Source organism: Citrobacter sp. Ca225 (genome assembly GCF_030337175.1).
GTDB classification, from domain to species: Bacteria; Pseudomonadota; Gammaproteobacteria; order Enterobacterales; family Enterobacteriaceae; genus Citrobacter_A; species Citrobacter_A amalonaticus.
Window position 1 is genome coordinate 1 of record NZ_JAOWCD010000066.1, and the last position, 57,671, is coordinate 57,671.

Annotated in this window: 49 protein-coding genes, 1 tRNA gene and 2 pseudogenes (1 of these 52 running past the window's edge); 19 read left to right on the plus strand and 33 right to left on the minus strand. The window is 51.1% G+C overall.

Annotated features, from left to right (window positions below; all coding sequences use genetic code 11):
* The first annotated feature begins 68 nt into the window (after window positions 1-68).
* Window positions 69-1,049 carry an IS5-like element ISEc68 family transposase gene (locus OGW13_RS09695; RefSeq protein ID WP_000082736.1) on the plus strand — a complete coding sequence of 327 codons (981 nt, stop codon included), beginning with the start codon at window positions 69-71 and terminating at the stop codon, window positions 1,047-1,049.
* A 136-nt stretch (window positions 1,050-1,185) separates the two neighbouring features.
* The gene (locus tag OGW13_RS09700; protein WP_502874024.1) at window positions 1,186-2,748 is read left to right on the plus strand and encodes a sigma 54-interacting transcriptional regulator; all 1,563 of its coding nucleotides are present in this window, start codon (window positions 1,186-1,188) and stop codon (window positions 2,746-2,748) included.
* A 48-nt stretch (window positions 2,749-2,796) separates the two neighbouring features.
* Here OGW13_RS09700 and OGW13_RS09705 read toward each other — a convergent pair.
* Window positions 2,797-3,433 (minus strand): annotated as a pseudogene (locus OGW13_RS09705) (HNH endonuclease).
* 141 nt (window positions 3,434-3,574) lie between these two features.
* Here OGW13_RS09705 and OGW13_RS09710 point away from each other — a divergent pair.
* The 3 genes from OGW13_RS09710 (at window position 3,575) to OGW13_RS09720 (ending at window position 6,330) form a co-directional block, all read left to right on the plus strand.
* Window positions 3,575-4,447 (plus strand): phosphorothioated DNA-binding restriction endonuclease, encoded by an 873-nt coding sequence (locus tag OGW13_RS09710; RefSeq protein WP_042999283.1) that lies wholly within the window; start codon window positions 3,575-3,577, stop codon window positions 4,445-4,447.
* Between the two features lie 196 nt (window positions 4,448-4,643).
* A complete protein-coding gene (locus OGW13_RS09715) occupies window positions 4,644-5,360 on the plus strand; it encodes an SLATT domain-containing protein (protein WP_042999282.1) in 717 nt (238 codons plus the stop codon).
* Between the two features lie 208 nt (window positions 5,361-5,568).
* Window positions 5,569-6,330 carry an IclR family transcriptional regulator gene (locus tag OGW13_RS09720; protein WP_044264503.1) on the plus strand — a complete coding sequence of 254 codons (762 nt, stop codon included), beginning with the start codon at window positions 5,569-5,571 and terminating at the stop codon, window positions 6,328-6,330.
* A gap of 12 nt (window positions 6,331-6,342) precedes the next feature.
* Here OGW13_RS09720 and OGW13_RS09725 read toward each other — a convergent pair whose 3' ends face one another.
* The 6 genes from OGW13_RS09725 to lsrR form a co-directional block, all read right to left on the minus strand.
* The gene (locus tag OGW13_RS09725) at window positions 6,343-7,959 is read right to left on the minus strand and encodes a glycoside hydrolase family 43 protein (protein WP_200015857.1); all 1,617 of its coding nucleotides are present in this window, start codon (window positions 7,957-7,959) and stop codon (window positions 6,343-6,345) included.
* A gap of 10 nt (window positions 7,960-7,969) precedes the next feature.
* Entirely contained in the window at window positions 7,970-9,349 is a 1,380-nt protein-coding gene (locus OGW13_RS09730) for a glycoside-pentoside-hexuronide (GPH):cation symporter (RefSeq protein ID WP_042999279.1), read from the minus strand.
* Between the two features lie 329 nt (window positions 9,350-9,678).
* Window positions 9,679-11,646, minus strand: a complete 1,968-nt coding sequence (locus tag OGW13_RS09735; protein ID WP_054176787.1) for a YjhG/YagF family D-xylonate dehydratase — start codon at window positions 11,644-11,646, stop codon at window positions 9,679-9,681.
* 245 nt (window positions 11,647-11,891) lie between these two features.
* Window positions 11,892-12,242 carry a cupin domain-containing protein gene (locus OGW13_RS09740; RefSeq protein WP_042999277.1) on the minus strand — a complete coding sequence of 117 codons (351 nt, stop codon included), beginning with the start codon at window positions 12,240-12,242 and terminating at the stop codon, window positions 11,892-11,894.
* A 12-nt stretch (window positions 12,243-12,254) separates the two neighbouring features.
* Window positions 12,255-13,847: an autoinducer-2 kinase gene (gene lsrK / locus OGW13_RS09745; protein ID WP_042999276.1), complete on the minus strand. Its 1,593-nt coding sequence runs from the start codon at window positions 13,845-13,847 to the stop codon at window positions 12,255-12,257.
* 108 nt (window positions 13,848-13,955) lie between these two features.
* A complete protein-coding gene (lsrR, locus tag OGW13_RS09750; protein WP_054176819.1) occupies window positions 13,956-14,912 on the minus strand; it encodes a transcriptional regulator LsrR in 957 nt (318 codons plus the stop codon).
* 249 nt (window positions 14,913-15,161) lie between these two features.
* Here lsrR and lsrA point away from each other — a divergent pair, with 249 nt between their 5' ends.
* From lsrA to OGW13_RS09785, 7 genes are read left to right on the plus strand one after another with little or no spacing between them, the layout of a single operon-like run.
* Window positions 15,162-16,715 carry an autoinducer 2 ABC transporter ATP-binding protein LsrA gene (lsrA, locus tag OGW13_RS09755; protein ID WP_042999275.1) on the plus strand — a complete coding sequence of 518 codons (1,554 nt, stop codon included), beginning with the start codon at window positions 15,162-15,164 and terminating at the stop codon, window positions 16,713-16,715.
* The gene (lsrC, locus tag OGW13_RS09760; RefSeq protein ID WP_044256831.1) at window positions 16,709-17,755 is read left to right on the plus strand and encodes an autoinducer 2 ABC transporter permease LsrC; all 1,047 of its coding nucleotides are present in this window, start codon (window positions 16,709-16,711) and stop codon (window positions 17,753-17,755) included. Before lsrA ends, lsrC begins: the two co-directional genes overlap by 7 nt.
* Window positions 17,755-18,753: an autoinducer 2 ABC transporter permease LsrD gene (gene lsrD, locus OGW13_RS09765; RefSeq protein WP_042999273.1), complete on the plus strand. Its 999-nt coding sequence runs from the start codon at window positions 17,755-17,757 to the stop codon at window positions 18,751-18,753. Before lsrC ends, lsrD begins: the two co-directional genes overlap by 1 nt.
* A gap of 26 nt (window positions 18,754-18,779) precedes the next feature.
* Window positions 18,780-19,802 (plus strand): autoinducer 2 ABC transporter substrate-binding protein LsrB, encoded by a 1,023-nt coding sequence (gene lsrB, locus OGW13_RS09770; protein WP_000155278.1) that lies wholly within the window; start codon window positions 18,780-18,782, stop codon window positions 19,800-19,802.
* A gap of 28 nt (window positions 19,803-19,830) precedes the next feature.
* A complete protein-coding gene (gene lsrF / locus OGW13_RS09775; RefSeq protein ID WP_000774153.1) occupies window positions 19,831-20,706 on the plus strand; it encodes a 3-hydroxy-5-phosphonooxypentane-2,4-dione thiolase in 876 nt (291 codons plus the stop codon).
* Window positions 20,707-20,754: 48 nt separating this feature from the next.
* Window positions 20,755-21,045: a (4S)-4-hydroxy-5-phosphonooxypentane-2,3-dione isomerase gene (lsrG, locus tag OGW13_RS09780; RefSeq protein WP_044264508.1), complete on the plus strand. Its 291-nt coding sequence runs from the start codon at window positions 20,755-20,757 to the stop codon at window positions 21,043-21,045.
* Window positions 21,046-21,055: 10 nt separating this feature from the next.
* Window positions 21,056-21,802 carry a beta/alpha barrel domain-containing protein gene (locus tag OGW13_RS09785; RefSeq protein ID WP_222167703.1) on the plus strand — a complete coding sequence of 249 codons (747 nt, stop codon included), beginning with the start codon at window positions 21,056-21,058 and terminating at the stop codon, window positions 21,800-21,802.
* Window positions 21,803-22,339: 537 nt separating this feature from the next.
* On the opposite strand, the gene OGW13_RS09790 is transcribed toward OGW13_RS09785, so the two are convergent.
* The 13 genes and pseudogenes from OGW13_RS09790 to OGW13_RS09850 all read right to left on the minus strand — a co-directional run bounded on the left by OGW13_RS09790 (window position 22,340) and on the right by OGW13_RS09850 (window position 30,100).
* On the minus strand, window positions 22,340-22,681 hold the full coding sequence (locus tag OGW13_RS09790; protein ID WP_096889654.1) for a TA system toxin CbtA family protein: 342 nt from the start codon (window positions 22,679-22,681) through the stop codon (window positions 22,340-22,342).
* A 20-nt stretch (window positions 22,682-22,701) separates the two neighbouring features.
* Window positions 22,702-23,019: a type IV toxin-antitoxin system YeeU family antitoxin gene (locus OGW13_RS09795; protein WP_096889656.1), complete on the minus strand. Its 318-nt coding sequence runs from the start codon at window positions 23,017-23,019 to the stop codon at window positions 22,702-22,704.
* Window positions 23,020-23,036: 17 nt separating this feature from the next.
* Window positions 23,037-23,257 (minus strand): annotated as a pseudogene (locus tag OGW13_RS09800) (DUF987 domain-containing protein).
* Window positions 23,258-23,265: 8 nt separating this feature from the next.
* On the minus strand, window positions 23,266-23,748 hold the full coding sequence (locus OGW13_RS09805; RefSeq protein WP_096889658.1) for a JAB domain-containing protein: 483 nt from the start codon (window positions 23,746-23,748) through the stop codon (window positions 23,266-23,268).
* A gap of 8 nt (window positions 23,749-23,756) precedes the next feature.
* Window positions 23,757-24,215 carry an antirestriction protein gene (locus tag OGW13_RS09810; protein WP_096889660.1) on the minus strand — a complete coding sequence of 153 codons (459 nt, stop codon included), beginning with the start codon at window positions 24,213-24,215 and terminating at the stop codon, window positions 23,757-23,759.
* 85 nt (window positions 24,216-24,300) lie between these two features.
* Window positions 24,301-24,534, minus strand: a complete 234-nt coding sequence (locus tag OGW13_RS09815; protein ID WP_096889732.1) for a DUF905 domain-containing protein — start codon at window positions 24,532-24,534, stop codon at window positions 24,301-24,303.
* Window positions 24,535-24,618: 84 nt separating this feature from the next.
* A complete protein-coding gene (locus OGW13_RS09820) occupies window positions 24,619-25,029 on the minus strand; it encodes a hypothetical protein (protein ID WP_096889661.1) in 411 nt (136 codons plus the stop codon).
* Window positions 25,030-25,095: 66 nt separating this feature from the next.
* Window positions 25,096-25,533 (minus strand): hypothetical protein, encoded by a 438-nt coding sequence (locus OGW13_RS09825; RefSeq protein ID WP_096889663.1) that lies wholly within the window; start codon window positions 25,531-25,533, stop codon window positions 25,096-25,098.
* A gap of 41 nt (window positions 25,534-25,574) precedes the next feature.
* On the minus strand, window positions 25,575-26,111 hold the full coding sequence (locus OGW13_RS09830; RefSeq protein WP_096889665.1) for a DUF4339 domain-containing protein: 537 nt from the start codon (window positions 26,109-26,111) through the stop codon (window positions 25,575-25,577).
* A gap of 25 nt (window positions 26,112-26,136) precedes the next feature.
* Entirely contained in the window at window positions 26,137-26,847 is a 711-nt protein-coding gene (locus OGW13_RS09835; RefSeq protein ID WP_096889667.1) for a DeoR family transcriptional regulator, read from the minus strand.
* Between the two features lie 208 nt (window positions 26,848-27,055).
* Window positions 27,056-27,880, minus strand: coding sequence for a DUF932 domain-containing protein (locus OGW13_RS09840; RefSeq protein ID WP_096889669.1), 825 nt, complete (start codon window positions 27,878-27,880; stop codon window positions 27,056-27,058).
* Window positions 27,881-27,972: 92 nt separating this feature from the next.
* A complete protein-coding gene (locus OGW13_RS09845) occupies window positions 27,973-28,836 on the minus strand; it encodes a GTPase family protein (RefSeq protein WP_096889671.1) in 864 nt (287 codons plus the stop codon).
* A 154-nt stretch (window positions 28,837-28,990) separates the two neighbouring features.
* Window positions 28,991-30,100 carry a hypothetical protein gene (locus OGW13_RS09850; protein WP_096889673.1) on the minus strand — a complete coding sequence of 370 codons (1,110 nt, stop codon included), beginning with the start codon at window positions 30,098-30,100 and terminating at the stop codon, window positions 28,991-28,993.
* Window positions 30,101-30,539: 439 nt separating this feature from the next.
* Between OGW13_RS09850 and OGW13_RS09855 the strand changes: the two genes are divergently transcribed.
* The 6 genes from OGW13_RS09855 to queD all read left to right on the plus strand — a co-directional run bounded on the left by OGW13_RS09855 (window position 30,540) and on the right by queD (window position 33,840).
* Window positions 30,540-30,752 (plus strand): helix-turn-helix transcriptional regulator, encoded by a 213-nt coding sequence (locus OGW13_RS09855; RefSeq protein WP_023301385.1) that lies wholly within the window; start codon window positions 30,540-30,542, stop codon window positions 30,750-30,752.
* Between the two features lie 102 nt (window positions 30,753-30,854).
* Window positions 30,855-31,388, plus strand: a complete 534-nt coding sequence (locus OGW13_RS09860; protein WP_096889675.1) for a secretoglobin family protein — start codon at window positions 30,855-30,857, stop codon at window positions 31,386-31,388.
* 244 nt (window positions 31,389-31,632) lie between these two features.
* Complete coding sequence (locus tag OGW13_RS09865) at window positions 31,633-31,776, plus strand: putative zinc ribbon protein (RefSeq protein ID WP_250221237.1); 144 nt, start codon at window positions 31,633-31,635, stop codon at window positions 31,774-31,776.
* A gap of 330 nt (window positions 31,777-32,106) precedes the next feature.
* Window positions 32,107-32,688, plus strand: coding sequence for a YagK/YfjJ domain-containing protein (locus OGW13_RS09870; protein WP_137512780.1), 582 nt, complete (start codon window positions 32,107-32,109; stop codon window positions 32,686-32,688).
* Window positions 32,689-32,827: 139 nt separating this feature from the next.
* Window positions 32,828-33,217, plus strand: coding sequence for a putative zinc ribbon protein (locus OGW13_RS09875; RefSeq protein ID WP_032175796.1), 390 nt, complete (start codon window positions 32,828-32,830; stop codon window positions 33,215-33,217).
* A gap of 260 nt (window positions 33,218-33,477) precedes the next feature.
* Window positions 33,478-33,840: a 6-carboxytetrahydropterin synthase QueD gene (queD, locus tag OGW13_RS09880; RefSeq protein WP_032175795.1), complete on the plus strand. Its 363-nt coding sequence runs from the start codon at window positions 33,478-33,480 to the stop codon at window positions 33,838-33,840.
* A 37-nt stretch (window positions 33,841-33,877) separates the two neighbouring features.
* Here the strand turns inward: queD and dpdD are convergent, their stop codons facing one another.
* From dpdD to OGW13_RS09945, 13 genes are all read right to left on the minus strand, one after another.
* On the minus strand, window positions 33,878-36,049 hold the full coding sequence (dpdD, locus tag OGW13_RS09885) for a protein DpdD (protein ID WP_137512779.1): 2,172 nt from the start codon (window positions 36,047-36,049) through the stop codon (window positions 33,878-33,880).
* Window positions 36,049-36,594 (minus strand): phospholipase D-like domain-containing protein DpdK, encoded by a 546-nt coding sequence (dpdK, locus tag OGW13_RS09890; RefSeq protein ID WP_032175793.1) that lies wholly within the window; start codon window positions 36,592-36,594, stop codon window positions 36,049-36,051. Before dpdK ends, dpdD begins: the two co-directional genes overlap by 1 nt.
* Window positions 36,591-41,129 carry a protein DpdJ gene (gene dpdJ / locus OGW13_RS09895; RefSeq protein WP_096889680.1) on the minus strand — a complete coding sequence of 1,513 codons (4,539 nt, stop codon included), beginning with the start codon at window positions 41,127-41,129 and terminating at the stop codon, window positions 36,591-36,593. Before dpdJ ends, dpdK begins: the two co-directional genes overlap by 4 nt.
* The gene (gene dpdI, locus OGW13_RS09900; protein WP_096889682.1) at window positions 41,126-41,869 is read right to left on the minus strand and encodes a protein DpdI; all 744 of its coding nucleotides are present in this window, start codon (window positions 41,867-41,869) and stop codon (window positions 41,126-41,128) included. Before dpdI ends, dpdJ begins: the two co-directional genes overlap by 4 nt.
* Window positions 41,856-44,993 (minus strand): protein DpdH, encoded by a 3,138-nt coding sequence (gene dpdH / locus OGW13_RS09905; RefSeq protein WP_248180114.1) that lies wholly within the window; start codon window positions 44,991-44,993, stop codon window positions 41,856-41,858. The genes dpdI and dpdH overlap by 14 nt, the downstream gene beginning before the upstream one ends.
* Window positions 44,990-45,892, minus strand: a complete 903-nt coding sequence (gene dpdG / locus OGW13_RS09910; RefSeq protein ID WP_096889684.1) for a protein DpdG — start codon at window positions 45,890-45,892, stop codon at window positions 44,990-44,992. Before dpdG ends, dpdH begins: the two co-directional genes overlap by 4 nt.
* Window positions 45,879-48,359, minus strand: a complete 2,481-nt coding sequence (dpdF, locus tag OGW13_RS09915; protein WP_137512778.1) for a protein DpdF — start codon at window positions 48,357-48,359, stop codon at window positions 45,879-45,881. The genes dpdG and dpdF overlap by 14 nt, the downstream gene beginning before the upstream one ends.
* 3 nt (window positions 48,360-48,362) lie before the next feature.
* Window positions 48,363-51,425: a protein DpdE gene (gene dpdE, locus OGW13_RS09920; protein WP_077762940.1), complete on the minus strand. Its 3,063-nt coding sequence runs from the start codon at window positions 51,423-51,425 to the stop codon at window positions 48,363-48,365.
* Between the two features lie 313 nt (window positions 51,426-51,738).
* Window positions 51,739-52,866 carry a DGQHR domain-containing protein DpdB gene (gene dbpB / locus OGW13_RS09925; RefSeq protein WP_032175787.1) on the minus strand — a complete coding sequence of 376 codons (1,128 nt, stop codon included), beginning with the start codon at window positions 52,864-52,866 and terminating at the stop codon, window positions 51,739-51,741.
* The gene (gene dpdA, locus OGW13_RS09930; RefSeq protein WP_032175786.1) at window positions 52,863-54,113 is read right to left on the minus strand and encodes a tRNA-guanine transglycosylase DpdA; all 1,251 of its coding nucleotides are present in this window, start codon (window positions 54,111-54,113) and stop codon (window positions 52,863-52,865) included. Before dpdA ends, dbpB begins: the two co-directional genes overlap by 4 nt.
* Before the next feature lie 73 nt (window positions 54,114-54,186).
* Complete coding sequence (locus OGW13_RS09935; protein ID WP_050487632.1) at window positions 54,187-55,038, minus strand: hypothetical protein; 852 nt, start codon at window positions 55,036-55,038, stop codon at window positions 54,187-54,189.
* 540 nt (window positions 55,039-55,578) lie between these two features.
* Window positions 55,579-56,826: a tyrosine-type recombinase/integrase gene (locus tag OGW13_RS09940; RefSeq protein ID WP_137512777.1), complete on the minus strand. Its 1,248-nt coding sequence runs from the start codon at window positions 56,824-56,826 to the stop codon at window positions 55,579-55,581.
* A gap of 199 nt (window positions 56,827-57,025) precedes the next feature.
* Window positions 57,026-57,110, minus strand: a tRNA-Leu gene (locus tag OGW13_RS09945).
* A gap of 201 nt (window positions 57,111-57,311) precedes the next feature.
* Here OGW13_RS09945 and ahr point away from each other — a divergent pair.
* A protein-coding gene (ahr, locus tag OGW13_RS09950) for an NADPH-dependent aldehyde reductase Ahr (RefSeq protein ID WP_058587138.1) crosses the window boundary here: on the plus strand, window positions 57,312-57,671 show its 5' portion. It continues 660 nt past the right edge of the window; only the first 360 of its 1,020 coding nucleotides appear in the window; the start codon lies at window positions 57,312-57,314; the stop codon falls past the right edge of the window.

Here is a 57,671-nt window from a genome sequence, read left to right on the forward strand (position 1 = left end):
GGAAGGTGCGAATAAGTCCGAGATGTGAGATCATCGTGTTGTAACCTGAACCCAGAATGAGTAACCGGATGAGCCAGCAACTGACTTTTGCCGACAGTGAGTTTTCCAGTAAACGCCGCCAGACCCGCAAAGAAGTTTTCCTTGGCAGAATGGATGACTTGCTTCCCTGGGACAAATTACTTGGCGTTATCGAGCCTGTGTATCCCAAGGCCGGTAATGGTCGCAGGCCCTATCCGCTGGAAACCATGCTGCGTATTCACTGCATGCAGCAATGGTACAACCTGAGCGATGAGGCCATGGAAGATGCCCTCTATGAAATCGCCTCCATGCGCCAATTTGCTCGCCTGTCACTGGATAAAGCCATTCCAGACCGCACTACCATCATGAATTTCCGGCATTTGCTGGAGCAGCATGAACTGGCCCGCAAAATCTTCAGTACCGTTAATCACTGGCTAGCAGAGTGTGGCGTTCTAATGACCCAGGGCACCTTGGTGGATGCCACCATCATTCAAGCCCCCAGCTCTACCAAAAACAAACACAACAGCCGTGATGAAGACATGCACCAGACCAAGAAAGGTAACCAGTGGTACTTCGGCATGAAAGCGCACATTGGCGTGGACGCCAAAAGTGGCCTGACCCACAGTCTGGTGACCACGGCGGCTAACGAGCACGACCTCAATCAGGTTGGCAAGTTACTGCATGGCGATGAAGAATTTATCTCAGCCGATGCTGGTTATCAGGGGGCCGAAAAGCGCGATGAGCTCAGCGATGTCAGCGCAGACTGGCTTATCGCCAAGCGTCCCGGCAAAGTGAATGCATTGAAGCAACACCCGCGCAAGAACAAGCTGGCCATCCGTTACGAATACCTGAAAGCGAGTATCCGAGCGAAGGTTGAGCATCCATTTCGGATAGTAAAATGTCAGTTTGGTTTCGTCAAAGCCAGGTACAAGGGGCTGGCTAAAAATGACAGTCAACTGGCGATGTTATTCACCCTGGCGAACCTGGTTCGAGTTGACCAATTGATACGGGCACAGGCGAGATCTACCTGAAATGAGGAAATTAGCCTGAAACAGGGCCAAAATCAGCCACGAAGAGACGATTTTGGGCTGAAAATTGGAAAATTGAGCCACAGGACGTCGATAAAGGACGGTTTGGGGCGTCATATCGGGAGCTGCGGACCACTTAATCGCAACTTCCCTAGAAGAATTTATCTTTTTATCGCATGCCGATATGGTGGATAAACTCAAAAAATGCCGTGCACGTAATTTCCAGACGGTGGCGGGAGGATTACCGGTTTCAGACATGGCGGAACACTATGAGATGCACGGGATTCTGATCGAAAATGGTCTGGAATCGGTGAACAGCGCGCTGCGCGAAGCGATGGCAATCGTGGAGACGACCCGCCGCAAGCAACAGGATATGGCGCGACTGGAGATCATTCTCTCCTCAATTACGGAAGGTATCATCGTCACCAACGAAAATAACGAGATCCAGATCTTCAATAAATCCGCCGAGAACATATTTGGCCTGATGGCCTCGCAGGTGATTGGCAAACCGGTGGATACGGTCATTAAAAATACGCGGATTAACCAGGTATTGCTGACAAAATCCCCCGAGATCCGGGAGATTATGGATCTGGACAATACCTCCATCATTACCAGCCGGGTGCCAATATTTCGTGGTACGCAGTGTATTGGGGTGGTGTGTTCGTTTACCGATACGCCGCAAATCCAAAAAGTGGAGCGGATTATTCGCGGCAAGCTGATGAAAAAAGGCTTCACTGCCCGTTACCGGTTTGAGCATATCCTCACGCAAAATAAATACATGGAGTCGGTCATTCATCTGGCAAAAATTTATGCCAATACCCACTCCCCGGTGATGATTTATGGGGAATCCGGCACCGGTAAAGAGCTATTCGCGCAGAGTATTCATAACCAGAGTAAACGCCACCGAGGTCCATTTGTCGCCATTAACTGCGCCGCCATTCCGGAAACCCTGCTGGAAAGCGAACTGTTTGGCTATGAAGGGGGCTCTTTTACCGGCGCGCGGCGCGAAGGAAAAGAAGGTCTGATAGAACTGGCGCACCAGGGAACCTTATTTCTCGATGAAATTGGTGAACTGCCACTGCCTATTCAGAGCCGCCTGTTACGCGTCTTACAGGAATACGAAATTATGCGTGTGGGGGGAAAGGATATTATCCCTGTCGATGTGCGGATTATCGGCGCCACTAACCGATCGCTGGAAAAAATGGCGGAGGAAGGCTCGTTTCGCGGCGATCTCTACTACCGGTTGAACGTCTTACCGCTAATGGTGCCGCCGCTACGGGAAAGAGACGGCGACGTCCGTTTTCTGGCTGGGCACTTCCTCGAAAAATCGGGCTGCGGGCATAAACTGGCGCAGTTCATCGCCCTGTTTTCCACTTACAACTGGCCGGGAAACGTGCGTGAACTGAATTTTATTATTGAGCGGCTGGCACTATTATCGGCCGGATTTCCGGACGCTTCGCTGTTTGAGATATTAAATCTGACCGGTTTTAACGCGCTTAAATCCTGCAATGCGTCACAGACAAATGGGAGGATCGTCGCGGATCTGAGTAAAGGACAACTGAAAGTCATCATTAAAGATCTCGAGCGACAGATTATTGCGTTCTACATGGATCTTTTTGAACAGGATCAAGAGAAAGTCGCCGCCCATCTGGGGATCAGCAAAATGAGTTTATGGCGAAAATATAATCAGATGGACCGCTAAGGGAGGGCAACGACGCAATGCCGGTCGCCTGCTGAGTCCAATATTATTTCAACTCATTCGTTGCTTTAATTCTTCTGGGGTCAATGGCGGATTATGTCGGTGTAACATCGCATGGCAATTCGGGCAGACTGGTATCAGATCGTCAATGGGATCCAGATGATAATCCTCTTTAATCGCCGAAAGCGGTACCAGATGGTGAATATGGATAAACCCCTTGCCGATTTCGCCGTATACCTTTGACATGTCGAGGCCGCACACCTTGCATTGATAGCCATGATACTCAAGCGCTTTCTGCCGAGCATTGCGATCGCGTTCATAACAATTCACCACCACCTGCGTAGCCGCTCCTTCCACATAGTCGATTTGCGATGTTAGCTCATCGGGGAAAAGGGTATCGCTGACAGTTGCAGCCCCCTTTTCTCCCTGCACGATGTGAAATCCTTGCTCAATCAACAAACGCACGCATTTCGATTTGATACCTCCCGAGAAATCCTGCGGCGTGAATGTTTTCCCGGTCATCAACGTTGCCGCGATCCCCACGATCGCTTTTGAAGCGATAGCGGCGGCCATCAAACACTACCTCATAACGTCGGGCCTCTTTGAAAAGATGAGGGAACCCGTCATCGTAGGCTCGAATGGCTTTAATAATGTATTTCCGTGGCAATCGATCGGGTAATTCATTCATTTGATATGATCCATGTAATCCGGGGCTTTGCTTGTCTCATTGGCAAGACTCCGTGACCCCACCAGTGTATCCCTCCTTCACCGCTTGATCAGGCCGTATTTTGCGAGCATCATCGCAATTATTTCTCGAGTAATGAAATCAATGGGTTCCATTCAGATGCTGCAACAGGCAATTGCCGACATGACGATCTGGCGCAAAGGCGAGCAGCGCGCGCCGCATAAGCCATTACTGCTGTTATACGTACTGGCGGGTTATCAGCAAGGTCATGGGCGTCTGTTTGATTATGCTTCGGAAGTTCGCGATAACCTACGTAGCCTATTGGAGCGATTTGGCCCCCAACGCGCCCAGTACCGACCGGACATGCCCTTCTGGCGTTTACAGGGAGACGGTTTCTGGCAACTGCAAAACGCGGAGCGCTGTTCCACATTTGGCAGTAGCCGACAACCTCCCGCTGGTGAACTGGTTGAATTTAACGTTGCTGGCGGCTTTGATAAGCAACATTACGACCATCTGATAAAAAGTAAGAAACTGATTAATTCACTCGCCCGACAAATCCTCGAAGCCCATTTTACCGAAAGTATTCAGGAAGAACTCGCCGATGAACTGGGATTTGAACTCCAGTTGCTTCGTAAACAGCGCGATCCCCTGTTCCGCCAGCAGGTACTGCGAGCCTACAACTATGAATGCGCCATTTGCGGCTACAACATGCGGCACGACAATACCTCTGTCGCGCTGGAAGCTGCCCATATCAAATGGAAGCAGTACGGTGGTCCTTGCGAAATTCCGAATGGTCTGGCCCTCTGCGCAATCCATCATAAAGCTTTTGATAAGGGATCCATTGGATTAGATGAGAGTATGCGAGTACAGGTTTCAGAAGCGGTTAACGGTGGCGGGATCGTCGGCAGGCTGTTTTGGGATTTTCAGGGGAAGATCATTTCTCTACCGCAGGTAAAAGCATACTGCCCGCAGGACGAATTCGTGGATTGGCATAGGAGAGAGGTGTTCAGGAGATGATAAAGATCAGGCTTGCTCAGGAAACATTAGAACTTTCAGTAGCCATGACAAAAAATAGGGTATGATACTTTCGTTTAACTAGCGTTAGATTAGGTCAAAACTCTTTTATCATATATCTCACAAGTGGTCTTTCTATAAGGCTAACATCATTGAAAAGCACAAAAATTACCCTTTTCACAGCATAGAGTTAATATTTATGAATGAGAAAAAAATCATTGAAATTGCGAATCTGGAAAATGATTGTAAAATTGGCAAGGACAGGCACTTTATTGCTGCCGACAGAAAAAACAAATGGCGAATCTATCTGGGTTTATTTGCCGTCGTAGGCTCCGCTGTAATATCATCTGGAATAGGCAAGAGCATATTAGAATTACTAAATTCTTATCTTCAAATAGAACATTGGGCCTCCTGGGATACGGCTTTGAGTCATATCCTTCCATTATTAGTTGGTATTTCAACTGCAATTATCGGTTTTCTTGGTTTAGAGAAACAAACGGCACAACATCGATATGTCGGCAATGCCTATATTGAAATATCCAGGAAAGCAAGATCTCTTTTAAATGAAATCAATAAAAACAATTATAATGAGAAAATAAAAGAATACGAACCTTTATTAGAAAAGTATCTGGAGATAAACAAAGAGGGTGAGTCATGTCCGACGAATAATAGCGACTCATTCAAAGCGATGAGTATGAATGCTTACCGACGCAATGCCATCAAAGGAAAACTAGCTGAGATGGAAAAGGATATTATAAAATTTAGCACCAAGAAAAAACGTACGACATTAAAGCTAAGTACTATTGTAAGTGTGAATATAAAGATAAAAATCGCCTACGTATTATGCTCATTAAAAATCATCAGGAAAAGAGATTATTTACGCTATGTGAAATGCTATCTGACATTATCCTGTTAATCTCATCGTACAACGGGCGATTAAGCCCGTTCTCAATCAAACCGGTGCAGGTCGCCCACACAGAACGATTCATCAACTCAGCGTGCCCTGTAACACCTGCACTTATCTGCCCTGAAACCTGCATCATGCAAGCATGTCCGGCATTGCTTTTCACCCTCGAAAATAGTACGGTCACACAAGAAGAATTCTTCGTGGACGGTGGAAAATTATGCCAATAATTCAGTCTGTTGAACGTGCTTTGCAGATCCTCGACTTGTTTAATGAACAGGCTACGGAACTCAAAATCACCGAGATAAGCAAACTGATGGGATTGAGCAAAAGTACCCTCCACTCTCTTCTTAAAACGCTTCAGTTGCATGGCTATATCGATCAGAACCCGGAAAACGGAAAATACCGTCTGGGAATGAAACTGGTCGAGCGTGGCCACTTTGTCGTTGGCACAATGGATATTCGCCAGAAGGCAAAAAGCTGGTTGATCCGGCTCTCGCAGGAAACGGGACAAACCACCCATTTGGGTATTCTGGACGGCAACGAAGGCGTCTATATTGAGAAAATAGAAGGTAAGCAGGCTGCCATCGCTTATTCACGAATTGGTCGCCGCTTGCCTGTTCACGCCACGGCTATCGGTAAGGTATTGCTCGCCTGGCTGGATGAGGAAGAACTTGCTGCGGTGTTGGAGGGGTATCAGTTCAATGGCTTTACCCCCGCCACCCTTACCGATCGCGCCTCGCTACTTGCCGCGCTGAAAGAAACCCGCCATAACCAGTATGCGATGGATAACGAAGAGAATGAGCCCGGCGTGCGCTGCGTCGCGGTACCGGTCTGGAATCATGAATCACGGGTTATCGCAGCCCTTAGCCTCTCCACTCTCACTTCTCGCGTAAACGACGCCGAGCTGGCCGCCTGGCGTCAGAAACTGATGGATGCCGGGCTGGGGCTGTCGATAACGCTGGGCTATCGTCAACCCTGACCCTGTGTCTCGCTAAACTTTCGGTTGATAAGAGAAGGTGGCGAAATCGGCGTAGCAGCCGTCGCCGCTAATATCCTCACAGTGCAAACCAACAAATGCCCCGGTAAAGAAGCCTCTGCCGCCAATATAGTCATCCGACAGTTTCCACGCCTCAAACGTTAGCGGAATGGTCTGCCAGTGGTCACCATCAAATGAATAGCTATAGCGGTATTCCAGATTGTCCACATCCACTCGCAGCCAGACGTTTTCCGCATTCTCCGGCACCAGAATCGGATTATCGTAAAGATGCCAGTGCGCCACGTTGTGATCGAGTTGAATAATCTTCAGCGTTCGTCCGCGCCCCTCTTCCCAGTCCATAAAGCAGTACGTCCAGTTTTTACTGTTGTAGTAACAGGTTAGCCCCGCACTTTGTTGGAAGTAGCGCGGGGAAAAGGCCATCTGCGTTTCAGCACGAAAACAGAAATGCTGCCAACGGCGAGCGACCGTTGACTGGGTAAAGGTGGAGTTCAGCGAATCATTGCCATACAGACGTAAAAATCCAGGTCGGGCGGTCAGCGAGCCAAGCTGGTCATCAAACGGAATACGTAGGGTCTGCAATTCCGGATCGAGTCTTTCACTGTCAAAATCCGTTCGCCACGCTCCCGTTCCAACGCTAGCCTGCTCTGTCATACGTGGCCCCGGCACCGTCAGCGCCGCGTGTTTGCCCCCTTCAACATAGGGCCAACCGTCACGCCACTCGATACGCGCAATCCCTGTCTCACGCCCGAGCGGACAGTATCCCCGCCCGCCCGCTGCTAATCGCGGAATTCCCGGAAGATGTAACGGACGGCTGGTCAAATACGCCAGATACCATTCGCCGGTATGGGTCTCCAGCAGTGAACCGTGACCACTCTTCTGTAGGGGATTTTCCGGCAGATGCCAACTGGTCATCATCGTCACATCGGGATGCAGTTCGTACGGCCCATCAATATTTTTTGCCCGCAATACCACCACGGCATGTTCGTAACTGGTTCCCCCTTCCGCCACCATCAGATAGTAGTAGCCCTCGCGACGATAAATATGCGCCCCTTCGGTATAGCCCAATGGAGTACCCGTAAAGAGCGTTGAACGCTGCGGCGAAAGGGTTTGCGTATCAGCAAAAAACTCCTGCAACACAATGGTGTTATGAGGATTACTGTGATGACGCGGCCCCCACGGGCGATAGATGTAATACTTTCGTCCATCCGCATCATGAAAGAGTGAAGGGTCAAACCCGCCGTTGCCCATTGGCACAGGCGCGCTCCACGGCCCTTCAATAGATGGCGCGGTAACCAGGAAGTTACGGCCATTTTTCCACGGCGAATCAACGATTTTTACGTCGGTATACAGCAACCAGAATTTGCCATCGGCATAGCTCAGGCAAGGCGCCCAGATGCCGCCAGAATCCGGATTGCCTTTCATATCCAACAGCGCCACGCTGTCGAGCGGAGTACTGACCAGAGACCAGTGTTTCAGGTCGCGAGAATGATAAATCCGCACACCGGGAAACCATTCAAAGGTTGAGGTGGCGATATAGTAATCCTCGCCCACACGACACAGAGACGGGTCCGGGTTGAAGCCGGTCAGGATCGGGTTTTCAATCTGATACATGGTTCTCTCCTCAGTTCACTGCCACAGCGGCATCGGCAGGTTTGCTCTCAGGCTGCGCGGTGCGCTGACGTTGCAGCTGCTGACTGATCTCTTCCACACGCTTGCTGCTCAGTTTGTAGAACGAAAGCAGTGTGAACATACCGACGTAAAGCACGACCGGTACGATGCAGAAGAGGATTTTGATGGTCATCAGGACGTTATCTGGCTGCACGGCGTTGCTTGCCGAGTAGCTGGAGAAGGCAAGGATCCAGCCCACCAGCGCGCCGCCAATGGCCAGACCGATTTTCAGGCTGAAAAGATAGGTAGAGAACACCAGGCCATCGAGGCGACGTCCACTTCGGCTCTCTTCATAATCCACCACATCGGAGGCCATCAACCATTGCAGCGGTGTGGTGGTATTGAAGACGAACAGGAACACAATATTCAGCGCAAATATCAGCGCGATATTGTCTGACGGAATAAAGAAAATACTCAGGCTGATCAGTGAATAAATGCCGATGATCCACTTAAACGACGTCACGCGATCGAATCGGCCAAGCAGACGAGACGAACAAAGAGAACCAAACATCGTCGCCAGGCTGCCATAGAGCAGGAACTGCGTTGCCAGCTCAGGATGGTCCATCACGTATTTGACAAAATAGAGCGTTGCGCCGCCGCGAACCACGTTCGAACCGGTTGCCATCATTTTAAAGGCGCACATAATTCGCCACTGGCTATTCCCCATCAACAATTTAAGGTCTTTCTTAACCGATGATTCAGGTTGAATCTCGAACGTATAACGCTCTTTCGTTGTAAAGAAACACACGAACAGCAGCACTACGCCACAAATACCCAATACACACATCGCGCCGAAATAGCCGACCTGTTCATCCCCCTGGCCAATAATTTTTACCAACGGCAGGGCAATGCCGCTAATGGCTAATGAACCGGCAGCGGCCAGGAAAAAACGCCACGATTGTAAAGCATGGCGCTCTTTTGGGTCAGCGGTAATGGCACCGGGCATGGCACAATAGGGAACATTCACAAAGGTATAAACCAGCGTCAATAAAATATAGGTGACGCAGGCATAAATGATTTTGCCCTGAGCGGAGAAATCAGGCGTATAAAATGTTAATACGCAGACAATGCCAAACGGGATCGCTCCCCACAACAAATAGGGACGAAACTGGCCGTAGCGGGTACGCGTTCGGTCAACCATTAACCCCATTAATGGATCGGTTATCGCATCCAGCACGCGTGAAATCAGGAATAATGTGCCCATTACGCCTGCCGACAAACCAAAAACATCGGTATAAAAGTAGGCCAGTAAAAACATCGTGGCCTGCCAGACGAAACCGCAGGCGGTGTCCCCCAGTCCATAACCAATTTTATCTTTCATTGTTAACTGCATTTCTACCTCCAGAGAATATGAGAGAAATACGTTCCGAATGACCGGGACCTACAAAATTAAATATCTGAACGTGAACTTTGTGAGGAATACACCCTTTATCCGTATGCTTACCAGATGATGCTTACGAGGAAGATTGTAGAGAGGGATTCGATGAGACAACAATTGTCATATTTGCTTTAGCGGTTATGTATTTTAACTTCTGTGATAACGATGCACTTTTCAAGAAAATAAAAAAAAGACATCCTCCCGTGAAGGATAATATATTTCAGGACAATATTATTCGTCGCCGAAAATAGTGTTCCGGCGACTGATTAATTAATTTTAATTATTCAAAGCCCAAGTGCTTTTTTCCCAGCGTTAATCACCTCAATAATTTTATCCGTATCGTAGATGCACCCTTTCCAGGTTCCACCGCTTACCGCCTGCAATGCAGCCCACAGTCGGGTGTCGTCAGGCAGATAGTCATGGGGTTTCAGGTCGGGATGTAACTCGCGCTCCGCCAGAACTGTCGCGCCCTCTTCCGGTGTCAGTCGTGCTTGTGCGCTGCCGATAAAGTTCACGCTTCCTTTCAATGACAAGCGATCGACCACAATTTCAATCACATCCCCCGTGCGCAATTTGCCGATCGGCCCTCCCGCGAGCGCTTCCGGCGCAACGTGCCCCAGGCAAGCGCCGGTGGATACGCCGGAAAAACGGGCATCGGTAATGAGCGATACGGTTTTCCCCCATGAGATATGCTTCAGCGCCGAAGTGAGCTGGTAAGTCTCCTCCATGCCAGTGCCGGATGGCCCACCGCCGATAATCACCATGATATCGCCCTGCTGGATCTGCCCCTGTTTGATGGCTTTGATCGCCGCCTCTTCCGAGACAAATACGCGCGCCTTGCCCGTATGGCGATAAACACCGTCATCATCCACCACAGACGAGTCGATCGCCGTCGCTTTGATCACTGACCCTTCTGGTGCGATATTACCCACCGGGAACGCCACCGTGGAGGTCATCCCTTTGGCTTTTGCCCCTTCCGGCGACAGGATCACGTCATCAGGATCCACACCGTCCTGATCGCGCAGGCACTGACGGAATTTCGCCCGACGTTCAGCGTGCTCCCACCAGTCGAGGTTTTCACCGAGTGTTTGCCCGGTTACCGTCATCACATCTTCATGCAGTAGTCCCAGTCGACGCAGGTGCAGCATCACCTCCGGCACGCCCCCCGCCAGGAATGCACGCACCGTCGGGTGATAATCCGGGCCGTTGGGCAACACGCTGACCAGGCGCGGCACTTTGCGGTTGATCGCGCTCCACTGCGCCACATCCGGCAGGCGGCATCTGGCGGCATGGGCGATCGCCGGTATATGCAGCAGCAGATTCGTCGAGCCTCCGAAGGCCGCATGCACCACCATCGCATTCTCTATCGCTTTGTCGGTGAGGATGTCGCGGGCAGTAATCCCTTTTTCATCCAGCGCCATCACTGCCCGCGCCGATTGACGCGCAATCTCCAGCCACACCTCCTGGCCCGACGGCGCCAGCGCTGAGTGCGGCAGCGCCAGTCCTAACGCTTCCGCCACTACCTGTGATGTCCCTGCGGTCCCCAGGAACTGGCATCCGCCGCCGGGCGACGCGCAGGCGCGACACCCCAGTTCGGATGCCTCTTTCAAACTCAACTCATTATTAGCGTAACGAGCACCGATGGTTTGTACCTTTCCGGCATCTTCGCCGAAGGTGGGCGGTAATGTCGCCCCGCCCGGTACGAGGATCACCGGCAGATCGTGCATTGACGCCAGCGCAATCATCGTTGCGGGCAACCCCTTATCACAGGTCGCCACGCCAATGACCGCCCGCCGTGTCGGTAGCGAACGAATCAAACGGCGAAAGACAATCGCCGCGTCGTTACGATAAGGCAGCGAATCAAACATGCCGTGCGTCCCCTGCGAACGACCGTCACACGGATCGCTGACAAATGCCGCGAAAGGAATGCCACTGAGACGGGTAATTTCCTTCGCCGCCGCCGACATTTGCAGGCCAATCTCCCAGTGCCCAGTGTGATAACCGAGAGCAATAGGGCGGCCATCTGAGTGGCGAATACCACCCTGCGTGCCAATCAATAACACTTCTCTGCCCGTGAGTTTGTTAGCATCCCAGCCCATTCCGGCATTTTGCGTCATGCCGAAAAGGTTACCGCTGGGAGACTCCAGTAACATTTGCGGCGTCAGCGGCAATGCCCCCTGGGGGCCGGCAGCGTGGGTTTTCACCGCATAGAACGGTTCATCCTGCGGCGTAAAAATGGTGTTGATAGACATTGTCTCACTCTCCCGAGCGTCGGGGTTCAGGTCGCTCCATTATTGTTCTACATTATAGAACAACGTTCTTATTTATAGATTCACTGTAATGCAGGCCATGCGTAGAGGTAAATCAGAGAGAGGAGCAGGCTGTGCGTTTTTTAGCCTTGATCACAAAACGGTAAGCAACGAAATGTAACGAGAAGGTTACGCTAACGAAATGGTCGGACAGCCACTGACTATCCGACCGTTGATGATCCCGAAAGCTAATACCCGGCAGGCTCAACCGGATGACTGTCACCCGGTATATGAGGCGATTTCACAAAGACCCCTTTCCACGGCACTTCCCCTTTGTTCACCAGAAAATGCGCTTCACCGGGATCGCAGTGCATCACATCCCCGGAGCCTAATGTGTAGGGTTCACCGTTCAGGTACAGCGTCACTTCGCCTGCCAGGGTATAAAAAATTTCACAGGCTTCGATGTGGCGATGGTTGGGAAAAGACTGACCGGGCTGGAGCATGACGACGCCCATGTCACATACCGGGCCACGAATGAGGTATTTCGGGCCACTGTCGCCAAAACGGTACTCATGCTGCGCTTCATTCGATTTAATCATGACGATCTCCTGTTATAAACCCGGCGCTTTCCACAAAGAGGTCGTCAACCCGTGATCGACCAGACCTAACTGTTCCTGATATACCGCCTGCCATTTCTCGCGCGATTCCCGATAAAGCGCATGTTTCTCCTTGTCCGGAACATGCTCCCGCTCCCAGCGCACCAGTCGTTCGCCCGTTTCAGCCATGGATGACCAAATCCCGGCCCCCACGCCAGCGGCAATCGCACAGCCCAGCGCCGTCGCCTCTTTGACGACCGGAACGTTGACCGTCAGCCCTGACACGTCTGCCAGAATCTGGCTCCAGAGTTTGCCCTTCGAGCCTCCCCCGGCAAACACCAGCGACGTGGGATGGATCCCGGTAAAATCGGCGATTTGCTGTAAATTGCAGGTCGACACAATGGCCGCATTCTCTTCCAGCGCGCGGAACAGCGTGGCCTTATTACATTTTTCCGGATCGATGGACAGGTTGATGAACGAAGGGGCGGCGTGATACCAGCTCTTGAAACGCATCCGGTCGGAGAAAATCGGCATCACGCCCCATGCCCCTGCCGGCACCCGGGAAGCCATCTCCTCCAGCAGTGTATAAGTGTCGACGCCCAGGCGCTCGGCGATCAGCTTTTCTTCGGCACAGAAGGCATCACGGAACCAGCGCATCGTCAGGCCGGTAAAAAAGCTGATCGATTCAGTTTGTACCATTCCCGGAATGACGTGCGGATTAACGCGTACGTTCATCTCAGGATCAACAATCGGCGCAGGTAAATTCACGACCTGCTGCCAGAATGTGCCACCCAGTACGGCGGTTTGCGCCGGACGAACAACCCCAAGGCCGAGACAGCCCAACTGCACATCCCCGCCGCCCACCACCACCGGCGTGCCGGCTTTCAGCCCGCACAGGGCTGCAGCCTGAGCCGTCACCCTACCCAGCAGCGTGCCGGTCTCTTTGACCGGCGAGAGAATATCCGACCGCAGTCCGGCCATTTGCAGTAGTGAGGGTTTCCAGTCGCGCGTTTTGAGATCCAGCAGGCCCGTGGTTCCGGCATTGGAAGGATCGACCGCCAGCTCGCCGCTGAGCATATAGGCCATCCAGTCGCTGATCATCGTGACCGTCGAGGCGCGACGATAGATGTCCGAACGATGGTGCGCCAGCCAGAGCAGACGCGGAATGGCACTCAACGCCAGCGTCTGGCCGGTGCTGCGATAGACTTCGCTTTCGAAAGTGTAGTCGTGGATCTCTTTAAGCTCGCTGACTTCCCGTGCCGCTCTGGCATCCACGTTGGCACAGGCCCAGACCGGCGTTCCCTCTGCGTCATAGACCACAATGCCTTCGCGCATCGAACAGGCGGAAACGGCAGCTATTGCTTCCGGCGCAATACCGGCGATATGCAGTGCCTGGCGAATGCAATCACAGGCCAGTTGCCAGTTTTTTCCCAGATCAAATTCCATCGAGCCGGGCACATCCGGTACGGCAAGGTGTCGCCATTCCGCTTGTCCCACCGCAATTTGTTTGCCTTCCAGGTCGAAAATCACGGCGCGGACGCTGCCAGTTCCGGCGTCCAGTGCCATCAGGTAATGTTCTGAGTCAGAGAGGGTACAGAGTCGGGCCATCGTTTTAGTCCTCGGCTTATTATATCTGTCAGGTCGTCAATGCTTTCTCCACGGTACAAACGGAAATTCTGTTACTCCCCTGCCGTACGCCTGCACGACAGATACGCATTACTGTCCGCTGACAATGGCGGCGGCAGTTTCCTGGTCGGTGACCAATGCGTTGATATAGCCCCCTTTCATCGCGGCGGCGATCGCTTCCGCTTTATTCACGCCCCCGGCGACGCCAATCACGGTCGGGATCGTCTTCAGGGTATTGAGGGTTAACCCAATCAGTTCATCGTGAATCTTCATCTCCGGGATCACCTGCCCTTCACCATCGAAGAAGTAACCCAGAATGTCGCCCACCGCGCCTTTGCGGCCAATCATCAGTTGTTCACCCTTCGTGATATAGCCTGAGCGAATAATGGTGGCCTCATCTTTCTGGTTGATAGCGCCGATACCGACAATGGCCGCATCGGCTGCCTGGGCGGCCAGCAGGACATCCTGGACGCTATTTTCATTTTTTAACGTCCGGGCAATCTCCGCAGAAGAGGCGCGAAGCGGCGCCGGAATAATACTGACCGGACAGGCCGCGTTGAGTTGTCCAATCCCGGTCATGTAAGGCCCCACGCCACCCGACAGCGTCACCAGGCGAATTTGCTGAGCAGAAATAAACCCGCTGAGCCGTTTTAAGGTATTCATGGTCGCTTCGCCGAAGCCCGCCGCCAGAATCTGCTGTGGCTGGAGTGACTCCATCAACATATGCGCAGCGCCGATCCCCAGGCGAACACATGCATCCGCGCCGGGAAGTCCCGGGATGACCCGCACATTATTCAGGTCAAAGTGACGACGTAATTCGGTTTCATATTCCAGACAGCCTTCAAAGCGAGAATTAATCTGTACGCGAATAATCCCGGACTGATGCCCCTTTTCCAGCAGGCGCGACACCTTAAGCCGCGTCAACCCCAGTCTGTTGCTGATGTCGCTTTGCGTCATACCGTCGTGGTAATAGAACCACGCAATACGTGCCACCAGCTCTTCTTCACACATCCCTTGCTCGGAAATCATCGGGTCATTAATAGTCATCATTCTGTCTTCACTTTGAACATATCGAATTTCTGAACACAATTGTTCATTCATTGGTCGTTAATAACTGTGATTAAACCCACAATTCAGTGGCTTTCGTTTGAACAAATTTAATATTGACGATCATTTTAGCATGAAACGTGATCTATTCGTCGGTTTTATGAGCAGTTAGGTCATAAGGTTATGAACAATTCGAATCGCACAATACATTTGTTCAACCTGATTCTACCCAGGCCGAACGGAGGTGGCATGCAAATGAGTCAAGAAAAGATCGCCCCACTACTCAGCGCGCAGTCTGTCTGCAAGCAGTATTCCGGCGTCAACGTCCTGAAAGGGATTGATTTTGTCTTACGCAAAGGCGAAGTCCATGCGCTCCTGGGCGGGAATGGCGCCGGGAAATCCACGCTGATGAAAATCATCGCCGGCATTACCCCTGCGGATAGCGGAATCATTGAGATTGAGGGAGCCCGCTGTACAAAACTGACGCCCATTCTGGCGCATCAGTTAGGCATCTACCTTGTCCCGCAAGAGCCTCTGCTCTTCCCCAGCCTGACGGTAAAGGAGAATATTCTCTTTGGTCTGCCCAAACACCAGAGCTCGGCGCAAAAAATGGCGGCGATGCTGACCGCGCTGGGCTGCCAGTTTGATATCAACAGCCCGGCGGGTTCACTGGATGTGGCCGACCGGCAAATGGTCGAAATCATGCGCGGGCTGATGCGCGATTCACGAATTTTGATCCTCGATGAACCCACCGCCTCACTGACGCCTGCGGAAACCGATCGTTTATTCAGCCGCCTGCGTGAATTGCTGAGCACTGGCGTAGGGATCGTCTTTATCTCCCACAAGCTGCCAGAGATACGCCAGATAGCGGATTACATTAGCGTGATGCGGGACGGCATCATTGCGCTATCCGGAAAAACGGCGGATCTGACCACTGACGAGATTATCCAGGCCATCACGCCTGCCTCACGCACCAACGCGCTGAGCGCGACGCAAAAACTGTGGCTGGAATTGCCCGGCAACCGTCCGCAGCACGAGGCGGGCACGCCGGTGTTGAGTCTTGAGAATGTGACCGGCGAAGGGTTTATGAACGTCAGTTTCGAGGTCCGCGCCGGGGAAATTTTAGGGCTGGCCGGTCTGGTCGGTGCCGGACGTACCGAACTTGCCGAAACGCTTTACGGGCTACGACCGCTACGGGCCGGAAGCATCGTACTCGGCGGCAAGGATATCTCCTCACTTTCCACCCGCGAACGTCTACAGCACGGTCTGGTGTATTTGCCGGAGGACCGGCAATCGTCAGGGCTGAATCTGGATGCCTCGCTGGCGTGGAATGTTTGCGCATTAACCCACAACCACAGCGGTTTCTGGGCTAATCCGGCCAAAGACAGCGCCACGCTCGAACGCTATCGCCGCGCGCTTAATATCAAGCTCAACGATCCTGAACAGCCTGCCCGCACGCTCTCTGGCGGTAATCAGCAAAAAATCCTGATCGCCAAATGCCTTGAAGCCTCGCCGCAGGTGCTGATCGTGGATGAGCCGACGCGCGGTGTGGACGTCTCGGCGCGTAATGACATCTATCAGTTGCTCCGCAGTATTGCCGCCCAGAACGTCGCGGTGCTGTTCATCTCTTCTGATCTGGAGGAGATAGAACAGATGGCCGATCGCGTTTACGTCATGCACCAGGGAGAAACGGGCAACGATGCTCTGCAAGGCGACGAGATTAATGTCGACACCATCATGCACGTGGCGTTCGGCGACCGCACGTCAGGGGCTACACCACATTCCGGGGAGGCGCCATGCTGAAATTTATCCAGAATAACCGCGAGGCCACCGCCCTGTTAGCCGTGCTGCTGCTGTTCGTGCTGCCAGGGATGCTGGACAGCCAGTACCTCAGCGTTCAGACGCTGACAATGATTTTCAGCAGCGCCCAAATCCTCATGCTGCTGGCGATGGGCGCAACGCTGGTGATGCTGACCCGCAACATCGACGTGTCGGTCGGCTCAATCACCGGGATGTGCGCGGTACTGCTGGGGCTGTTGCTGAACGCGGGATATCCCTTGCCGGTGGCCTGCGTGGCGACGCTGCTGCTGGGGCTGCTGGCAGGATTTATCAACGGCGTGCTGGTCGCCTGGCTGAAGATCCCGGCGATTGTCGCCACGCTGGGCACGCTTGGCTTGTATCGCGGCGTCATGCTGCTGTGGACGGGCGGTAAATGGATTGAAGGATTACCGGCACAACTTAAGCAACTCTCCGCCCCGGTTTTCCTCGGTATCTCCGCCATTGGCTGGCTGACCCTGCTGCTGATGTTGCTGATGGCCTGGCTGCTGGCAAAAACCGCTTTTGGTCGCTGTTTTTATGCCACCGGGGATAATTTACAGGGCGCGCGGCAACTGGGCGTGCGTACCGAAGCCATTCGGATTCTGGCCTTTTCGCTCAATGGCTGCATGGCAGCGCTGGCCGGGATCGTCTTTGCCTCACAGATTGGCTTTATCCCGAATCAGACGGGAACCGGGCTGGAAATGAAAGCCATTGCCGCCTGCGTGCTGGGAGGCATCAGCCTGCTGGGCGGTTCCGGGACGATCATTGGTGCCGTGCTCGGCGCCTATTTCCTGACGCAAATCGACAGCGTACTGGTCCTGCTGCGCATTCCGGCGTGGTGGAATGACTTTATTGCCGGTCTGGTCCTGCTGGCGGTGCTGGTATTTGACGGCCGGTTGCGCTGCGCGCTGGAACGCAATATCCGTCGGCAAAAATATGCCCGCTTCACGCCGCCGCCCCAACCGCGTCCGTCGGCAAAAAACACCGACTCTGTGCGCACTGCCAAAAAACGTGAGGTTGCCTGATGACTCGTTTACATCGTTACGGCTGGGAACTGGCGCTCGCCGCGCTACTGGTGATTGAAATTCTGGGATTCGGCGCCCTGAACCCACGCCTGTTGGATCTGAACGTCCTGCTGTTCAGCACCAGCGACTTTATCTGCATTGGCATTGTCGCCCTGCCTTTAACCATGGTGATCGTCAGCGGCGGGATCGACATCTCCTTTGGCTCGACGATGGGGTTGTGCGCCATCGCGCTGGGCGTGATGTTCCAGGGCGGCGTACCGCTGCCGCTGGCCATTATTCTGACGCTCGCGCTGGGCGCGCTGTGCGGACTGATCAACGCCGGACTGATTATCTACACCGGTGTGAACCCGCTGGTCATCACCCTGGGAACGTTATACCTGTTCGGCGGCAGCGCACTGCTGTTGTCGGGGATGGCGGGAGCGACCGGTTATGAAGGTATCGGCGGCTTCCCGCAGGGCTTCACCGATTTTGCCAATCTCGATGTGCTGGGTCTGCCCGTCCCCCTGATCTTCTTTCTCGTCAGCGTGATCTTTTTCTGGTTGCTGATGCACCGGACCCACGCCGGACGCAATGTCTTCCTGATTGGGCAGAGCCCCCGCGTGGCGCTGTATAGCGCTATCCCGGTGAACCGGACGCTGTACGCGCTGTACGCGATGACCGGCTTTGCGTCGGCGGTCGCGGCGGTGCTACTGGTCTCTTACTTCGGCTCTGCACGTTCCGATCTGGGCGCCTCTTTCCTGATGCCAGCCATTACAGCGGTCGTCCTGGGCGGCGCCAATATCTACGGCGGCTCCGGGTCAATTCTCGGTACCGCCATCGCCGCGCTGTTGGTGGGCTATCTGCAGCAGGGATTGCAGATGGCTGGCGTGCCCAATCAGGTATCCAGCGCCCTCTCCGGCGCATTGCTAATTGTCGTTGTCGTAGGTCGTTCTGTCAGCCTGCATCGTCAGCAAATCAAAGACTGGCTGGCGCGTCGTCGCGCTATCCGGCAGGCCTAAAACCCATTGCCATAAAGGAAAAGTACATGACTATTCAGAGCATTAAAAAAATTGCCGTAATCAGTACCCTTAGCCTGGCGGCGTTCACTCTCAACGCTTATGCCGCAGAGCGAATCGCGTTTATCCCAAAACTGGTTGGCGTGGGATTCTTTACCAGCGGCGGTAACGGCGCCCTCGAGGCAGGCAAAGAGCTGGGCGTCGATGTCACCTACGATGGCCCGACGGAGCCCAGCGTGTCCGGTCAGGTTCAGCTCATCAATAACTTCGTCAACCAGGGGTATAACGCCATTGTGGTGTCCGCCGTGTCGCCTGATGGCTTATGCCCGGCGTTAAAGCGTGCCATGCAGCGCGGCGTGAAGGTGCTGACCTGGGATTCTGACACCAAACCGGAATGCCGGTCGTACTACATCAACCAGGGCACTCCTGCCCAGTTAGGCGGCATGCTGGTCGATATGGCCGCAAATCAGGTCAAAAAAGAGAAAGCCAAAGTGGCCTTCTTCTACTCCAGTCCGACCGTGACCGATCAAAACCAGTGGGTAAAAGAAGCGAAAGACAAGATCGCCAAAGATCATCCTGGCTGGGAAGTCGTCACCACGCAGTTTGGTTATAACGACGCCACCAAATCGCTGCAAACCGCAGAAGGCATTATTAAGGCTTATGCCGATCTCGACGCCATCATCGCGCCGGATGCCAACGCCCTTCCCGCCGCCGCTCAGGCTGCTGAAAACCTGAAAAACACCAGCGTGGCGATTGTCGGCTTCAGCACGCCAAACGTGATGCGCCCTTATGTTGAGCGCGGCACGGTGAAAGAGTTTGGCCTCTGGGACGTGGTCCAGCAGGGCAAGATCTCCGTGTACGTGGCTGACGCGCTGCTGAAAAAAGGCGACATGAATACCGGCGACAAGCTGGACATTCCGGGCGTGGGCCAGGTTGAAGTCTCGCCGAACAGCGTACAGGGCTACAGCTATGAGGCGAAAGGCAACGGCATTGTGCTGCTGCCTGAGCGCGTGGTGTTCACCAAAGAGAATATCGATAAGTACGATTTTTGAGTTTCATTCCTTAACCGTGGAGTAAAAAATGGCTGATTTAGATGACATCAAAGATGGTAAGGATTTCCATACCGATACGCCGCAACGCAATACCCCATTCACATTAAAGGGGTGCGGCGCACTTGACTGGGGGATGCAGTCCCGACTATCGCGCATTTTTAATCCTGAGACGGGAAGAACGGTCATGCTCGCGTTTGACCACGGCTATTTTCAGGGGCCGACGACGGGACTGGAACGTATCGATATCAATATCGCCCCCCTGTTCCCGCTCGCCGATGTGCTGATGTGCACACGCGGTATCCTGCGCAGTGTGGTACCGCCCGCCACCAACAAACCGGTAGTCCTGCGCGCCTCGGGCGCTAACTCGATTCTCACCGAGTTAAGCAATGAGGCGGTTGCGCTCTCCATCGATGACGCGGTTCGTCTCAACAGCTGCGCCGTGGCGGCACAGGTGTATATCGGCAGTGAGTATGAGCACCAGTCGATCAAAAATATCATTCAGTTGATTGATGCCGGTATCAAGGTCGGCATGCCGACGATGGCGGTAACTGGCGTGGGGAAAGACATGGTGCGCGATCAGCGCTACTTCTCGCTCGCCACGCGTATCGCCGCAGAGATGGGCGCGCAGATCATCAAAACCTACTACGTCGATAAAGGTTTTGAGCGCATCGCCGCAGGCTGCCCGGTTCCGATTGTTATCGCCGGTGGTAAAAAATTACCGGAACGCGAAGCGCTTGAGATGTGCTGGCAGGCCATCGACCAGGGCGCATCCGGTGTCGATATGGGACGTAACATCTTCCAGTCCGAACACCCTGTCGCCATGATGAAGGCCGTCCACGCGGTGGTACATCGTAATGAAACCGCAGACCGCGCGTATGAACTCTATCTGAGCGAGAAAAACTAAGAAGTCATGGGCCTGCCAGGCGGGCCCATGCGTTTCAAGGAGAACAGTATGCATGTCACTCTGGTGGAAATTAACGTCCACGACGATAAAGTCGATGAATTTATCGACGTCTTTCGCCTCAATCATCTGGGATCGGTGCGTGAAGAGGGAAATCTCCGCTTCGACGTGTTACAGGATCCGGAAGTGAAAAGCCGCTTTTATATTTATGAAGCCTATAAGGATGAAGCCGCCGTTGCGTTCCATAAAACCACGCCCCACTACCTTGCCTGCGTGGAAAAACTGGAATCGCTGATGAGCTGCCCCCGAAAAAAACGCGTCTTCAATGGATTGATGCCATAAGGATCTCAAAATGAACCGTCCCTTTTCCGGGTTGAATCGCGCAGAGTGCGTCTCGTTAATGAAGCGTTACCCGTTAAGCATCGGTATTCTTGCCGGTCAGTGGCTCAAACTCGGTGAGTACCTGCAAACGCTTCGCGCGCTTGAACAACCCGTTCTTCACCTGGATCTGATGGACGGGCATTTTTGCCCTCAGTTCACCGTCGGTCCCTGGGCTATCACGCAATTACCAGCGCAGATAATTAAGGATGTTCACCTGATGGTGGATAATCCCTGGCCCGTCGTGCAGGCAAGCGTAAAGGCGGGAGCACACTGCGTCACGTTGCAGGTAGAAAACTCGCCGCATCTGCACCATATGCTCCACTGGCTGGGTGAGCAAAATGCGGAAGTCTCCGGCGGCACAATGCCGGTGTTGCGAGGGGTCAGTCTGTGCCCGGCGACACCGCTGGAACACATTCTGCCGGTCATTGAAGACGTTGAAATCGTACAAATTTTGGCGGTCAATCCGGGCTACGGGAGCAAGCTCAGCAAGCCTGCCTTACTCAGGCGCATCGCTCAGGTTGTTGCATTACTCAATGCGTCCGGGAAGCGGGATTCCATTCTGCTGGCCGTCGACGGTTCGCTAGCACTGGAAGAACTGCCGGAGATAATCGCCAGCGGCGTCGATCGCGTAGTATCCGGCAGCGCCCTCTTCAAAAACGATGCGTTGAATGAAAACATCACTCACTGGCTAATGACGATACATTCAGCAAAGGGGTGATGAGGGGGTCTGCTGGATGGGGCATTTTTGGGCAGTACCTTGATGAATTCGGTGAAGTTCGTAGACATGGATGAGGATGGTTATGATTGAAAGAGAAATCTTGCGTGGCGCGGATTTAAGGTACAAAAACTGCTTTTGAGGGCTTTATATTTAGATTTGGTGCGAAGGCCGGACTCGCCTTTCAATTTTAATCAACTGAATTACAAGTGATTAATTGTTAATGTATTGATGTTATATACTCAGTTATATACTCAACTATTTTCTTTCAAAAATCAGCGCTTAACGCAGCACATAAACCAACTCAAAGATGGCGCTGTGATTATACCCGATTGCATCATTTCAGCCTGGGGCGTTTTTTATTATCGGGAGGTAGCATCTCCGGGTAATATTTCGGTCGGTTAAAACTTCGACTTCAGTTTGCATGGTATTTTTTCCGTAAAAAAGTAAACGCACCCACCAGTACCAGCAGGCGCATTATGCAATGAGTAAACAAGGAACAAAGATCAGCGGTGTAAATCGGGAGATAGTTCGCAATATTCACAACGCAGAGTTATTACTGTTTATTCGTAACAAACCAGTTGCCTGTCGTGCCCGCAGAATATCTACAGCCCGAAGATATGGGGACTGCTCTTGCCAGCTAAATCCTTTGCGATCGATACGAACCAATTCATATTTCTCCACCAAAAAGTTAACGGCATTAGCCAGAGTAATTCCGGCATCGATATGTTCCTGTATAACCGTTTCATCACTGAACGGCGTATCGTTTAGCGTAAGACCATAGTGCTGTTTCAGCAGGCGTGTCAGTAACATTTGCCAGACTGCCACGGGCGACAGACATAGCGTCGCCGCCTGCGGAGTTGTTGCAGGTAGAGTTTTCATATTTGCTCTTGTGAAAGTAGTTAACTATGAGTGGGGTAAATGGCGATGTATACGTAGCCGTAACTGCCAAGGGTATCGGCTTCGCAGGTGAAACCATCGTGGTACAGGGTGACACAGTGGGCATGGCGAGGATTCATTTCACCAGTGGTCAGCATCGATTCCATCTGACTGATAAAATGCGGAAATGCCACATCCAGCTTAAGACATTCTGCTTCGCTGAACTTACCGGTGATACTGACCCGGTCAGCCAGATAGTGCACCCGGTTGCCCTCCTGCACCAGACGTGCTCCCTGGCGCGGAGTGATATCCCGCTGCAGGCCCCATGTCGTGTTGCTCATTTATAACCTCTTTATTGTCAGTTCAGGGTGATACTCATCAGACAGACATAAGGCCCGTTGCGGTCCTGGCGGCGTTCGGCGTATACCGCCAGCACGCCGGGAATGTCAGAAACGACCTTACCGGTGTAATGACAGACACTGCCGTGCCACTGGTATCTGCCGGTGCAGTATTGAAAAATGCGGAGGCCGGATGCTGATGGTAAATCTTCATCGCCCGGCGTTTACTGATAATTTTCATGTAATACCTCAAAGCAGACCGTGTTCAGCGAACGACAATATCTGCGTGCCACCGACAATGAGATGGTCAGGCACACGGATATCAACGAGCTGAAGCGCCTGCACCAGACGCTGCGTGATGGTCTTATCTGCCTGGCTGGGCGAGGTGTCGCCAGAAGGGTGGTTATGCGCCAGTATCACTGCTGCTGCATTGAAATGCAGGGCGCGTTTGACCACCTCACGGGGATGAACCTCCGTGCTGCTGATGGAACCGGCAAACAGGGTTTCGTGGGCAATCAACTGGTTCTGCTGATTGAGATAAAGCACCATAAACTCTTCGCGTTCCAGTCCCGCCATTTTCAGTTTCAGCCAGTCACGGGCAGCCTGAGTGGAGGTGAATGCCACGCCTGTTTCGCGCAGGTGCCGGTCAAGCAGCGTTAAAGCGCGTTTTACCGTGCGTTGTGCGGTCAGTGGAAGTACCGGTGTCTGTGGGATGAGTGACTGTTCCATCATAAGTATCCTTAATCAATAATGCGCAAAATGGCGCTGGATTCAGGGTGCTGCAGAGCGTAATCCCGCAGGCGGTAATAGTGCTCCGTCATGGCATCGCATTCGGTGCGACAGGCGTGGTGGCTGTATTCAATCAGGCAAACCGCGATACCTGCGGCTTCCACGCTCATTTCCGCACCATTACCGCTCATGCTGTTGAACAGGTGCCATTTATCACCACCGTCAGCATCAGGGGCCATAAACGCGCCACCATTGCTGAGTGTGTAAAAGGACCAGATACCTCCGCTGTACTCATCACAAAAGCGGTCCATCCAGGCGAAAATACGGGGTTCCAGCGTGATCCACTGCGGGATAGCGCCAAAGTACAGCGGCCAGAAATCGAGACGTTGTTCGTCAGGTACTGGTATTGCAGTGAGGTCAAATTGAGGTTCATTAGCGGGCATCAATTCGCATTGCGTTTGTGTCGTCATGGATATTCTCCGTCAATAAAAACGCCAGCGACGATGGCTGGCGTATGGGAAATCAAGGACATGCAGGGATGATAAATGGGTGTGGTCAGGAGGAGGATGCTCTGAGGATGCCTGACTTGCGGATATAACGATTAAGCCCTTCACCGACATCAGGTTCAAAGCACCACGCCCGCCAGACAATTCGACCTTCAGAGTAACGAACCACCAGGCGGAAGTCGCTACCCTGGTCGTCTTCAATGCTGATGTTGTGATACCGACGGGTAACCGCTTCAGTCTGCTGTCGGGTGAAAGGTCCCGGTGGCAAGCATATGAGATTCAGACATTCGGTGTACCTTAAAAGCAAACGCCCCTGACGCAGACGCGTCAGGGGCTATGGGAGTATGCAGCAGGTGTGGGGTGATTATCAGAAACCCGTCTGCACCTTATAAAGGCGCAGAGTTTTGCTGCCACGGACAATCTTCACATACAGGGCATTATCTTTTGCGCCACGAACAAACCCGGCCTTCACATCCCCTTTGCAGTTGCCACCGTCATAAGGGATGTTAAGTCCGGTGTTAAATACCAGGTCAATAATCCCGAAACTTAAATCTTCACAGGCTGGACCGGGCAAATCCTGAATCAGGGCAAATTTATGGTCGTCGCTGACATCGGCCAGTGAGCACATGGAGGTGTTGATGTCGTTTCCCTGGCACCAGTACTCCTGACCGGGATTGTCTTTATCCATCAGGCTTGCCGGAAGCTGAGCAGCACCAGCACTGAATGCGGCAAGTAACAGAATGAGGGCGGGTACAGTAGAGGTCATTATTTTCAGCATGGTTTTCTTCCTGAATTAATCCAGCCCGCTGTCGGGCAAAATGAGGGAGGTTGGTATCGGGTTTTATCAGAAGCGCCGGTAGCGAAACAACTCTTTGCCCTGGTAAAGTGCCACCAGGTCGTCATATTCCGGCTTCTTCTGGTTGGGCTTAAAGGTCACTACCGTGCCCGGACGGCACAGATCTTTTACGGTGAGACCGAATTTCTTATCCGGAGTAATAGTGAATCCCTTCGACACATCGTTGCGCATGATAGTTATCCAGCCCCACAGGCCACCTTCGCAGTCTTTAAAGGGGGCTGAACGAACTGTTACCATCCCACCCAGGCGGTCAACAGACATGGCTTCGCATTTTCCGGTAACCTGACGATGCGCATCACACCAGAAAATATTCCCGTTGTTGTCATTGACGACTGCAGGTAGCGTCCGGTTATAGGGCTGGGCCTGAGCCCCTGCACAGAGCAGAAGGCTGCCGGTAATGCCCAGTATTTTAATCAGTGTTTTCATTACGTTGGTCCTTAACAGAGAAAGTATCAGGTAGCGGTGATTCAGGCCCAGACGGTCAGGGCCAGCATCACAAGCCATACCCAGAAGTAAGCCGGTTTCTGACCGAGGTTTTTCGCCCGACGCCACAAATAGAACGGCACCAGCCAGGCCAGTTTGCCGAACATGGTGGTATCCACTCCGGCCTTACGCAGGCGTCGTTCATCGAGATACCCCAGAGCGATATTGAGCAGCAGCGTGATAAACCAGTACTGCCCGCCCGAGACAGCCTCATATGCCTCGTCAAAAGACATTCCGTTCAGCCCTGCAGTCCACAGCTCGAGCGCATAACCAATGAAGGGAGCAAATGCCAGCGTCCATACCACTCCGCCCGGAATGCGACTCCCCGGCAGCGCTGGTGGTGTGGTGCTGTGGAGCAGCGCCGAAGCCAGCGGGGTAGCGGAGACCGGTTGCCAGTCCAGCATGCCCTGTCGCCACACCAGCGTGGCAGCGGTGAGTTCACCGCGCTTAATCAGGCCTGTGATGTCGTCTTCGGTCACATTGTCGTGACGTATGCCATTTTTCTCGTAATGCCAGGTCATTGTTTTTCCTTCTTAACAGAGGTAATTAAATCAGTGTGTTGCCCTGCTCCTCCTCAGAGGGTCCAGGAGACAGGACTTCGCGAATACAGCTGAAGTGCGGAAGAGCCCGGATAAAGCCCGTCTGTGTGGTTAACTGGCTGAGACGTTTTCGCGGGGTAAAAGTGGTGTTCAGGACTGTCACCGCATGGATGGTCGCCAGAGGATGCACGGTGATATACCCGTTAAGTTCACCAGTGAGATACCAGCAGCCGTCGAGTGATATCAGGCGGTACGGGGCCAGCCCGTTACAGCGCTCTCCCTCGGCCAACAGCAGCACCCGCTGGCAGGCGGTTATGGCACTGACGAGACGGTAGAACACCAGTGAGATGGCCGGGGACACAGACTGTGGCGGCTGCCATACCAGACACGGCATCCCTCCTGCAGTGAGCAGCATGCCCGCCAGACGCCGGTCCAGCCCCGGAAAAATATCGGCCAGTCCTGCCCGGTGAGCAAAGGTCAGCGCATCCAGCTCGCCCTGTACGCCTCCACCGGTACTGCGCAGGCGGCATTGCCCCCGTCGATACTCAAGGTCGAGGTACATCAGCCGTTCGCGAAAATCCCGTCGCAGGGTACGGACTGAAACACCAAACTCTGCAGCCAGCCGCGCCATGTTCAGCGTTTCACCGGCAACCAGGCGGCTGATTATCAGTGACAGCCTGACAGCCAGCCGGTCGTGACGGCGCTCTGCCTGTGTCATCTCGAATCTCCGTAATAGTTAACTGACTGAATATGAAATGATTCTAAAGAAGGGGGCGGACAGGGTATGGACATGGAATGAACTATTTTTTATCTGCCTCCGGAAGCAGGCCCGACGCGGCACACCGTGAAATACGGTGAAAAAACGCTCAATCCAATGGAGGCAAAACGGACAGGGAGTGTCCTTTCCTAACATCCTGATAACAAGCTCAGGACTGAAACCCACTCAGCATCGCTTCCGCCATTACCCACAGCGCCCGGTTGAGCTTCACATCGCCGTCGATACCGCGCACTGCGCGGGTATGCGTTCGCCCACCTTTTGCACTCCGGCCACTAAGCCCGCCTTTAATCAGGTTCTCCTGAATACGCTGGTATGTGGTCCACAGATCATTGCTCTCATCCTGCCAACGGCGTGGGGAGAGTATCTGAGGTGCTGTCACCGGCTGGTGGTCCTCACCAAAACGGTACGTCAGTGCAGCCTGTGCCAGAGCCTGTTGTGCAGGTGGCGGCAGCATCAGCGACTGCATGGCATCCCGCTTCTCTTCCACACGGTCAAAAATACCCAGCACTTCATACGCCCCTTCAATCACCTGACTCACCACATCCCCTTTGTGCGGCACCCGCACCTCGCCAAACGACTCACCGCAGACGAGTCCGTTCTGGCATACCGCACGAAATAATCCCGGCAGCATCTGATACGAGCTGGAGCCATCATGGGAGTTGAGCAGAATAATTTCCGGGACCTGCTTGCCGGTAATTTGCCCCTCCCTACGCAGGCGCAGCATATGCTTTGTATGCTCGCGACGCCCAGGGTCACGAACACGGGTCTGGCAGGCAAAGAAAGGCTGGAAACCTTCCCGCTGTAAGCTCTCGAGAAGAGAGATGGTGGGTATATATGTATATCGTTCGCTGCGGGATTCATGTTTGTCTTCGCTAAAAACGCTAGGTACCACACGAAACAGCTCTTCACGGGTTAACGGACGGTCACGACGAATAAGGTTTGCTGCGCCAAAGCGCGAAGCCAGACGGGTCATAAGCAGACTCCTCATGATGGAAGAATAAAAACAAAAAGCCCTGTCGCATAATCGCGACAGGGCTGAGGAAATAATGGGTTAGCAGGAGCGATTCAGAAGAAGAAGTTCCAGACTGTACGAGCGACCGATACCACGATGTCGCGTACAGACTGGATGACTGTCCGAACCGGAGCTGGTATCAGGGGCATGGAACTTACTGCGTCTAGTACCGAGCCGACCGTTTCACCAAAATCGTCACGGGCTTTTTTATTAACGGCATCGGTACGAAGTGGAGCACTAAGCTGTACCGCCACCGGACTACTGGCCTCGCGTGGCAGGCAACGAATCATCCGTTCAACCATCACCCGCAGCCCCCACTGCAAACGTACCGACACCGCGCAGACAGGGTTTACAGGTTGGAAGAGTTCATGCAACTGGCAGATTTTACGGCTGATATTTTGTTTCTGTTCCGTGGATAAGTGTTTCCCGCAGCTGGTGGGCTCAGCCTTATCGGCCTGACTGATAACAAACAGAACCTTATGCCGGTAAGACTCACCGATCACCTGATGGTAAAAATGTTCATCCACCGCCAGCGCCCGATCATCACCCTTAATCAACCACAGCACTAGGTCCAGTTGGGGAAGCTGTTCGTGATACAGTGCAGTGTATTCAGCATCGCGTAAGCTACTTTCCCCCACGCCAGGTAGATCAACAAGGGTCATAACGCGCTCGCCTACTTGCAGGCTAAACCGCAAGGGGTCGCGTGTGCAGGCGACCACATCACTGACCGGTGATATATCTCCGGCAAACAGGGCATTGCACAGACTACTCTTTCCCGCCCCGGTTTTACCCATGATGCCGATCACCGGTTCATAGCAGGTTAGCTGTTTTATCTGCTGCAGAATACGATCCGATATCCAGTGCGGTAACTCAGAAAGTGAGTTATGTATTGGCTGGAAGCCTTCAGAATATTTCATTACTGCTCCTTTAAAAATAGAAACAAAAACGGCAGAACTGTGAGATCCTGCCGTTAATTTGATATACTCAAGGAGATGATATATATCTGAAAATTTCTGGATTGATGGATGGACATTAGCCGGTTAAATCCAAAATCAGCCAAGAATATTATTTTTAATCTTTATTTACGATTCTAACATATTCATTGTCAATAAGTCTCACTAGTATTTCCATTTCTGACTCACCATATCCCTCCGATAACTTAGCCAGTTTTTTCTTTGATTTTGCTGGCAATGTCGCAAGGTCAATAGCCTTTTTCGGCTGCATCCTTCTAACTTGCTGGGCCCAGGCTTTCTCAAGCTCAGTCATTAATATTTTCTTATGGCCTTGAGGTGATTGAGGAGACTCCATTAACTTCAGAAAGTGCTGATTTACTTTTTTACGTTTGCTTTTAAGCTCTTCAAGTTGTTCATTCGTCCAACCATTCCATAAATCAAAAGTCGCACAGATAAAATACCATCGTTGATAATTGTTAAGAGGATTTAGTGGGGGGGAAACTCCTTTGCTCTTCAGCGTATTCCATACCCAAATACATTGCTCTTCATTTTTAACATCCATCCACGAGAACGCTTCAGGAAAATCAGCATAGACAGCAGACCAGGCTTTATTTATTTTTTTCATTAAAGCAACGGGGTCATCTATTTTAGGGTTTAATAATGTCTCTGTAATGTATTCAAGGATATCTTCCACTCCAGCAAAATCAGACATAAAACCAGGAAAAAAAACGCCGTTGGCGGGTTTATTTTTTACAGTGGAAATATCAAATTTTCTTAGAAGCTCATCTAAGTCTATCTCAGGGGATTCTCGCCTGTTGGAATGTGACAGCAGCAAACTGTTTTTTTCATCTGCTTTCGTGGTCTTTGATTCAGATTTTTGAAGAGAATCTAAATCGGTGTTGGTCGTCATTCCCCCAATAACAGGCCAGTCATCTCGCGGATGACTGATCTTCATGGTAATCCTTTCTGTACCGAGAGCCTTTGCTGATAGAGGGTTAATATCATGTTCAGCTTTCGGTACTACCAACTGACCTCTTATTTTTTCGAAATAAAGAGCGAGGAAAAAAAAATAAAAAAAGGATGCCCGAGGCTCTTTACCTAACCATTTTAGCTTGTTTTTTAATCGCGCACGTTTTTCTGCAGCCTGCTTTTCAAGCCTAATCAGCTCTTTCGCAACACGTGCTTTTTCCCAATCATGGCTTCCTTCATCTGACTCTTTTTTGTTCATACTATCTCCAATCACATAGATTTTCAGTACTTTTATATACTAAAAAAGAAGACATAGAGTAGATAGAATGGAAAAAATCAACCTTAAATCACATAAAAAACAAACGAATTCCGTAGGAAAAACGTAGCATCGAAAAACAGTAAAAAATAAAATATCAATGAGTTACACAGAAAGAAAACTTTATGAATAAACGAAAAATCTGTCTGTACAAGCTGATTTCTCATCAGCCGAGCAAAAGTTAGGGAACGTTTCTTCATGATGCCAAGATTTAGATATGTAGAACCCAATGTTGTAGATACAAAATTTGACAGCATCTTAGGAAAGTCTGCGGGCGATCATCTCCCCTTTTTTTACGTGACTACCGGTACGTATGCCGGAGCGGGCAGCAGTCATTCATAAGCCGACTCCGGTACCCATTCAGCTACCGGAGAATCCAATTATGGCCAGTAAACCTTCCCTGTCTGAGGACCAGTTCGTCGATATGACTTTTATCACCCGCCTGCTGGGTGTCAGTGATAAATGGATTTACCAACTCATCAAAGATGGCATATTTCCAAAACCCATCAAACTGGGACGAAGTTCCCGCTGGTTGCAAAGTGAAGTCGAAGCCTGGCTGCAGGCCCGTATTGATGCATCCCGCCCTCAGCGCTAAACCCTTTCCCGTTCGTTAACCCAAACCAGTGCGTCATCTCGTATCCGCTTCTTGCGGAGGCATACGGCTGCATGTCAGTTACTCATTTAAGGAATATCAGAAATGAACAATTCGCCATTACTCAACCATTACCAGGTCTGGCTGGATGATTTTACCCGCGTCAGTCTATTACACGGTTTATGCCAGCAGCACATCACACAGTGGCACAGGCTGGCGATAACCGCCTGCCCGATGCCGGAGGGTAGCGTAACAGAAGTCGTCATTCCACATTGCCTGCTGCCAGTCACCCGCACCGACCAACTAGAATCCTGTTCTGCCGCCCCCGGTCTGACGAAACACACCGATTATTCCCTTCTGCCCGGCGTGCTGCTCAGCGAATGTTACCGGCTGGGGAAAAGCCGTCTGGCGGACCAGTTACAGATGTTATTCCGGCTGCATGTACAGCCAGGCATACGCCAGACGCTGACATTGCTGTGCTGGTGTGAACTGGTAACGGGCAAGGATATGAAGGAATGGTATGAGCTGCATCTGTCGCTTCCCGACACTCTGAAGCAATGGCTGGCAATAAAACAACGGACATACCGGGGCCTTAAGACTCTCACTGATGATTACATCCGTGTCACCCGGCCAGTGTGAGAGCCGGATCATGCAGATACCCAAACGCTATATTGCACAACGTAAAACAGGTGAGATTGTCGCAATCAGCCAGCTTAATTTGATTGATGACGAATGGTTATGCCACCATTACCGGTGCCCGTTGATTTTCCATCCCCCCACCAGAGCATCACCGCCCTAGTTCGAACACGGCATACTTCAGGGACAACCGGAAGCACTGCTGCAATGCCCTTATCTTGCTCTCGTCAATGGAAAGCCTTCAGCAGTGACGAAGCTACAGCGCTTTCTGGCACAACTCCCACCGGTCAATACGACCACCCGTTGGCAATGCAACATGTGCGGTTTGACGTATGGAGGCAGAAAAAAATGCCCTCAGTACGGAACAGGTATATACAGTCGAGAGGAATAAATAGGGCTTTAGGACCTAACTTATCGTCCGTATTATTTCCCATCGCAAAGGAACTACCCGGGGGAATATTAATTTCGGTTAATTAATATAATTAATACTCACTCCCTGTTTGTAATCAAGTAATCAACTACTGTCCGCAGCCAGTTCTATCTGCTGCCTGTAATCCACCTACAGTCGCTTGTTTTCCCTGTTATGGATTTCTCTTCAGCATCTCAATTCAATGCTGTGGTACTCAAACAGAAATACTGCGATGCCCGCTTCAGGGCATCGACACTATCCCACATATTAATTCAAAACTGATCCTGCTATCGGCGATCAGGAGATAACGCTATGAAAAATCGCAACTGGACATCGGACTGGTTTATGAAATCTGTCCTTGATATGCATATTAACGCAATGGTCAATCGCTATTCCTGTCTGAGGGTAATACGGCTGGATCTTTTCTATCAAAAAAATACCTTTAAATATCGCCACCCGGATCACCGCCAGTTGGAGCCTGACGTCCGTCAACTCATGGATATGATGATGAGTATGTCCGCAGTGGTGGGTTATTTCTGGGTAATTGAATGGACCGAGGATCACCTGTTCCATGCGCATGTGGCTTTCTGGCTGGATGGTAATAAGACTCAGAAGCCCTTTTTCTGGATGGAGAAGGCCGGGGCATGCTGGCGTGAAATCACGGAACATGACGGCTGTTACTATCGTTGTGAACATAAACCGAACTACGAATCCGATATCAATATACCGGTGCACTACAGCGATCCGGGAAGCATTACCAACATGCGCCAGGTACTGGAGTACATGACCAAGATTGAACAGAAGAATGATTTATTACTGTACGGGTGCAACGAAGTACCCGATCGCCCATTAACCGGACGTCCCCGAACCGGTACAGAGGAACGGATTATCTGAGCTTATTTACGTCATCTTCCCATCGTTTGAACCACCGCATCTCTTGTTAATTCTTATCCCTCACACTTAACACATATGGCGTCTGTCTGCCCTTGCGGGACGGCTTACGCCTGCGTGTTGTCTGACAGGAACCTGAAATATGTTTGCCAAATCTTTTATCGCTCTCGACGGTAACGGTCGCCTGACCGGTGCCCGTACTGCGCAAACTGCACTCTACGACCGCTACACCTGCCATTTTTGCAACAGCGCACTGCAATACCATCCTGAGTACGAAACTGAGCGTCCGTGGTTTGAGCACATCGAAGCGGGCCTTACCGATAATGGTCAGCAACATTGCCCTTATGTGAAACTTGATGCGGGTGAAAGTCAATTAACCAGACGGCTACAGCGCTTCCTCCCCAATGTTATCCCCAGAGTCAGTAAAGCCGACTGGCAGTGCACACAATGCAAGACCAATTACTATGGTGAACGATACTGCCTGATTTGTCGTACTGGAAACTTCAGCCTTCCAGCAACTGTGGCAACATGAGAATGCTGAGGTTTTTTCTTGTCGCCAATCTTTAAACCATTAAGTGGGAACCACGCGCAGCGATCAATGTTGGGCAGTGGCCGGCGATAACCCGCAATTTAGTTGCATACTCAGCCTGCACATAGGCTCACACTCGAAAACAGCCCGGATTAAGCTCGACCGGAATATTTTTGTCTATCAATAGAGTAGTGGTAACTAACTCAGAAATGCTAGGAAATCCTGGTTCTTATTGTTACTGTATAACAAAAAATGAGGTCACCATGAAAACTACGTTATACAAAGATTTCACCTTTGAAGCTGCACACCGTCTTCCCAATGTTCCGGAAGGCCATAAATGCGGCCGCTTACACGGCCACTCTTTTGTCGTGCGCCTTGAGATTACCGGTGAAGTGGATAAGCATACCGGTTGGATTATCGATTTTGCCGAACTAAAAGCAATTTTTAAACCGACTTTAGATAGGCTGGATCATTACTATCTCAATGACATTCCAGGCTTGGAAAACCCCACCAGCGAAGTGCTTGCTGAATGGATTTGGAATCAGATTAAGACACAACTCCCGATCCTTAGCGCAGTTGTCGTGAAAGAGACATGCTCCGCAGGCTGCATCTACCGTGGTGAATAACAATAAAGAATAGCAGAAGCTATTCCTTATTTGCTGTTTACCCCAGTGCACTGACGAAGGCGGCGATCATACTCGACGCCCCTTTACCTGAGGGATAGATTATCTCTTTGCGATAATCCGTCACGGTATAGAACGCCTGATGCTTTGAGCTGCCGCTGGCGAAGATAAAGTATTCAGCTTTTTCCGCCAGGTTCACCAGCGCCGGAGTAGCGACGTGATCGTGGTTGAGTTCCACTCGTAGCCCTGGATAAAGCTGAAGCAACGCCTCTTTCCCACGTCTTGCCGCCCCTTCCATCAGGCTATAAATCGCCAACGTTTTACCACTGAGATCGCGATGAAGCGAAGACGCTACACCCGGCGTATTATCCTCTTCCGGGAAAGCATGTCCCGCATGTTCGCCGAGATAGAGCCTTTCCACCAAGCGTGCAGAAAGTTGCATGCTGACATCCAGACGCTCCCAGCGCTGCTTGAGCAACTCCTGTAAGGTGACCCAGAAACCTAATCTGGCGGCATCGTCAGCCGTGACTTTATCATAAAGAAGTTCAGCAATATCAAGTGAGTAGCCCAAGGTTCTTACCGACAGGTTTTCAGAGCACAGCATTGCCACCGATTCAATTGCGGACGCATATTCCTCGCGGGTGAAGGTACCGGAAAGGAATTTATCCAGAATCATTCCACCGAGACGCACATCCTCCTCTGAGCGAATATCCTCAACGGCCAGCAGCATAAGCCAGTCCGGCCACAAGGAGGCAGATACCTGAACGTCATATTCTTCCAGCCAGTTCAGAAAGGTTGGCAGTACGTCTCGTAAAACTTTGCTCAACTGGGCGTTGGACTGCTGCTCCAGCAGCGCCTGCCACTGCGTTTCGTTGAAGGTTGACGGCGTCCAGTCCATGTAGTGAACGGTCGCCTGCTGGCGCAGTGATTCAAACCGTTCGGATTCCGTAGCCTGTTGTATATCTGCAAGCCAGCGGCTCCAGCCATAGTCTTGTGGTTCACAGCGTTTTTTCAGCGCCTGCCACGCCTCCCAGAGTTTGGGTATTTTTTGCAATGCCTGTCGTGTTGCTTCAGGCATCGCCGCCAGTTGTGCGTAGATCTCACTTTCGCGCTCAGCGTCCGCCAGTAGCGCTTCAAGTAACAAATCGGTCGCGTTTTCAAGGCTTATCAGCATGACAACCGGCGCCTGGATCAACGCCTGTTCTTCCGCTTCTATCGGCGCGGGCAGCGAACTTGCGCCTGTCACCCACCCCTCGACCTGCTGTATCCAGTCAGGATCTAATAGAGGCGACGCCGTTTGCCATTCGTCGATCCCCAGCAGCGCGGCCCCCATGGTCCACATTTGCCAGTCAGGCAGAAAACTCGCCTGATGAGCAAAGCGGGGCTTATGCTTGTACAGCTGCAATAAGCCCAGCACCAGTCGCCTTGCATCCTCACGCCTGTCCAGCGGGAAGTGCGCATCGCGGATGGCGTTAAGCATTAAATGGCCAGAGGATCGCAACAGCAGGCGCTGGATACGCTCCGGCACCCGACCGCGCAACAATACTTCCAGCCGAGGGTGGTTGAGAATCGAGTCCCATTTTGCCGAAGCCGCCATCCCCTGTAGCTCAAGAAACAGGAGATTAAGAGAAGAAAGCATCTGATTTCCGCGTAACTCTTCCAGATACTGTTCGGCAATCTTGCCATCGCGAGCGTGGCATGCTGTGTAGAAATCTCTGAGGATTCGTCCAGTTTGCCGACTGACCAGCGAATGTAAGACGGGTCTCTGATGATAAAGATCCATCACCATTTGCAGCATGGCGTAGACCCGTTTCATTCGGGCTATCTGCCATTCTTTTACCTGTTGCGGCGATCCATCCGGCACCGGTAAAAAGTCGAAGGTCAGAATTCCGTCCGGAGATTTATCCAGAAGCAACTGTTCCCCTGGATCGTTAGTGTGATAGAGGGATCTGATATCCGCATTAGTGTCGGCGGAACCCAGCGCCGCGGTCAAAATGCGCCGTAATTCGTCCAGGCTTCTCGCATTCTCTGCCAGAGCATAAAACACCGTTTTTCCCGTTCGCGTAGAAGGAACGATGCAGGGCATCCGTTGCGCAGCGGCCCGCTGAATCAGCGTGTTCATTTGTTGGATGCTATAACCGCCCTGCATCGCCCTGTCATAATCCAGATGTTTATCTTCAGCGTAAAAGTTTTTCAGCCAATCTGCACACATCAGAACGCTTCCTGTGATCCACTAAAAAGATACTGACTTTCAAATTCGGCCATCGCTTCACCGATCATATGCGAATCGCAGTTCAGTTCTACAAATTCTTCATTTCGATTGACGCCGCTCCGGGTAAAATTCATAGAGCCCTTCAGGAAGACGTTAGGCGTCAAAAAACCTTTTGTATGCAGCTGGTTACGCCATTCCAGACGAAAATTCGCAAAGCTGCTCAGGCGCTTTTCCAATGCTTTTACAAAGATACGGTTCATAGGGTCGTCGCGGGTCACCAGCGAAAGCGGCGCACCGTTATTCGCCGCACAGGCTAGCAGTTCAATGAAATCCATCTCCCGGCCTCCCCATGCAGGATCAATGCTGTCCCAATGGCCTGAGCGATTGTCCAGTAGTGGGAAGTTACTCACCCACGGCGAAACCAGCCAGATTGGCTCTGGCTGCATAATCAGAGCAACAAGCTGGGCGCTGAGGACTTCTCGCAACTGCCGTTGCCCTGCGGAGCCATGTAAAAAAATCTGCCGCTGTTTTGCTCGTCCGATCATTGCATCGCCTCCGCCAGTTCAATACGCAATATGAGCAAATCCTGCTCACGGCGGACTTCACCGAGACGCGGATACAGCAGCAGTCCCAAATGATCGATGGGTTCAATTTGCACGGTGGTAATGACCTGATGTAATTGATTTCGCTGCTGGCGAGTGAGGATCAGCTCCGCACGACCGCCTTTACGCAGCGCCGCATGCAAATGCCCAAGCCAGTCATCTTCAAGAGCAATCTTTTCGATTTGTTCGCTAAATAACGCGCCAGCAAGCAGACGCTCGGTTGTGACTTTGCGCGAGCAAAACATATTGTAAAAGCCGAGCTCAGCCTGGCGGATCGTGTAGCCACGCGGCCAGAGCAGGTTTTGGTTCCGGCACTGCGCGTTAAACACGACGGAAGCATCGGTTTCCACACTAAGCGCGTTCACCGCCAGCGCGTGTGCCATGGTGTTCATACTGAACTCAATACCCGCGCTCACTTCAAGCGACGACCAGTCCGACAGTAACTGATAAAGCTGGGTGTCTGTGTCATCGCTGCTGCCCGCCCGCAGAATCCGCGAGTACAGCACCGTGGTAAAGCTGTGGGAAAGGCGCAGACCGCGCTGTGAAAGCCGCAAATGCAGATTCTTGTTAGCCTCCCGCCGGGCGTCCATGTTGCTGGCTTCACGTACGGCTGAGATCGCCATACGAAGCGCCTCATCCGTTTGCAGCATCTGCAACACAGTTCGCAGATCGTAATCGATCTGCTCGTAGTCGCTGGCTGAAAGATTACGCACCAGCACATTGAGGAAGGAGACAGGATCTTCTGCCCACTTCTGCTGTAAACGAATCAGAATACCGCTACCGCCAGACTCCATTTCACAGAGCCAGATCTCCAGCCATTCTGCGCCCTTGTCGGGATCGCTCATCCAAAAGGAGTCTGTCACCACCGCCCGCTCATCAACGTCTGGAAGCAGCGTGCTTAGCGTTTGCTGCACACCCGCAGCCAAGGTATCCGCTAATACCTGGCGTGCCCATTCAACAAAACCGTCGATTTCAGCCAGGGGTTTCCAGAGCGCCTGCGCGCAGTTCAGCAGCAGTTGCTGTATTTCCGGTCGCTGAAGAAGTTTGTTGAGGCCAATCTGTAGCGCCTGGTCAGTGCCTGCTTCATTGTCGGTATCCGGCTGGAACAGGCTGGCCGGGATCTCTGCCAGCCTTTCTACCCCTCTTTCGGAGGCCATTTCTCGTAATGCCGACTCAACCGAGGAGTGAGCGCCGTTTGCCAGTGTCTCCGCAAGCTGAGCCATAAAACATTCAATGGCCCAGTCCGCGTTGAAGCTGTCAAATTCAAATTCCGGCGACTGTCTTACAAGATGTTGAAAATAAACGGGGCGCATGCCTCGCTGAATTTCTTCCTGATGCAGCAGACCAAGCACATCATCACAGGTGAGGTTAAAACGCAGGCGCATTGCATCCACCCATTGACGACTTCCTACGCCAACCTGTTCCTCGCCATTAACCCAGGTGAAATCAACGTGAGCCCGCTCCTTATTCCTGAACCGAAGCGACGCCTGCGATCCGGTAGAAAAGCGGACCAGTTCCAGCGGGGTCATATGCTGGTGGTTGTAGAACGTGACATCACTCAGCGTGTGCTTCCAGGGTCCCTTCGGCACCTCGTCTGGCGTAGCAATAGCGGGGTTAATGACGTTGAGTACCCATTGCAGTTGCGCATTACTTTTATCATTTATACGGCGAATGTCGGCCCGGGTGGTCATGACCTTCGACGGTTTAACAACCTTGATGGTTTTTCCCTGATAGTCAACTTCACACTCGTTTTGCCAGCTATCACCGAACGCATCGCTTATCTGGAAATCAACGAATTGCCGCCCTTCCCCAGCCATCGGCTCGTAGGATTGTGGCACCAGCCAGTCGGTACTTTTGTTCGATTTGACGGCATAGCGTTTAGAGAGTCGCCCAGGCGCAAATTCACGTATTCCCTGCCAGAAAGAGAGAGTTTCCCAGTGGTCTTCATCGTCAAATCCACGCTTCAGGCGAATGTCCAGTTCCGGCAAATTCAGCTCGCTAAACAGGTTCTGCGGGATGTATTCCGGGGCGGGTGAATTGCTCCGGTGCTGTTCGCCCTCGCCATTCGGCTGATTCGGGCGCAGTCCGGCCCACTCCACGCCGTTAACCGACCAGCGAGTTCTGAGGTTACGTAGTATGGTTGGGAGAAACTCAAACATGACCGAGCGCGGCGGGCTCCAGAGGATATTCTGCACCGCGTCGTCAGATAATTGCAGGGCGTCCTGAAGGTAGCGCGTCAACTCGTTCAGCCGTCTACCGCCGCTCAGAACCTCCTCAATCAGCTTGATAAGCGGGCCATACATTCGGTCATATTTCAGCTGATTATGTTCAACTTTTTTCAACATGCCCCAGAGGTCTTTGAACTGCCCGACTTTGCTGATCCAGTCGAGGGTCGCCATAGCTGCCTGCATTTTCTGCACGTGCTGGTTGCCCAGCGGGAGGCCCTGACGTTTGATCTCCGGGCTCATCAGCCCTTCATAACGCTGGAACTCGACGCGATCGCGGCCAAACTCGGAAAGCACTACCAGCATCCAAGGACGCATGCCCCGTGGACGTCCGGCACGACCTTTACGCTGTAAATAAGAGGCGACATCGTTAGGCGCTTTATGCTGAACAACAGCACCGACCAGCGGGTCGTTATATCCCACCTCGAGCGAAGAGGTAGCGACCACGACATCCGCTGATGCATCAACACCAGCATCCTGGCTCGACGTTCGGGAAATAGATTTGTTTTGCGCGAGGTCGTGACCAATCTCCATAGCCGCCTTCCAGTTCTGCCCCAGTTCGGTTTTAGACCGCTCAGGTGCAGTATCATCAAAGGGGCTGCGTAATACGGCCAACGGTGGGTGATCAATGCGCGACGCCCCTGGCCCCGTGACCCAGCCTTCGGCATCGCTGAGGTCATGGTACAGACGGTTGTTACCATCAAGAGTGTCGGTGAAGATGAAGGTTTTCTTACCCCACGTGCCTTTCGACTTATTCGCTTCACTATCCAACATGCGCGCCATCAGCATACTGGCCTGGATGGTGGTGGAGAGTAATGCCGTTTCAGAGACAGGATCGCCTCGCAGCGCCAGCAGGTACTCAGCCCCCTCTTCGATCATATCTTCCGCGTAGGGGTGGATCAGCGCAACCTGCTCTTCAGGTGCGCCCACCAGTTTGGCAAAGAAGTGCCGCGCGTCGGCAAGCGTTGCCGACAAGCCAACAAAATGCGGCAGGCAATCGGTGCGCTGCATCCAGCGCCGTAGCAACAGCGCAGTTTGAGCGCCGGTGGTTCCGCTGTAGGTATGGACCTCATCAAGCAGGACCAGCGTCGGGCCATAGCCCTCTCCGACGCCAAACAGATGATTACTCCAGGTGGAGTTCAACTGGAGATTCAGCATCTCCGTTGTGGTAAATAGAATATCCGGGGCATCGCCGCGATTTTGCTGCGCATCACGGGTGATCATGATTTCACTCTGATCCAATTGATGCTGGCACTGCGTACAGGTGAGCACCTCTCGCGCGTCAAATATGTCCTCACGACGCCAAATCAATGCCCCTCCGCACGCTTGCTTAGGATGATGCGGGTGGGGATGCTGGCATTTCATCAACCCGAACGGCAGCCCAACCTTACCCTTAACGTCTTTCCTCGACCATTCCGCTTTCACTGGCGTATCGCCAAAAAAGGCGCCGATTCGAATTTTTCGTCCGGCCGCCGTGAGCATATAGTCGTCAAGCTTGCGGCACTGTGAAAAAGTTTCAGCAAACTGGTCCTTTAGCAGTTCTTTTCGCGGATAGATAGCGAGGATACGCACCTTGCGCTCAGGGTTGCTGCAAATCTCCTCGGCAAGACGGGTCAGCGCAGGCAGGTAAAACGACAGCGTTTTACCGCTACCGGTACCGGCACAAATAATGGTTCCGCTGGCCGTGTCGCTTTTCACCTTGTGATCCTGCCAGCACTGCATAATGCGTTCGGTAGATCGCACCTGAAAACCCGCCAGCAGGAAGGACTTATCTGACGCCAGCGCTTGGCGCATAATGTCACAAACGCGCTCGCTTAATTTCAGCTGCTTTTTCCAGCCAGTAATCAGCGTGGTCGGTTCGTAAATGCGATCGGGATAAGTGCGCGGCCGGCGAATAAAGCGATAGTCCGATACCAGCGTTTTGCTCTGGTCCAGCTTTTGCCCATGCATCCACTGGCGCAAGTTACGCAAGAGATGGACCGTCTCCCCCATTCGGGTTCGCCAGACAGGCATGCCGCTGAGGTGCGGCACTTGGATCAGCATGGCGGCGTCTAGCATCGCCAATTGTGTATTATCACATTCCTCATCGGTCGGAGTGCGTTTAAAAACAACGCCCAACTCTCTTCTGATGTGAGTCAGTAACTCTTCTTCACTGAAGAAGCCACCTGTGTCTCCCCACACCAGCAATGCATTTTCCTCTGCTTCAAGAGCGTCGAGGACGTGATGCAGCACAGCAGTAGTGATTTCACTCATCCCAGTAAACCTTTGCGCATCACATTGAATGAGTTCAGCATTTCTTTTTCCGTCAGCCAGCTAAGGACTTCAGGCGTCAGCAAAGTCAACGGTGCGCGATTGCTATTATTGAGCGCCTGGAAAAAATCAAGGACGCAGGCTGGCGCTTTAAAATCCATTTTGCCTTTTAACTCGACCATGTCATCACAGTACTGCTGTAGTTTTTTAATCACAATGGGATTAGCGGGCCCCATCATTTTCTGATGATTGAACCCATCAAGAGCCGTTCGGTACTCGTTGTAGATACGATTGAGCCCCAACGTCTTTTGCTGTTCAAGGAAGACAGTTTCCAGCATCTGTTGGCTTTCAAGATTGTGGATGAATGCCTGCCAGTTACTATCAATTTTATCTGCAAATTTCGACTGGACGGTCATCAGCGCATTGAGCGTCTCGCCTAATCCCCCTTTTTGCTGCGCCTCATCGGCCATATGCTGGTATTTTTCCGCAAATTCTTTCAGAGCGATTTCAGCGTCATAAATCGCCGCTTTTTCATGGCTATCAAGAGTGATTTGCGACAACGGTGAAGGCAGTTGAGTAATGACATCAAGCTGAGTTGCCGTCTCCTTTAAAGATGAAGCAACGTTGTGCAAATCGTCGCGAATTTGCCGGTACTTTTCGTAAACATTATCTTCTTGTTTCACCTGCTTCTTGAGTTGAAAATCCTTGCGAAGTTGGATGAGTTGCTGCTTAAGCGTGTTCATCGCTACCTCCTGCATTCTCTTTGAGGATCTGAAGATCCTGCATCATCTCCATCAGGACTCTGTCAATTTGCGCGCGACACTCACTGATTCGGTGACCACCTTTATCCTGGTTGTACCCCGTAATCGCACTAAAGGTTTGCTTACAAATCTTTTGCCACCGCTGCAGAGTATCTGTAAAACGCTTGAGTAATTTTCCATCTAAATCGCAAAGCAACTGCCACAAAGCAAGTGGTTCTTCTTTCTGCGTAATGCTTCGTAATTTGAGGATCATTGCCCACGTGCCACCTTCTTTTAAAGCACTTAGTTCTGCTTGCAGCGTACTGCAGTCCACCTCAGCATTAACCGGATAGTCACCTTCTTCACGTAACTCTTCCAACAACGATACGGCATCCTCGATAAGTTGAGCGAATGCCTCACTGTTTTCGCAATCGGAGAAATACGTGACCTCGGTCAGCGTTGACGCAATCTCTCTTACCGTTCTGTTCGCCGCCTGCTCTATCCTGCTGTCTGCTGGTTGTTTCAGGGCCTCCAGCACCATTTTCTGCACAATATCGCCTTCCAATGCATGATCGTTTGGGGCATAGAGATTTAGCCATTTCGACTTCACCTCCTCCCACTTATCAAGAGCGTCAGAGCGTACTTTGGCAATGCTCTCTGTGGCGGCAGATTTATGTTGGCCGATCAATGCCTCTTTGTTCATTAGCAATTGATTCAGCACCTCTTTGGAGGTCGCATTCGGTTTGATAATGCCAAGGGCCCGGGCCAACTGCAGATGTTCAGTCAGTATCATCCCCTGATTTTCACGCTTGCTGCGCAGGAGTTCAGTGAGAGCGTAGGGCACCCAACGGTCAGCAAAGGACTGTATAACCAGATAATCTTCCGCAGCTTTCGAATAAGTCCAGTCCGGACCATTTTTTTTGTCCATATAGAGCCCGAAACGTGCAAGGGCCATCGATACCTCAGTTATCCAGACTGACCGTTTCTTATACTCCGCCTCGGAGACAAAATTCACTACCTGTTTCAGCCTGTTACCGTGCGCATTTGGGACATTAATGTTAACGAAATTCCCACTGCGAATATCGGGCTTAGACTTCGCACCATACCAGTCAGCATTGGCGTGCTGGTCATAAATCATTGCCAGCGAGTTACGGATATATTTCGCCGTATCCTGATCGAGTAATACATCTTTCAGTATCCAGTCGGAAACGCTGGCCTCCATCTTGTAAACACGTGCTTCGAGGGGATCAACAGGCTCAACCGATTCTTGCGGAACAGGGTTTGGCTTCACCGTTTTCGCACTGACAGGCTCGATTTTTCGTCCAACCGTTGCAGCATTACCGGGGTTGATCGCGCCTTTCTCAGTCGACGCGAGTTCGTTTGCCAAATCATTGAGGCCAAAGCAGCGCACAACCGCAGGAGGCAATGCGGTAGCAAGGGCGGGACCATTGTCTGCCGGATATCCCCAAATAGCCGCGACGGTTTCAGAGCGGTCCTGCTCCGCCAACGTTTTTCGACTCAGCCAGGTTCGCAGCCCATGAGGTGCGGTAATGCCATCAAGTTGCGGAGGCGGAAACCGTCCTTCTTGTGCCATAACCCGATAGTTGAACAAGATGTTTAACAGGATTTTGTTAAGGATGATTCTGGGATTAAATTTTATGCCCTTATTACCATCGCCACAGTGAACATCCGCCAGCGCATGAATTGCGCGTTCATTAAAGGGAAAAAGCGCATAGCCCAGAGAGCTGTAGCCAAAAGCATCAATACCCTCAATGGCTTCAGCATGCTGATCCCAGTTTGGCACCCAGTTCGTATCGCTGGTACGTTTTTTCCAGAACTCGAGCAAAGACTTATCCCCAAAACGCGCGGCATTGATATAGCGACTGCAAAAGTCGACAATCCGCTGCCGCGTCTCTGAACGCTCACCTACAACCTCTTCGATCCGCCATTCACCTTTCGCACGGTCACGCATACCCTGGCGACGACGGTTATATCCCTGATAACCTTCAGTCGTCGCAAAGGCCGAGCACACCGGACAAAGCACTTCTTCACCATCGCGCGTCCCCTCACGCTCTAGGCTGTCGATAAGCACATCTTCAATAGCGGTGATCAGAGACATATCTTCCACCAGCACCATCAGGGTCATTCCCCGTTCATGCAATGCTTTTCGAATCTGTAGAAATAGATCGGAAAAGCTGCGCCCCCGGAAATTAAACAGCTGATTAAAAAGGGTTTGTGCTGCTTTACCGAGCACCAGGTTCAGAATATCAGCGGCTTCCTGCCGACCAGGTTCATGCGTATTGAGTCGCGTCCGACTGATATACGAACGCGTCGGAAGGCTCAGATCACTTAGGTGTATTTGGAAATCAAGATCGCTGGCTTTAAGTTGCTGTTCACCCTCTTCAAGTTCATCGCTGTTTGCGCCACTGATTAGACGGCTGGCGAAACGGAACAGGCACTGTTCTTCCTTTAGTAAGAACTGTTTGAAATAAGCGTCGTTGATCAGCGTCGGCAGGGCATTTTCTGCGGCATGAATATTGATTTTCTTTAACTCAGAGGACTTCTTGCGCAGTGCATTCTGCTGCTCCGGGCTTGCTTCCGCCGCTTCCTGCTTAAGCTGCTCATAATCAGCGCTTGAACGCGCATGAAGATCGCGAAGCTCTTGCCCCATCAACATCAAAAGCCATTCAGCGATCTCTTTGGGTGAGCGTTTATCGCTGACCTTGTTGATATCCTCACGCGCTTCATCAAAAATTTCGCCCTCAAGCCCTTCCAGTAAAAGCTCAAGTACTTCCCGTAGGCTTGCACTTTTGGGTATACGGACAATATGCCACTGTTTATTTTTAAATTCAGGGCGCAGGCGCAGGTTCGCATCCAGCCAACGGATAATATGGGACTTCCCTACCCCTGTGTTGCCTATGATTGGCAGTGGGCGCTGCACTTCCAGAAAGTGTTTTAGCAACTGCTCTTCCGTTTCATACGCCAACGGACTGCCGTCGGTATTCATTCGTAAGATCCGGGCTGGCTCATGAACGGCCAGCAGCGTATGGTCCGAAAGCTCTTCCGCCTCGGTACGAATGCACTGTCTGATGTTCGGTAAAGACGGCCAATATTCCAGCATTTTCATTTTAAAAGCTCCCCAGGGCTAATGGCGCTTATCCGTTGGGTATTACCGTCCGGCCCGGTTAACAATAGCGCCTGATGATCATCAGCCCTAATCTCAAACTTTATCTTCAGTGCCAGCTCAAGACGCACCAGCGCCTGACTCAGAGAGGCGCTCAAATGTAATGGATCTTTCGGTGTCCAGTTATCTGCCGTAATCATTGGTTCAACCTGCTGACGATAGCTTCCGCCATCGATCATCGGTAAGACTTCTGCAAGCCGGGATATGAAGTCAATTGCGGGAAGGTTGCTGTGGTTCTCCAGCACACGGTCCAGTACGCCCTCAATAGCTCGCGTCGGATCAACCAGATATCCATCCATAAATGGCTCAACAAAACCGAGGAAAAAAGCAAATTCAAGGAACGTTGTCGCTTCATTTGATAAGTTGATCTGGCGACGTACGCCTTCGTTGTTCGAATCCTTGAGCAGCGGTCCAACGCCTCCCGTGACACTCTCTTTTGTCAGCGTGCTCTTGCCGATGAAGGCAAAATTATCCTGCGCAAGCAACGCGGTGATACTGAGTAGGAAAGGCTGTCCACGGGTGCCTTCCAACAATGACTCTTTTGGCTCGTTTGTTATCAATGTGCGTAATACGCGGCTCGGCAGATTGCGCTCATTCGCGAGTGGAGTATGTCGGGAAATACCCGCCTCAGTCTGCTGCCATAGCCCTTCTTCCAACCAGAAATCCAGGTTCTTCCGAAAACGCTCCGCACCAATATCGGATTGCGGCAGCGCCTGGGGACGCAGCAGTTCAACCAAATCTTCATGCAAAATCGGTTTTCCTCCACGGCGATTGAGGACCCTATCAATTGTGCAGATCAAGCGAATCTGGCTACCCGGATGGGCGTTATTAATGATTGCCACTGCTTAAACTCCTTATAAATTGGTCCAGCGTACGAGCTCTGGGATCACTCTCCCACCACAGCCTTCCCCGAACGTTTTTTTCAGGGAGCGTCTCTGGGGCCACAATGATTCGTTTGATATCACTAAACGGGTCAAGTTCTGGCAGGCTCTCTCCGGGCAGGACAAGTACCAGTTCATTCCAGTTTGTCGAGGGATCGTCATGTGAAAGCGCGCACCAGAATGGCACGCTCTTATAAAGTTGTTGGCTTAATTGGGATAGTACGGTCGAGCTTGCGCGGATGGCCTGAATCTCACGTGTGACTAGCAAACGTGCGATCCAGTCGATCCACTGGCGAAGCAGCAAAGCGGAGGATCGGGCCGGAGAGTAATAAATACGCATATCGCTACCGATGCGCTCGCGTTCTTCGCCAGAAATCAAATATGCATTCAAGCCCAGCGTAGGCGTATATGCTGACAACGCCTGAGAGCGACAACCTGGGCAACCACCACAAGCCAGTTCTGGGGCGTAACCATCAAGCGTGTAGAACGATTCAAGGACACTACATAGCGGATTTTCCTGATGATTCAACCAATCTTCAAGCACCTGAAACCCTTTTTGCCGGGCACGCAACTCTCTGGAACGCAGTTCTTTTAACGTGCCATTCCACTCCTGCACATCAAGATGACCTTCACGATGGAGTTTGACGCCAATATGGCTGAAATAATGGTTAAAGTACTGTTCTACCTTCGCATCGTCCACATTATCTGAGGCAAACTGTTCGAGATCCGGTGCAGCAAAATGCAGACTCAAGAAGCCGGCACGTTGGAGCATGAGGAGTGTGCGCCAGTTCCACGCGACATTTGCACGAGAATCAATTTTGATGCTGTCGTGCTTGGTATCCAGATAAACTGAGAAATAACCGGGTGATTCCGATTCCCGGTTCTGATGCATTTTTTGCCAACGTAGAAACCCTTTTTTTGCACCGATAAGGTTATCGCGGTTAAGGTGACGAGCCAAAGAGATCTGATCGTCCCTATAAATGAGTTGTGCTACTGAAGCATAGCCGTCACGCCCTCCACGCCCGCTCTCCTGATAGAGACGGTCGATGTTTTCCGGGACGGTAACATGCAGCACCGCGCGTACGTTGTTTTTATCCATCCCGACGCCAAATGCAGAGGTCGCAACCATGATATCAACGTTATCCTCAGCCCAGTCGGCTATCTGCTTTTCTCTCTGGCGTGGAGATACTTTACCGTGGACCAATCCGCAGCGCTTATAGCCGGCTTTGAGCAAATACTGGTGCCAGTCGATGGCGTCCTCGACCGTCGTAACGTAAAGGATCAACGGCCGCGGTAGCGTTGAAATCGCATCTTCCACCTGCCGACGATGATCTTCACGATCGTCCGCTTTGCTGACGTACCACATAGGCTCTGGTCGCAGGAAACTGCCGTTAACTTCAACGATCGCCTGAGGGTTATCACCGGCAAAGAGCTCTTTAAGGGTATTGAGCGTTGCCTGACTCCACGTCGCGGAAAGAAGTACCGTGCGAATGCTCGCCTTACTCACTTCCACCAATGATTTTACCAACGGCGCAAGCAGTTGGAATTCCGGCCGGAATTCCGCACCCCATTGATCGATAAGATGGGCTTCGTCCACGACCAGAGCGCCAATCATTTTCCGCTTGGCCAGTGAAAATAGAAGCAATAGCAGCGAACCACTGGATGCCGCCTCCGGTGAACAAAACAGTAACCTTTGTTTACCGGCTTTGATACGGGCCTTAATCGCCTCGCGTGCCTCTGGTGTTTGCCCAGAGTGCCAAGTGTATTCGCCACCATGGTCGGCGTTTGCCTGCAGTAACATGGACTGAGCGCGCTGAGCCTGCTCAATAGCAAGGCTGATAGTCGGAACAATCACCAGTGTCAGTTGACTTGCGGGAGTTGCCAGCATCAGAGAATGGATAATGAGCGTCTTACCAGCCCCCGTTGGCAGGTTAATAAACAAAAAACGGTCTTTATCACTCGTCAACACCGTGCGTACAGCAAGCTGCTGCCCAACAGATGTGTAATGAGTGTATTTAGTGTCATTCAACAGAATCGGTAACAACGTATCCAGCGGCGGGGTCTGGAGCAGACGTCTTTTCTCCTTTCGCCACACTGCCAATAACTCTGGCGCGATCTGTAATGCGTTCTCGTCTAACAGAACCTCACCAGGATAATCCCGGCTGCGTCGTAGGCCAGCACGCAGTAAATCCTCTGATAAGATGCGCTCTTTGAGCGGCAGCCGCAACGGCAGAAGCCCATGAGCTCGGGCACATTGTAAAGCGTCATAATAGCCATGTAATCGGTCTGAGATCCCCGCGCCTGCATCGTTCAGACATCGCCAGAGACGATAGAAAAACTGACCGTCATCCTGATGGATTACAAAATTATTGTCCTGACACTCGTCCATCGCGAGTAGCTCACGGAGTTGCCTCCATTGGAATTCCATTCTTTACTCCATCTGGAAAGTCTCTTTGCTGCACAAAATTATCGCCTTCACCGCCATCAACTGGTGCCCAATAGGCAATACGTCACTCGAAGGGTAGCGAATTTGCTGACGCTGCTTCGCTTTTTCTGTTAACTCCAGCACCGTATTTTTCCAGGCTTCGGGATCAAACCAACGCGTCATCTGTGGCCATACATCGGTTCGCAGGTTCATATCTTCGTAGAGCACAGTCCCTTTTTTATCGTACGGTTTTTCCAAAACAGCGATAATCTTTTCATCAACTTCGCGACCATTAGCATCGAGCCAGAAGGTTTCCAGCCGCGGGGCAAAACGCTCATCTCCCTGACGTTGAGCTACCAGCTTATTATCGCCATCCAGGCTAGCGCTGCTTAACCATTGAAAATGGAAATAAAACTGTGGCGACGGGAGTTTAATCGTTTTCATCATGCGTAGGATCGCCATCGTCGTACCGCGAGGATCACTCTGCATAAGTTGCCAGACGGTATCCACGAAAGGTTGCCCGTAGCGGAGAGGATAAGTATTTTTGTGCAAACTAGCCTGGGTACGCGAGAGGGTCATGATTGCTGTAGAAGGAGGATAGCCCTCTGAAAAATCCAGTCCAAGCAAACAGTTGTCGATGAAAGTTTGCACATCAACGAGCGTGCGCCCCTTATATTCATCTCGTTCAAAGCGTAACCTGAACCCGGTTTTATCTTCCTCAATTTGTTGATTAAACTGGAGTGCTTTGGTGATCCATTGCAGCATGTCCAGCGCTCGCTGTTCCGCATCATCTTCCGACTCCAGCAATGCCTCAGAAAATGCCTGTGAAGCAATGACCTCTTGCTCCATAGAAAGCAGGTTCTCCTGCTCAAACACTTTTTTACGCTCAACAGCTACGAACCCTTTTTCTCCCCCCAGGGCATCGATGGTAGTACTGATGACGGCAAGACCGCCCTCAAAATAACGCCGCCACATAGCCTCTATTTGCTCATCCAACACAAACTGCAGGCTGGCTACGCTTTGTCTGAACAGGTTAATGCCCTGATCTAAAAGCCTGGTCCACTCCGATGACAGGCCATCTCTTCCAGGCAGGATGACGAGGCTTTCTACCGGCTTGATGCCCCTTAAGTTGCCTGAGTAGCGGTTGAAGCGCCCAAGACGTTGCTCAAAACGGTTGAAATCGCGACTCAGGCTGTAATGAACGGCCAGACGATTTTTCCCATGAAGATTAAGGCCATCTTCCCCACGCCTGTCGCATATCAGCACCTGCCAGTGGTTGTTAAGCGCGTACTTATCCGGCGCGTGGCGGACGATTTTCCAAGTGGACTGTAGATCCAGCTTTGTGAAAAGATGAGCGGATTCCGCTTCTTCACTACAGAATATGACCGCTTTCCCTTCTTTGTGATTCGCAAACCATGCGTTAAGGGCGATCATCAATTGCTCGTCTTTTTGGCGTTGCTCTTGCTTCGCAATTGCCAGCGCTTGTTCAAGGTAATTTTGTTCATCTATGCTGGCGGGTCCCTGTTCCAGCGCTAAACGTGCCCGACGTGAAAATGTCAGGGGACTGGTGAACAGCGCATCCACCCAATCGCTCAGATTCTCCGTGGTGATATGGCGATGCTTCTCAGGAGAATTTTTGGCACTAGAACGCCAGTCTTCAAGAAGTTCGTCTAAGGTGACATCTTCAGGCTTGACGGCCCAGTGCGCGATATTCAGCCCCGCTAACCCAGGGAAAAGCCAGGCAAGAGAAGGATCTTCGCGGCGGTTACGTAACAGTCGATGAAACAGACGGTAATGCTCACCTAACCAATTGCGAAGCGCCAAAATTTTCTCGCTACGCTCTTCGCCTTCTTCATCGGCGATAAAATCAACAAGCGGCCGCACCTCATCAATTAAACCCTGAAGTTCCTCATCATCAGGAAACTTTGCGGACAACTCCTCAAGACAGCTTTCGATAATCCCGTTGTCGTTTTCAGGCTGGAGCGCGGTATAGATCCCGCCAAGGCTCTCACGCTCTGCCACGCGTTGGATAAAATGCTCACAACCTGCCGGGTCCAGTGGCCAGGCTTCTTCATTGAGGCAATGCAACATCGCAAGAAAGTTCAGTTCGTTGCCATGCATCGGCGTCCCTGAGAGTAACAACACAATGCCCGTTTGATGGCAAAGTGTTGTCAACGCGGTATATTGAGCGCGTTTAGCAACGTCTTCAGCCCAAGCGTGACGTGCGAGTTGGTGAGCTTCGTCCACCACAATCAACGTCGGCCCCCATGTTTGCATCAAGGAGTCGGTAATCTCATCATGGTTGCAAAGCCGGATTTGCCGCGTCCGCCCTCCTCCCATCATCACTTCACCTAATGCAAAGCGTCCGATCAACTCCTCACTCCACTGGCCTTTTAACGCTTGCGGCACGACTACCAAAACCCTGGCGTCGCGATTACATTCCAGAATATGCTCGCGGATGACCAGCCCCGCTTCGATGGTTTTGCCCAGTCCTACTTCGTCTGCCAACAGGTATTTGGGGTTTTGGTCCTGGAGAATTCGACGAACAACAGCAATCTGATGAGGCTCGACCTCAACGCGACTGCTGATCAACGAAGACATAGATCGGCATGCTGCACGCTGCTTAATCCACGCGCTGACAAATCGCTCGCGCAGAGGGTAAAAAAACGGAGCATCGTTTGAACGGGCAGCAAGAAAATGGGCTGGGTTCATTGCTAAGCCCTGCCCATAGTTGGGATAAAATATGTCTGCCAGATCCACAACGACATTCTGGCCAGAACGGATAATTATCAGATGCTTATTACCAGGCCTTGGTCCGCCATAGCGTCCGCGGCACCATAACCCACTTTCCGCCGATCGAAAGTAGACGGTACTTTCGTCATAAAGTTTTGCTGGCGCCAGCGTACAAATCTCTGCCATCTGGCGATTAACCTCTGATTCCAGAGGTGAAACAAACCATGCGATTTCAGCCTTTTCAGCTGAGTATAAACGCAGAATTTTAGCAATCCCACTAAATAACGGAGAAGTAACCAAATCACCTTCTGATAATGTACCAGGTTGTGTAGTCATTGTATTTTTTCAGCCATGAAGGGAATCGTTGTTACGATCGGAAAAATAGCATTCCGTAATGAAAAAATAATACACGTGAAAGATAAGTTTGATCAATTCCAACAGACGATTGCCGCCAGTAAGAGGACTGAGAAGGTGTGATATAGTTCACATAACAAAAAAGACAATGAAATCACTCATACTTATGGATTGCAGCTCATGTTTTGAGATGAAAAATGAATACTATGCAGAAATAATCCCAACATGAGATTATTGCATTAATAATTAAAAAGCCCCCTATTAACAATAGAAGGCTTTTTATTTAACTTATGGATTAAATATCTGCATTTACGGTTTTCATATAGCTGGTTACTAAGTAATCAGTGACCAAAGATATATCTTTTGAAAGATTTTGCAGTTCATTCCATTTACGAATAACGGGCTGGCCATCAATGTCTGTTCCAAAGTTCCATACCCCGCTACTCCATGCGCAAAGCGGCTTAATTCGGTTTAACTCTTCGACAAAACGAGTATAGGAAGGGATCTCAGTCCAACCAGGTTCACCTTTATAGTCCTGATGTACATGATCGATTTCATCCATCAAGCTTCCAAGCGCAAGAATACCAACGCCATGTAACAAGCGGGAATAGCGAGGCTTTTTATCCCAGTCATCAGTAAACACGGTTTCCACAGCTGACCAGAAGTTGTTCAGCAGCTTCACCATCTTCCCTTCATCCCCCAACCCTGTCGCCGGATCACGGAAGCGATACAATGCTCCCTCACGAAGACTGGCATCAATCATTTTGATCATCGAGTTGTCAGCAATAACCCCATCAGGATTGGTCGCCGTTTTGATGCGCCCCGCAAGTGGACCTTCGCCGAAGTTCAGTCGTTGAGTCAGCAGTGAAGGAAACTTACGCATTTGCAGATCGGATGGCAGACGGCCGTGGGTATGCGGTGCCAGTTCGTATAACAACGTTTTGGGCAACGGTTTTGTGGAGTTAACCAGCATAAACTGTTCACGCTGTTCTTCTGCGTCATTAGCGATAAAAGCGGAGACCGGCATCATAAACGAGTCGATTTCCGCATCCCGCAAAGCAGCGGTACGTTGTTGACCATCCACAATAAACCCTGGCTTCTCAAAATCCTTATCTTCGGAGAAAGGTATCACCAGATGCCCCATGTCGCCATTATCTGTAAGCGGTTCAAAACGCACACGCTTATCAAAAGCGATAATCACCGGGTTTGGTATCATCGGATTTGCGCTCTCAATGTAGCGCTGAATTTCGCGAATATGGTTACGTACTTCTGGACGCTGATAACCAACCAAACTCTCTTCGCCGCGACGAATACGCGAAATCGCTGCAATTTTGCTGATCTGTTTACCTTCTATCGCAAGGCTATAGAGTTGCCTCTCCTCACCCTGTCGGATTCTCAGGGCGGGAACACGATATTCACTCATGACAGTTCCTCTGAGCGTAATGACAATGTGTGCTGTAAACGGTTGTACAACACCTGAATATTATGGAAACCGCGGCGACGGTTACGTTCTGCTCCGCGGAAAATGATGACGTTGATACCGATGGCCTGGCAAATATTGCACTGGCATTGTTTCCAGGGGCGTTCTCCCAGAGTGCGTTCATAATCCGCACGGATTTTGTCGGCCTCTTTTTCACCCGAATGCAGGCGTTCATAAGCCAGGACTGCATCAAGAGTCTTCTCAAGGGACAAAGCCCCTTTATCGTATTCGAACAGGGCATTCATGGCATCCTTTTCCAGATGCCGTGCAATATCCTGATCAATCACGCCAGATTTTATTTTGCGACTCAAACTTGGATTCGCATCAAACTGAGGGACACGCACAGCGGTATAGGCCGGGCCATCAAGCATATGGTAGTTATTTTTCCGATCTTTGAAAGCCTGCTGCAGAGGTGTAGTTGAGTCAATGCTGGTCACACCAAACTTGATAAAGTCGGCAAAACTCTCTGGACGGGCAATGCCAAGCAAGTGGACACGCGTATCACTTTTCAGCAACGGTTTAATCTCTTCGAGAGTCTCAAGGATCTGCGCCGTTTTCAACGGCACCATCCCCCCCATGGTGATATTTTTATATCCCATGGCCAGCAGAGCCTCTACAGACTGACGGTAGGAGGTTTTGCTCCATCCATGTGCAACGCCAAAGGCGGTGAAACAAGATCTTTGGGACTTGTTCAAAAACTCTTGAGCCAAGGTCAGCGTGATATCCTGGCGTCGGCGGCATTCAGCCAACACGTCACCACTGAATACTTCACCTGGCTTCTCATAGCCAAAGACGATGTGATCGAGAGAAACGCCATAGTTAAAGCGGGAAGTTTCGTAGAACTCAATTACCTCTTCCACACGGTATGGCGGGACGTCCTGGTTAACATAGGTGAAGGCTCCGCAATCACCCATAGTTTCCATATTTTCCGGCAGGCGGAAAAAGTGCTTCATTCCATTACGGAAGTAACGCAAACGCTGGGCACGAGTATATTTGCTCTCACCACCGCCAAGACCATCTACTACAGCTTTAGAAACCAGCATACCATCGTAAGGATGAGGAAAAACCTCATGCGGATAATGATCGTCACGTTGACGCACGCGATGTTCGTTACGCGTTTCGCGGAAGAAGTCGAAACTGGGATCGATAAAATCCTGACTATCAGGGAAAAAATACTTTAGCTTCGACAACTTACTCTCCTGTGACGCCACTGCAAAGCCTCAAAAAACGGGGGATTCTACCATGAAACCCAGGCAAGTAGAATTAAGGTTTAGCTTCCATCAGGGCCTTAAACTCAGCCCGGAAACGTTTTTCCTCAAATGAATTTCCCGCGTCGCGAAACTCTCGCAACGCATGTGTTGCACTGATACCAGGTTTTTGTTGCATAAGCTTTAAAATGAAAGACTTAACTTCCGCTGGGCTGCGGCGAATTCCTTTTTTTACTTCACGCTCAGGTAACTCCTTGAGTTCTTCTACTAACTTTTGAGATAACTCATTTAAATCATTAAGTTGTTTTGACGTAAATTCCTTCACAATGTATTTTGCCACACTGATATTAAGCATGAGCATATTGCATCTTAACCACTGAGCCATATTTTGGTTGGTTTTGAAAAGATATGCAGTCAACCTGCCATTGATTTTTTTGGAAGTGATAATAAGCAGTTGTTTTTTTGCATCAACCAGATACTCAAGACCATTAATAATATCCAGTTCAATTGCATTAATATAATCTGGAGAACCACAGATAATATAATAGTCTTTTTTTCTTTTTTTCATTAACTCTACAATAGATGTAGGATGCTTAGATTTAAAAATAGACCTATTGGTTATTTCTTTCCACCATGTTCTATGAAAACTTTTCCCTACATATTCTTGAGAATATAATGGTATTGATTCATCATATCCAACAGCAAAGGTCGCTTTATACGGTACTACATTGTCTTTGTGGTGAAGGAGGCCCAAGCCAGCAGAAAGCACCCATAAATCAATAGGATAATCATTTAAAATCACTTTAGCCGTCGCCCAGTGCCCACCTTTATAAAGATCCTCTACACATACTGTTGCAGATGTAGATATAGCTTCATTCAGAGCATTACACCAAGAATTTACGAGCACACTTGAAGAAATTCGACCTGATGAAAATTGACTCAGGCTCAATATATCTCCGCAACCGAAGTGTTTTCCATTTGTACATGTAGTTATTAAGTTGATGTTGCTCACAATCGCCCCCCCCGAATCGTGTTACACAAGCTACAGTAGAAAAAGGGGGATGACAAGAACGGAGTTATCTGTCCCTGAAAATTTTTTCAGGGACAGATGTTAGTGGGGAATATACTCGAAATACTCATCTTGAGAATGAGAACATCTGTGGCATCGTCTCAAAATGCCTTTTTCCTCAAGCGATAAACAAAAGCTTCGACATGACTCAAGAAGGACGTCAGGGCTTTCATTTTTATCTTTAGAAATCAACGCTCTAGCAAGAGTGTCATAACTAAAACCTCCAGTTGAGTGCGATACAATGCTCATCGCAAGTTGGGCATCGAAAGTTTTCATAGTGCACCTCAGAGTCGCCTGAATAATACAGTTATAAAAAAGTATTGATTATAGTTCAAGCCGGCTTTTCAAATTCACGCATAGCAAGCGCCAGGAATTATACTATTTACCAAAATCATAAGGGCTAACTTCCCTTGTCCGATTCGCATCCAAAAAATCAGCCCACCACTGCAGCATCAGTCGCCGCTCATCAAGATGCTCAGCCTTATGAATGTAAGCAGCACGTACTGAGTTACGTTCCATATGGCTCATTTGCCGTTCCACTGCGTCCCTTGACCACAATCCAGATTCGATCAATGAACTACAAGCCATTGTTCTGAAACCATGCCCACAAACATCAACCTTCGTGTCATATCCCATGACGCGCAGTGCCTTGTTCACCGTGTTTTCACTCATGGGCTTATGAGGGTTATGATCGCCAACGAAAACAAAGTCACGATCACCACTGATCTTGTGGACCTGTTGAAGGATTACTAATGCCTGACGAGACAGAGGAACTAAATGAGGTGTACGCATTTTAGAACCACGTTGCGAATGCTTAACACCTTCTATAGCTTCTCGTTCCGCCGGGATTGTCCACATTGCCCTTTCAAAATCGATCTCGGACCAACGGGCAAAACGCAACTCACTGGAACGAATAAAGATTAATAACGTTAGCTCAACAGCCAGACGTGTTAAAGGCCGTCCGGTGTAGCTATCAATTCGGTGGAGTAGTTCAGGTAAGCGTTTCAGTTCAAGTGCTGGTCGATGGACACGATTACTGGAAGCAACTGCCCCAGCCATCTCCTGAGCAGGATTGTAATCGATCAAACCGCTTTGCACTGCATAACGCATAATCGCATTGGTACGCTGCTGAAGACGCGAAGCCACTTCAAGACGCCCTGTAGCCTCAACTACTTTGATAGGCACAAGGAGATCGCGCGTACTAAAACTATCAATACTTCGCTTCCCAATCGCTGGAAACAAATTATCTTCCAGGCTCTTCAGCACCCGCCGACTATGTTCTTCTGTCCATTTTTTATTTGCTGCGTGCCACTCTCTGGCAACTGACTCAAAGGTAATAGCTTCTTTCGTCTGTTCTTCTTTCACAGCACGTTTGTGTTCGCGAGGATCGATTCCAGCAGCAACGAGCCTCCTAGCCTCTTCTCTTTTTTGACGGGCATCAGCCAGTGAAGTTTCAGGGTAAACACCAAAAGCCATCAGATGCTGCTTGCCACCAAAGCGAAAGCGGAACCGCCAGTACTTTGAGCCGTTGGGGTGAATAAGCAAAAACATGCCATCCCCATCGACAAGGGTGTACTCCTTTTCCTGCGGTTTTGCGGAACGCACTTTGATATCTGTCAGAGCCATAAAAGTTCTCCTTCCATGTGCCACTGTGAGTATACAACCATTATCGAACCAGCATATATACTCGGTTCTATACTCACAAGTGACTTGATGTGGGTTGACTCAGATTGACTTCTGTTGAAAGGAAAATCGCGGAAAGCCTTGTGTGGCGCGGATTTCAGGCACAAAAAAAGACGTCCGTTGACGTCTATTTATGTTCCGATGGTGCCGAAGGCCGGACTCGAACCGGCACGTATTTCTACGGTTGATTTTGAATCAACTGCGTCTACCGATTTCGCCACTTCGGCACTGAAGAGGTATGCGGAAAACGTTGTGGATTATACCTGTAGCACGCAACCATGCAAGCGCTAGCGTGTGTCTTCTCCGTTAAGTGTCGAAAAAATCAGCATACATCCATCCCGCGCTCTTCTTAATCCCCCCTTCTGCAAAGCGACGCCGTTTCCCATGCTCTACACTTTTCTGTTCAACACCACACTGAGGGAAACACGATGTCGATGATTAAAAGCTATGCCGCAAAAGAGGCGGGTAGCGAACTCGAACTCTTTGAATACGATGCAGGCGAACTCAAGCCGGAGGATGTCGAGGTGCAGGTCGATTACTGCGGTATCTGCCATTCCGATTTGTCGATGATCGACAACGAGTGGGGATTCTCTCAGTATCCACTGGTTGCCGGACATGAGGTGATTGGTCGCGTGGCCGCCCTCGGTAGCGCGGCGCAGGGGAAAGGCCTGAAGATCGGCCAGCGCGTGGGGATTGGCTGGACGGCGCGCAGCTGTGGTCACTGCGATGCTTGTATCAGCGGTAATCAGATCAACTGCCTGGAAGGAGCGGTGCCCACCATTCTTAAT

Coding starts and splice junctions, on each gene's coding strand:
- dpdI (WP_096889682.1), bottom strand. CDS start 41,869: ATGAACACGCTTAAGCAGCAACTCATCCAACTTCGCAAGGATTTTCAA.
- OGW13_RS09730 (WP_042999279.1), bottom strand. CDS start 9,349: ATGCAGTTAACAATGAAAGATAAAATTGGTTATGGACTGGGGGACACC.
- lsrD (WP_042999273.1), top strand. CDS start 17,755: ATGACTCGTTTACATCGTTACGGCTGGGAACTGGCGCTCGCCGCGCTA.
- lsrA (WP_042999275.1), top strand. CDS start 15,162: ATGCAAATGAGTCAAGAAAAGATCGCCCCACTACTCAGCGCGCAGTCT.
- OGW13_RS09825 (WP_096889663.1), bottom strand. CDS start 25,533: ATGAAAACACTGATTAAAATACTGGGCATTACCGGCAGCCTTCTGCTC.
- OGW13_RS09740 (WP_042999277.1), bottom strand. CDS start 12,242: ATGATTAAATCGAATGAAGCGCAGCATGAGTACCGTTTTGGCGACAGT.
- OGW13_RS09870 (WP_137512780.1), top strand. CDS start 32,107: ATGAAAAATCGCAACTGGACATCGGACTGGTTTATGAAATCTGTCCTT.
- OGW13_RS09850 (WP_096889673.1), bottom strand. CDS start 30,100: ATGAACAAAAAAGAGTCAGATGAAGGAAGCCATGATTGGGAAAAAGCA.
- queD (WP_032175795.1), top strand. CDS start 33,478: ATGAAAACTACGTTATACAAAGATTTCACCTTTGAAGCTGCACACCGT.
- OGW13_RS09715 (WP_042999282.1), top strand. CDS start 4,644: ATGAATGAGAAAAAAATCATTGAAATTGCGAATCTGGAAAATGATTGT.
- OGW13_RS09720 (WP_044264503.1), top strand. CDS start 5,569: ATGCCAATAATTCAGTCTGTTGAACGTGCTTTGCAGATCCTCGACTTG.
- lsrK (WP_042999276.1), bottom strand. CDS start 13,847: ATGGCCCGACTCTGTACCCTCTCTGACTCAGAACATTACCTGATGGCA.
- lsrG (WP_044264508.1), top strand. CDS start 20,755: ATGCATGTCACTCTGGTGGAAATTAACGTCCACGACGATAAAGTCGAT.
- OGW13_RS09875 (WP_032175796.1), top strand. CDS start 32,828: ATGTTTGCCAAATCTTTTATCGCTCTCGACGGTAACGGTCGCCTGACC.
- OGW13_RS09830 (WP_096889665.1), bottom strand. CDS start 26,111: ATGACCTGGCATTACGAGAAAAATGGCATACGTCACGACAATGTGACC.
- dpdK (WP_032175793.1), bottom strand. CDS start 36,594: ATGATCGGACGAGCAAAACAGCGGCAGATTTTTTTACATGGCTCCGCA.
- OGW13_RS09840 (WP_096889669.1), bottom strand. CDS start 27,880: ATGACCCGTCTGGCTTCGCGCTTTGGCGCAGCAAACCTTATTCGTCGT.
- OGW13_RS09835 (WP_096889667.1), bottom strand. CDS start 26,847: ATGACACAGGCAGAGCGCCGTCACGACCGGCTGGCTGTCAGGCTGTCA.
- OGW13_RS09805 (WP_096889658.1), bottom strand. CDS start 23,748: ATGATGGAACAGTCACTCATCCCACAGACACCGGTACTTCCACTGACC.
- OGW13_RS09735 (WP_054176787.1), bottom strand. CDS start 11,646: ATGTCTATCAACACCATTTTTACGCCGCAGGATGAACCGTTCTATGCG.
- OGW13_RS09855 (WP_023301385.1), top strand. CDS start 30,540: ATGGCCAGTAAACCTTCCCTGTCTGAGGACCAGTTCGTCGATATGACT.
- dpdJ (WP_096889680.1), bottom strand. CDS start 41,129: ATGAGTGAAATCACTACTGCTGTGCTGCATCACGTCCTCGACGCTCTT.
- dpdE (WP_077762940.1), bottom strand. CDS start 51,425: ATGACTACACAACCTGGTACATTATCAGAAGGTGATTTGGTTACTTCT.
- OGW13_RS09710 (WP_042999283.1), top strand. CDS start 3,575: ATGGGTTCCATTCAGATGCTGCAACAGGCAATTGCCGACATGACGATC.
- OGW13_RS09785 (WP_222167703.1), top strand. CDS start 21,056: ATGAACCGTCCCTTTTCCGGGTTGAATCGCGCAGAGTGCGTCTCGTTA.
- lsrR (WP_054176819.1), bottom strand. CDS start 14,912: ATGACTATTAATGACCCGATGATTTCCGAGCAAGGGATGTGTGAAGAA.
- OGW13_RS09795 (WP_096889656.1), bottom strand. CDS start 23,019: ATGAGCAACACGACATGGGGCCTGCAGCGGGATATCACTCCGCGCCAG.
- dpdF (WP_137512778.1), bottom strand. CDS start 48,359: ATGGAATTCCAATGGAGGCAACTCCGTGAGCTACTCGCGATGGACGAG.
- OGW13_RS09845 (WP_096889671.1), bottom strand. CDS start 28,836: ATGAAATATTCTGAAGGCTTCCAGCCAATACATAACTCACTTTCTGAG.
- OGW13_RS09810 (WP_096889660.1), bottom strand. CDS start 24,215: ATGACGACACAAACGCAATGCGAATTGATGCCCGCTAATGAACCTCAA.
- lsrB (WP_000155278.1), top strand. CDS start 18,780: ATGACTATTCAGAGCATTAAAAAAATTGCCGTAATCAGTACCCTTAGC.
- lsrC (WP_044256831.1), top strand. CDS start 16,709: ATGCTGAAATTTATCCAGAATAACCGCGAGGCCACCGCCCTGTTAGCC.
- OGW13_RS09940 (WP_137512777.1), bottom strand. CDS start 56,826: ATGGCTCTGACAGATATCAAAGTGCGTTCCGCAAAACCGCAGGAAAAG.
- dpdD (WP_137512779.1), bottom strand. CDS start 36,049: ATGTGTGCAGATTGGCTGAAAAACTTTTACGCTGAAGATAAACATCTG.
- dbpB (WP_032175787.1), bottom strand. CDS start 52,866: ATGAGTGAATATCGTGTTCCCGCCCTGAGAATCCGACAGGGTGAGGAG.
- dpdH (WP_248180114.1), bottom strand. CDS start 44,993: ATGAAAATGCTGGAATATTGGCCGTCTTTACCGAACATCAGACAGTGC.
- OGW13_RS09725 (WP_200015857.1), bottom strand. CDS start 7,959: ATGTATCAGATTGAAAACCCGATCCTGACCGGCTTCAACCCGGACCCG.
- OGW13_RS09695 (WP_000082736.1), top strand. CDS start 69: ATGAGCCAGCAACTGACTTTTGCCGACAGTGAGTTTTCCAGTAAACGC.
- OGW13_RS09860 (WP_096889675.1), top strand. CDS start 30,855: ATGAACAATTCGCCATTACTCAACCATTACCAGGTCTGGCTGGATGAT.
- OGW13_RS09790 (WP_096889654.1), bottom strand. CDS start 22,681: ATGAAAACTCTACCTGCAACAACTCCGCAGGCGGCGACGCTATGTCTG.
- OGW13_RS09820 (WP_096889661.1), bottom strand. CDS start 25,029: ATGCTGAAAATAATGACCTCTACTGTACCCGCCCTCATTCTGTTACTT.
- lsrF (WP_000774153.1), top strand. CDS start 19,831: ATGGCTGATTTAGATGACATCAAAGATGGTAAGGATTTCCATACCGAT.